Raw genomic sequence first — 57,671 nt, 5'->3', positions numbered from 1 at the left:
GGAATTAATCAATAAGCCTTGCGCCGATTGATTAAAATCACCTTCACTGTTCCAGCTAAATGTTAAGCCATAGCCGGTACGTTTAGATTGATCTAACCATTTATCTTTAACTTCATCATAATAACGGTAAGCATTGCTCACAACATTATGCTCAACCGCCGCTGCTGCTGAAATGGTACCATTGTTGTAAGCGATAACCGGTCGTAAATAGACGACGTTTTTTTCTTTACGTAGTTTATAGCCATGGTAGGTACTATCGTTAAACAGCGTTGTACCGTCTTTTACCATTGAATTGATTTGAAAATTGAAATCGCCGAATTGTTTGGCTAACTCTAAAGCACCGCCGGTACTACTGCGCCCTCGTCCCTCTTTCATCATATAGATATAGCCAAATCCATCGCTATAGAGATCATTGGCGGTATTGCCCGAATATTCAATAAACGTATCTTGCCCTAATGGGAACATATCATAAGCTTCAAAGCGTCCGACTTTGATCTGCCAATCTTGTTTATGCCCAAAGAAGAAGCTTGCATCATCTAAATTCACTTTGCCACTTAAGTCAGCCAGTGGCTGAACGGAAAATCCGGCATAAGCATTATTTGCCAGCTCTCGTTTACCGTCTAAACCAATTAAGATTCGACCATTAATATCCCAACGATCGCCGTCTTTCGCATCAAAATCCTTTTTTGCCGTTGTTTTAAGCGAAGTTAATTGATGTTTTTTACTTGCCGCATCAATATTAAACTCAACATCACCATATAATTTTAGTGTGCCTTGCTCTGTCTGCCATTCGATTGCTGCCAAAGTTGATGCGGAATATAAACAACAGACGCCTACCATTATTTTTAACTTCATAGACCTTTCCTTATAGATTACTAAATAACATGTCCAACTATGATTTATCTGCATTAATTTGTCGTCTTGCTTCAAGCTCGTTACAAATTGAGGCATAAATATCATCGAGTTTGTAAAACTTACCGATCCAAAACATTGAGGCGATGATTAAAATTGCCGGGAGGTAGAGATAGCAAAGTTTGATCGCAAACAGTGCGCTTGGGGTTTGTACGGCATTGGCGGTATAGCCACCGGATGAAAGCAAAAAGCCAGTGATAGCGCCAGCACCCGCCATGGCGACTTTGCCTAAAAACCCGTTAATCGAGGTTAAAATGCCCGCAGTGTTAATACCGGTTTTCCATACACCATAATCAACCGGATCAGCTTGCATTGAAAAATAGATTGCTGTTCGTTGTCCGGCGCCAATGGATAACACTACCGCACCGGCAATCAAACCGATTTGATTCACATCAAACACAATCATTATGCCCATACCGATAAGGTTGATTGTGCTGGAAAACAGATAGATGTGGCGTTTTTTCATATAGCTTGCTAACAGAGGGACGGTCAAGGTTCCGATTAATGGCACAAAGGTCGAAATACCGGCAATGACAGCAGTTAACTCCGGATTTTGCACATAATAGTTAAAATAGTAAACTAATGCGCCCATTTGCAAAAAGAATGCCCCCCACATCAAAAAGATGTTAAAGGCAAAAATCTTCCATGGTGTATTGTCCTTTAAACCCTGCCAAGCTCGAGCTAGCGTCATGCGCTCTTGTTTTATGGTGATCTTCTCTTCCACGTTTTTAAAACTAACAATTAAAAAGAAAGTGGCAATCACACCAAAGATAATGGCAGTATATAAAAAGCCCTGATTTTGATTACCCTGCCCTAAGCTTTTCACCAACGGCAGTGTCGCCACAGCGACAATGGTTGAGCCTAATGATCCGAGCAGAATTCTTACTGATGAAAGAGTTGTACGTTCTAATGAATCGGCCGTTAAAAATGGCAACATCGCACAAAAAGGAATATTCACAACCGTATAGATAAATGACAGGCACAAATAGGTAATAAAGGCATAAATAAGCTTACCGGTTGTACCAAAATCCGGTACGTAAAAAGCCAATATACATAATAGCCCAAACGGCACGGCACCAATAAGTAGCCATGGACGGCAACGCCCCCAACGGGTTGAGGTGTTATCAATAACCAGCCCCATTAAGACATCGGCTACCCCGTCAACCAGACGAGTAACTAAGAACATAATACCGACATAGTAAGCAGGTAGCTCCATGACATCGGTATAGAAAAACATTAAATAGAGCGATATTAATTGCCAGACTAAATTACAAGAGAGGTCGGCAATTCCGTAGCCTATACGTTGTCGCCATAATTTAAATACTGAACTGACCATGTTTGAATCCTTTTATCGATTTAAAGAGAATACTGACGAATAAACCATGCCGGTGTACAACTCCATGCGTGGCAATAACTGTTGATGATTTTGCTACCATAAGGCGAATAGCTTGGATTTTGCGGATCAAAGAGCTCCCAAAATGTATCTGCGCCATAATCAACCATTTTTCCCCAATAGGCTTTGATCTCATCGATGGCTTGCTGTTGCATGCCGGTTTTGAAAAGGGCGGCGATAAAGTGATGACGCAGATATGGGGTATTCATATTAATTGCAGGAGGAGAATTGAGCAGATTGCGCATCAGTGTTTGTTGCTGTGGTAAATCATCAACCTCAGCTAAAATCATCCAAATTTGCGTTGCATAGCTCACTTGACGATCGGCACCGCTGACGTAAAAACCCGATTTATCATCCCATAATGTTCTTGCCGCCTGCTTTAGGTGATCGAGCGTTTGTTGTAGGCTTGCGGTTATCGCCGGTTGTAACTGTTGAGCTAACCGCAGGGCTTTATCAACGCAGTAAATTAACACCCCTTGTGAAGCCCCTTGTTTATTTAACGCTTCATGCCAGTCAATAAACGACCACCAATCATCACTATCAGTCACTAAGCCATGTTTATCACAGCGTTCGAGAGCAATTTCGATCTGTCTTAGCGCAATTGGCCATAGCTCTTTAACGGTCTGTTCATCGTGTGTTTGCAGAAAATAGTTATAAAGCACATCGACATAAAAAAGCGAATAATCATATAGAAAGGTATCATCAGCGATAATATCGGGTTTAACAAAAATATTGGCCGATACCATACCGTCTTCACGGCGATGACTGGCAAACAGATATAAGCATCGGCGCACTAAATCATACTGTTTAAATGTGACATCATTAACCAACGCTTGCAGCCGTAAATCACCTAACCATAACCGACGATCACGTTTTGGCCCGTCCTCGAACACCTCTTGCATACAGTTATGTAGTGTCAGCACTGAAACCTTATCGATTTTTGCTAACTGCGGGTCGTTACTTTGATAGATAACACAATTATCCGGCGCTGAGCTGACGGTATTTAAGGTGATATCTTGAAATTTAATCTGATATTTTGGCGACAAGGAAACCACCTCAATTTTTAAATATCGGAAGCAATAACGGCGCGTTAGGTCGACCTTGGCCGGTAAAATATCGATATATTCATCATGCTGTTGCAACCAACTTTTGCTTAACCAGCCTTGATATTGGCTAAAAGGTTCAGCCACTTCACACAGCGTTTCACCAAAAGTGAACTTGATATGCGCTGGCGCATCAGGTGGACTGCCAACGCTTTGGCACAAAAACGATAAATAACCCACTGCGTGTTGACCAAAATCAATAATAAAACTCTCACCCGATTGAAAGGCTTTTGTGAAATACTCATGTGCACTGCTCACCACTTTAGCCGACCAACCATAAATAGCGGTAGGGTCTTGAATTAGTGTAATAATGTCTTGCGGGTAAATAGCTTTGTGATGAAGAGTGGGCAATAACTTTTCGGCTTTTGCAATGAAAGATTTATCTTTAACCATAACGACATGATCATTTTTCTGTATCTCTTGTGCCATACATTCCTCCTGTAAATAGAGTTAAAAGTATAGCCATGCCCGAATTAACCCAGCCACCTTGTTAATGCCAGATTGGCAGGATAAATGGCAGCAGCAAAAAGATTAGGTAGAGGAAGTTCACATTTTTTGAATTATTATTTTTTATCTAAAAGTCGATTACTTTATTGTGTTAATAAACGGATTGAAAATTGCATTTTGCAACCATCAATAACCAGAATAATCGTTTTTAATTTCAAACTGTTGCGATAAATCATCAGCAATATTTTTTATTTACTAATCCGCTAACAGGCTAAGAGCAGGATGATAACCCGCGATGAGGCGATTTAAGCTAAGCGATTGACGGTTAACTAAATTGAATATTTTCAATCATCACTTTTTTAAGATTAATTTAAAATTTAGGACTGACACGATGAATACTTTAAAAATTGCCACCTATTTTAATTCTGAATCTGATAAATTAGCGCTTTATAAAAGTGATCCGGAAGGAAATAGTCTTGAACATAATCATGAATTTGACGAGCTTGTGATAGTCGAACAAGGGCATGGTTTACATGTGATTAATGGCAAACCGCTATTTATTCAACAAGGCGATGTGTTTTTGGTGCGTGGTCATGATTACCATTTTTATGACGATTTAGGTACTTTGAAATTAACCAATGTGCTGATTAACCCTAATCGTAATTTTGTGTTTTTAAATAAAATCGAAAATCTCTTAAATCCCATTTCCGCAAGTGATTTAAATTCTTATATCTGGCTTACTCCCACTTTACGCAAAGAATGTAATATGGTGATTGACCAGCTCTTTAATTTAGAAACACCTTTAGCGGTGCGTGAATATCTTTTTTTTAAACTCATCACGATTATCAATCAATCGCAAGGACAAGCACAAAAAAATAATACTCGCTATAAATTGCATCTGCTCCTTAATCATTTACAAGAAAACTGCTTTGATCAATATGATTGGCATGATATTGCTCAACGTTTTCATTTAACGTTACGAACCATGTTTAGGCACATTAAACAAGCTACCGGATTAACGCCGGAAAATTACATCAAACGATTAAGGTTAATGTCAGCAAGATTAAAGATTCGAGAAAGTGATATGACTATTACCGAAATATCATTACTTTGCGGTTTTATTAATAGTACTCACTTTACCACTCTGTATAAAAAGACCTTTGGAATTACGCCGTCAGAAGAGCGGAAATTTAATTAACTTTTATTTATTATGGTTGAATATTGAATGAAGATTAGAATGTATTTGAGTGCTTGTGACAGTTCACCCTGTCACAAGCAATAAATTAGTTATTTAATGGGTATTTTAGCCATGGACTATCTTCAGAAGTGGTCGCTTGTGTGTAAATATCAAATAAGCCCGGAATCGATGCATCATCAGGCTGATATACGGCACGACCCAGCATATAACTTTGACCAAATTGTTTCCAATTGGCAAAATGTTCTTTAACAACAGGTAAGACTGAGTTAATCGCTTGCCATGCTTGCTCTTTGTTGATATAGCCCGCAATATAGCTTGCTCTGGCAATATAAACAATGCGGCCTAAATCCCATGCAATAGCGCCTCGAAGTAAAATTTGGTGCACTTCTTCCTGATTTTCGGCGACTTTGTTTTCAATTAAAATTGCAGATACTTGATCTAACCTTGAGCAATACACCCCAATAATTTCACGATAATCTTCCGGGATTTGGTCATTAATATAACTTTGCCACTGTTCTTTGGGAACATTAAGATAAATTTCTATCGCGTTATTAACAATTTTGTGAAATGACCCAAAAGAGGATAAGCATTCAACTGCGCTTTGAGGAGAAAACACATCCCAAGCTGTACCTAAACGATATTTCTGTTCTGTTTTACCGGAGTTTCGGGCATCACTTTCTAAGCTATCCCAACAAAACATATGCTGTTCAGCAATAATTAGCCCAGCAGATAGCGCATTTTGCTGGTCGATTGTCAGTTGTTCAGGTTTGTTGGTATTTTGAGGAAAGGGTTTGTGTCTTAGGGTTTTAATGAGGATTGTAATGACTCTATTGTATTTTACAAGCAGGACTACCAAAAATATCAGAATAACAATTAAAATTTCCATGTAAACGTCTTCTTTTTTTAATATAAGTCAAATAAAGTGGATAAAAAGTATCATAAATAATAGCCTTCAACAAGATGAAATATGAGTATTTTTTATTCTATAAAAAAATAAGCGGTTTTGTGTTAATTTAGCTATTACTGATTTGTGTTAATGAAGTGATTTTAAAAATGTGAAGCTTCGCACATTTTTAATAAAAATTCACGTACAGCTATAATTTATAGCCAAAATATTCGGTTAGCTGTCCAAATATTAAAGGTGTGAGTTTGATTTACTTTTTAAAATGGTGGTTGTAAGTTTTAAAAAAAATGAGGTTCGCCATGATACAGAAGTTACTTGATAAAGATTTTTTTTCGTCTAGTGAGCAAAAGATCACTGTAGAACCTCGAGAGCCTCAACCTGTCTACCCTGAGCATACTCACAACTTTAACGAGATTGTCATTGTCACCAACGGCTACGGTAAGCATATTTTGAATGGGCGATTGTTTGATCTCTATCCGGGCATGATGTTTTATATTCATGCAACCGATTGTCATCTGTATGAAAATGTGAACAATTTACATCTCACCAATATTTTATTTCGAGATCCCAGTAGCTTTAATTTTATAAATGGCATTCATCAGTTGATACCACAACATGATCCACTCCACTCGCACTATTTTTTTGATAAGAAGTGTGATCAAAATATTCAATATATTCTTCAGCAATTCAATCATATCAACGATGAGTCGAGTGCTTATCAAGAAAGCCTGTTCTTACAACTGCTCATTCTGTTTAAGCAAAATCAGTATGTTAATCAAGGCAGCGGGTCAAGCGATAATCGGGTTAAGCAACTGCTGCGTTATTTGCAAGTGCATTTTAAAGAGCCAATTGATTGGCTAAAAGTGACGCAGCAGTTTTCGTTATCGTTACGGTCATTTCATCGCCATGTTAAAAATGAGATAGGTATCACTCCGCAAAAGTATTTAATTAAATTACGTTTAGCCGATGCTTATACTCAACTCATTGATACCGATAAGTCCATAACCACTATTGCACAGGAGTGTGGTTTTAATGATAGCGCTTATTTTTCAACATGCTTTAAACATGAGTTTAATTTTTCACCACAAACGCTACGCAAAGATCCCGATAAGCGTTATCATTAGTGCTGTCATTTTTAGGTCAGGAACAGATTTATGGAGAAGTATTTACGTTTATACAAACAAGACTATTTTATTTCACCGATGAATACTGTTACTGTCGAAAAGCGAGATCATCAACAACCTTTTCCGCTCCATTTTCACGATTTTAATGAAATTGTTATTGTTTGTTCGGGTAATGGTTTACATCATTGGAATGATTATATCTATCCGATTACCAGCGGTGATATTTTGTATATTAATCCAAGTGATATTCACGGTTATGAATCGGTGAATAATTTGAAGTTGATTAATGTTTTATATTTAAGGCAACAACTGTTTTTATCTTCAGCTATTGAGAATTATTTACCTAAACAAACGGCAAAACATACTGAGCGGATATGGCGTATTCATCCTTCTTTTATTAAGCAGGTCTCTCCACTTATTGATCAATTAACTATCGAGTTGCAAAAAAATAACCTAGCATCAATCCACTTATCTGAAGCGCTATTTTTACAGCTGGTTATTTTATTAGATCGTATTAAACAACAGCCTAATGAGCAGTCACCTACGGCGACGCATCAATTAGATATTTTATTTACGGTATTACATAACAGTATTGCCAGTGCGTTTAATTTAGAGATGTTTTGCAAACAATACAATATTGCCGCACGTTCTTTGAGTCGTTTATTTAAAAGTCAAACCGGTATGACCATTAATGAGTATTTGCAAAAATGCCGGTTATGTAAAGCCATGTCTTTACTTCGTAATACCCAGCTTTCAATCAGTATTATCGCTGCTGAGTGCGGTTATAACGATAGTAACTATTTTTCGGCGGTGTTTAAAAAAGAGTTGAAGCAAACACCGTCTATCTATCGGTCTCGATTTCAAGATAAGTTAAAACAGGTTTGATTTATGTCAGCTCTCTTTCATCAATATGAAAGAGAGTTAACTTTATTCGAGGTAAAAAACGCTTGTGAGCGCTTCACTGATCGGGCTATTGTCTGCATTACTCGGCATAATGTCTTGCATAAATGCCCACCATTTTTGACAAGCTTGAGTATGTGCTACCGCTTGCCAGCGCTCTTCTGATTCGATTTCAACATAAGCAAAAAGTAGGTGGCGTTTACTATCAAGAAAAATTGAGTAGTTGTGCGCACCGTGGTCTTTTAACACTTTAACCAGTTCCGGAAATATTTCATCGTGACGTTTTTTATATTCAGCATGCTTGTCGGGATGAACTTGCATAATTGAGGCTTTTCTTATCATGACAACTCCTTTTTGTTGGATTTTTTTGCAGATGAAACAGACCAATTAATCCGTATCGGTCTGTTTCAAGCGTGCTCATTTGCTAATGGTTATTCATAAATGGCAAGATACAATTGTTCAATATCCTTTACACTTGCTTGCCGTGGATTGCCACCGGTGCACACATCATCAAAAGCCGCTTGCGCCAGCGCCGGTATATCTTCCAATTTAACGCCGATCGCTTTTAAAGTGGCGGGGATAGCGACATCTTCATTAAGCTGTTTTACCGCATTAACTGCCGCCACTCTGGCTTGTTCGGTTGTCATGCTGTCCGTGCCGGTAACGCCCATTGCTTTAGCAATATCACGGAATTTATCCGCGGTAAAATCAGCATTGTAAGCCATGATATGGGGTAATAGTACTGCATTTGCTACACCATGTGGTGTGCCATAAAAAGCGCCTAGCGGATGTGCCATACCGTGTACTAAGCCTAATCCAACATTTGAAAAGCCCATACCTGCAATATATTGCCCTAAAGCCATATCTTCGCTCCCTTTAGCGATGCCTTTTACCGAATCACGTAAAGCGCGTGAAATAACTTCAATCGCTTTTAGATGAAACATATCTGACAGCTCCCAAGCACCTTTTGTAATATAACCTTCAATCGCATGGGTTAATGCATCCACGCCGGTTGCCGCTTTTAAGCTTGCTGGCATACTTGCCATCATGTCTGAATCAATAATTGCCACAACGGGTATATCATGCGGATCGACGCAGACAAATTTACGCTTTTTCTCTTCATCGGTGATCACATAGTTAATGGTTACCTCGGCCGCTGTGCCGGCGGTTGTCGGTATGGCAATGGTCGGGACGGCAGGCTTTTTGGTTGGCGCGACCCCTTCCAAACTTCGCACATCGGCAAATTCCGGGTTATTGATAATAATACCAATGGCTTTAGCAGTATCTTGCGGTGAACCGCCACCAATAGCAATTATGTAATCTGCTCCCGACGTTTTAAAAACCTCTACCCCTTTTTGAACAATGCCGATCGTTGGATTTGGTATCACTTCATCAAAAATTTGATAATCAAAGCCGTTGTCATCTAATAATTTGGTGACTTTAGTGGCGACATTGAATTTAATTAAATCTTTATCGGTGACGACAAGCGCTTTTTTAAAACCCCGTTTTTTCACTTCATCAACAATATGGCTGATTGAGCCAGCACCAAAATAAGACGTTTCGTTCAGAATCATGCGATAAGACATAATGTTTTTCCTTTAACTATTTATTTAATTTGCCATGCCTAAACCAACCACGTTGGCGGCAACAATAATTACCAAACAACCCAGACACAATATACGCACAGGTTTACTGCCGGTGCCAAACCACTCTTTTAATACCAATCCAACAATGCCACCACATAGCACATAAAAACTCATGTGCAACATCCAACTCATAAAGCCATAATCAGCCGGGATATTGGCATGTCCCCAAGCATAAAAGAAAAATTGGAAGTACCACATTGCACCGCCTAATATGGCGAACAAGGCATTACTGATTAGTAACGATTTGGCAATAGCGATATCTTTTTTAAAGGAGAGTTCAGGTTGGTAGCAAAGGCGTATAATACAAAAGCCCAGATTAATAATTGCACCACCGCCCATGATGATGACATAACTAGGTAAGGCGACATAAAGATGATCAACCCCCAGTTCAGCAGCTTTATTATGCATAGGGACAGCAGCGCTCATGGCAAATGACATGCCGGCAGAAAAAATCCCACACATCACAGCAAGTAACAGCCCTTTTTTCAAGTTAAAATCGGCAACTTGTACCCCAAGGGTTTTCTCTTTTAGTAATCCGGCATAAGTGACAATCGCAACGCCAATAACAGCAATAACAACGCCAAGCAGGGTCATTTTACCGCCGGTTGAGGCAATGAGTTCACCAAATTGACCTTGTATAATCGGCGTCATCAGTGTGCCAACAATCAAGGTAATGCCAATTGCAATACCTATGCCCATAGACATACCTAAATAACGCATGGTTAGCCCATAACCGATATTACCAACGCCCCACATAGCGCCGAATAAAAACACCGGAAGTAAAGTATCAAAACCGAATGAGCCGTAGTATCCCAAAAAATCCGGGAGCAAATAATAGCTAATCGACCAAGGAAGGATGATCCAAGAAAAGATACCGGCGATTGACCACATCGTTTCCCAAGACCAATTTTTGACTTTTTTTAGTGGTGCGTAAAAACAGGCGGCAGAAGCGGCACCAATAAAGTGCCAAAAAATGCCTAAAATAATTGAACTACTCATATCTGTATCCTTATATTTATTAAAAGATAATGACATCTATCTTTTGATAAAACAGCTTTTTTACTGCAACGCCTCCTGCATTGGTTTGACATCAAACCTTTGTGCCAATAACTTAAATTGTTCAGTAGTGATAGTTTGGCGTTTGCCGCCCATTGATAAGACTTTGACCAGTATTTGAGCAGACTTTTCAGCGGTATCTATCAGACCAAAGGCTTCATCTAATGTAGCGCCGGTGCCAAAGACGCCATGAAATGCCCATAACACAAGCGTGTGTTTCGCCATTTGTTCGGCAGTTGCATAGCCGATTTCGTCTTTGCCGGGCACCATCCATGGAACCACACCCACACCGTCGGGAAAGACAACTAAACATTCCGTACTCATTTCCCATAACAATCGAGTAATCACCGCTGTATCAAGCTCAAGCACATAAGTTAAAGCAATAAGATTGGTTGCATGACAATGCATAATTACCCGATCTTTACCCTGACTGTGTTCAATACGCACGATATGTGATTGCAAGTGAGCCGCTAGCTCTGAAGTAGGTAATCCACCATTTACCAGTCCCCACATGATGTAATAACCTTTGCCCTGTTCGTCAATTTTGACCACAGCCAACGTGTCAGCAGGATCTAAAATGACGTTACGAAAGAATTTGCCCGATCCGGTGACAATAAAATATTGGTTAGCTAATTTGCTCACATCTTGCGTTAATGATTCGTGGCGAGGATTAGCATAAAAGTCGTTTTGGAATGAAATTATGTCACTTTCTAATAATCTTAAACTGACATTACCGCCGTTACGTTCATCCCAACCTTTTAGCCACATATCATAAGTCGCTTTTACCATTGCTTGGACAAACCAAGAAGATTGAATCTGTTGCATTGTTTTCACCTTATTTACGTTGACTTAATACCGCTGTTTCATATTGACGTACCTCTTCGAGCCATTGGCTGCCGACAGGTACATCGTTTAATTGACAATACTTATCCCAAACCGCCTGCCATGGTAACGATTTTTGCTCTTCTAAAAGCGCAAGTCTTGAGGTAAAGTCTCGCTCACGTTCGTACTGTTTGAGTTTTTCGGTCGGCTCAAGCAGGGCTTTTAATAAACATTTTTTCATATTGCGGGTACCTATCACCCAAGCGGCAATACGGTTAATTGAGGCATCAAAGAAATCTAAGCCAATATGTACGCGATCGAATAAGTTGTTACGGATGATCTCACTGGCAATGTTTTGGGTTTCGTCATCAAATAAAACCACGTGATCGCTATCCCAACGAACCGGGCGGCTGACGTGTAATAATAAGTGTTCAACAAACGGCATTACTGCGGAGATCTTATCTGAAATCACTTCGGTTGGATGAAAATGCCCGGCATCTAAACATAGCGCCGTTTTACGTGAAGTTGCATAGGCTAAATAAAATTCGTTTGATCCGGCAGTATAAGACTCAAGCCCAATACCAAATAGTTTGCTTTCAACCGCATCAATATGATATTTGGGATCAAGTTTTTCACTGATGATCTCATCAATGGCTTGAACTAAACGTTGTCTAGGCGCAAACTTGTCGACGGTTATATCTTTCATGCCGTCCGGTAGCCAAATATTCATCACCGAAGGGGTGCCAAGCTCTTTGCCAAAATATGCTGAGATTTTACGGCAAGCTTTACCATGATCGATCCAAAACTGGCGAATTTCATCATCGACATGGGTTAACGTACCTTCATTACTTAGAGGATGAGAAAAGTAAGTTGGGTTAAAATCAAGTCCAATATGCTGTTGTTTCGCCCAATTTACCCAATTAGCGAAATGTTCCGGTTTAATTTCGTTACGATCGACTTTGTGATCAGCCTCTAAATAACATGCATGTAAATTTAATCTTTTGGGACCCGGGATCAGGCTAAAGGCTTTATCTAAATCAGCTCTTAACTCATCGGCATTACGTGCTTTACCCGGATAGTTGCCGGTTGCTTGAATGCCGCCTGTTAATTCACCTTCTAGTTTTTCAAAGCCGACGACATCATCGCCCTGCCAGCAATGCACCGATATCGGTAGCTTTGCCATTGCGGCGATTGCGGCATCGGTATCGACACCTAGCTGCTCAAATCGGGTTTTGGCAATTTGATATGCCTTTTCAACTTCACTCATTTGATGCTCCTTAATTCAATATAAAATCATGTTAATTAATTAGTTAGCCATGTTGCGGGGATAATAAATGTCAGTTTTAAAATTATGCGTGATGATCTGGCGTAGCTGTTTAACATCCGCAATATCACCTAAAGAAATGAGCTGGTAACCAACATTACCCAGTGCAGATGACTCAATCGGTCCGGCAGTAACACTAATTTGGCAAAGATCAGCACATAGCTGATTTAAAAATGCGTTTTGACAACCTCCTCCAACGATATGTAACGTTTGGATAGGCTGTTTTATTAAGCTTGATAGTTCGGTTATGACTTCCCGATATAACAGCGCTAAACTATCGAAAATACAGCGAACCAGTTCTGCTAAGCTTTGCGGCTTAAGACCGTTATGTTCATGACAGAGTTGTTTTAAGGTTTCAGTCATGGATTCTGGGTTTAATAGTCTGGAATCGTTAGGATTGATAACATGTTTAAAAGCGGGTTGTTGCTCAGCTTGCTTAATCAATGAGCGAATATCATTTATTTGGTGTTCAGCGCAAACGCGTTGAAATAACCATAGTCCCATAATATTTTTTAATACCCGATAGGAGCCATTAACACCCCCTTCATTGGTGATGTTGGCTTTTAAAGCGTGCGGCTCAGTAAAAGGTTGTGATGATTCAATGCCCATTAATGACCAAGTGCCCGAACACAAATAAGCACTATTGTGATTGTTGATTGGTGCGGCAATCACTGCGCTGGCGGTATCATGACTGGCGACAGCAATCACCGGAATCGAATCGCCTTTGGGGCTTTTCCAAGTGCCGACTTGATTACCCGGCATAGTAATTTCACCAAACCATTTACGGGGTAAACCAAGATAGTTCAGTAATTCATCATCCCAATCATGACGGGTGACGTTAACTAACTGGGTTGTTGTTGCATTGGTGTATTCCCGGTTAAGTTTGCCGGTAAGACGATAGATCAGATAATCGGGGATCATCACTAAATCGGTCACTTGTGCTAACCATGACGGGTTTTCATTCATCATGGCTTTTAGTTGATAAAGGGTGTTGAAGGTTAAGAACTGGATGCCGGTTTTTTGATAAATCGCCTCAGCGCCCAATTCAGCTTGAACTTGTTCCATAACGCTATCAGTACGATGATCGCGATAGGCATAAGTTGGCCCAACAATCTCGCCTTTGCTGTCAAGCAAGACATAATCCACTCCCCATGTATCAATCCCGATACTGTCAAGTTTGATATTTTGCTCAACAATTTTGCTTAAGCCGTTTAATATTTCTTGCTCTAAATAATTCAGATCCCAACAGTAATGTTTATCTATCGCTTTAAATCCATTACTAAATCGATGTATTTCACTCAGCGTTAAATCTTCCGTTTGCTGATCAAAACTTGCCAACATTACACGGCCGCTTGATGCGCCTAAATCTATTGCAGCAACGTATCGAATTGCCATTAAATCTATCCTCATTATTGGTAATGAGCACAGTTTAGAAAACTAATGTGAGTGACACTTTTAATCGATTGCCATTGTTTTGCACTTATTGGCAAAATATTTAAAATCTATGTGATCTAACGCACAAATTGTCGATTTAAGGGCATTTTATACATTCGTTATAAATATTGTTATAATGAAATATTACTAAACTAATTTGAGAGTTTTCTATGTTAAATCAGTTAAAAGCAATGATTCAGTATCTTCTTCCTAAACAGATGTTAACCGTTATTTTTGGTTGGCTGGCAAAAAAACAGTTGGGCATCGTGACAACGTGGATGATTCAAGGCTTTAGTAAGCTGTATAAAATCGATTTGAGTGAAGCTCAAATCAGCAATGTCAAAGAGTATAAAACCTTCAATGATTTCTTTGCTCGTGAACTAAAACAAGATGCTCGCCCTATTGATGCTTCAACCAATTCAGTGGTTATGCCGGCTGACGGAGTTATCAGCCAATTTGGTACAATTCAAGACAATTTATTGTTACAAGCAAAAGGGCACTTTTACACGTTAGATTCACTGCTTGCCTGTCATCCTGACATGATTAAGTTTTTTAAAAATGGCGCTTTTGCCACCACTTATTTATCGCCAAAAAACTATCACCGCTTTCATATGCCGTGTGACGGAACTTTACGGGAGATGATCTATGTGCCCGGTTCGCTATTTTCAGTCAGTAAAGCAACCACTGAATGTATTGCGAATATCTTTGCTCGTAACGAACGTGTGATTTGCCTGTTCGAAACCGATTTTGGACCTATGGCTCAAATTTTGGTTGGCGCAACCATTGTTGGAAGTATTGAAGTTGCTTGGGAAGGCCTAATCACCCCTCCACGTGACGGAATTATGAAACGCTGGACTTATTCGGGCGAGGTGAAATTGTCCAAAGGCGAAGATATGGGCTGTTTCAAACTTGGTTCAACAGTGATTACATTATTTGCTTCAAACGCCATTGAATTTGACAGTCATCTTAAAATTGGCGATCAAGTTCGTGTGGGTCAAAAATTAGCAGAAAGGATCTAACTTTATGTCAATGCGTGGTTTTTTATGTTGTTTGTTCCTGCTCTTTTCATCCATTGCTGTTGCTCAAGAGAGTATGTTGGTAATTAATAATGAAGATGAACTTTCTGCTATTATTAATGAATTGAATGAAAAAAACGATGATCTTCGTCAAAATTTGGAGTACCAAAAGACTCACTTAACCAGCATTATTAATGAACAAAACAACATCACCACGCAAATTTCGCATGTTCAAAATACGCTAGCAACCTTAGCTGAACAAGGCGAGTGGTTAAGTTTTTCAACAGCGCTTGGCGAAACCTTACGTCAACAATTATTGCGCCTTCCGGAAAAACCAAAATCACAGCCTTTAGATGCCGAAATTGCTGAAGCTAAAGTTCAGCAACTTAATTACACTAATACCTTATCAGCATTAGCTAACTACCCGACATTAAACGGCTCATTAGCTAATGTAAAAATTGCCAGCCAATATCGACGGCTACTTCGTGAACAAAGTGAGCTTCTTAAGACGTTAATTTCCGGTACCGATACCACGATTCTTGAACTCACTAAATTAAAGATTTCTAACAAACAACTGACCAATGCCATTGATGAAGTGAACGAGGCAGCACACCGCTACTTTTTCTGGGTAGCTGATGTCAACCCTATTTCGCTAAACTTTCCGGTTAATCTTGCTAAAGATGTGGTTTATGTCATTTTTTCAATTGATACGTTAACCCAACTTTATAACGCCAGTAGTGAAGTATTGACGGCACCAAAACCACTCTTTTTATTGGTTTTGTCACTACTGTTTGTGTTTACCCACTTCAAGATGCGCAATAAATATTATGCATTTTTAAACAAATCAGCTTCACGGGTGGGTAAAGTGACGCAAGATAGTTATTCGTTAACCTTAAAAGTGATTATTTACTCCTTAATTATGGCATTACCTATCCCAATTTTGTGGGCGGTATTTGGTTATGCCTTGCAAATTAATTGGGATTATCCTGTCGCTGTCGCTTTGGGGTATGGGGTTAATGCCGCTGCGCCTATTCTATGGGTGTTTATCATTACTGCCCATTTCGCCGCTAAAAATGGGCTGTTTATTACTCATTTCGGCTGGTCAAAACGAAATGTCCGTGAAGCAATGAAATATTACCAACTTTCGGTTTGGGTCGTGATTCCGTTAGTTATGATTGTGATGAGTTTTGATCAGTTTAATAACCGTCAATTTGCCGCAACGATTGGTCGCACTGCATTTATTATTTTATGCTTTGCATTAGTGTTTATGACTAACTCAATTCATCGTGCCGGCGTACCACTTTACATTGATAAAAAAGGTTGTGGTGATAATTTATTAAGCCATATTTTATGGTTTATCTTATTAAGTGCCCCATGGTTAGCCATTATTGCCGCTTGCTTAGGTTATCTATCTACCGCACAGGTTTTATTGGGGCGTCTTGAAGCCTCGGTGATTATCTGGTTTGGTCTGTTAGTTATCTATTTTATGATTCGTCGCTGGATGTGGATTCAAAAACGAAGAATTGAATTTGAACGCACCAAACAGCGCCGGCTAGAAAGAATGCAACGAGCCAAAGGTCAGGAAGAAGAGTTATCTCAGGTCAATAATGACGGTGTCGATGAGCCTGTTATTGATTTGGATGTGATTAGTGCTCAGTCGTTACAATTAGTGAGATCAATTATTATGTTAATTGCTCTCATTAGTATGATACTGCTTTGGTCAGAACTCCATTCAGCGTTCGCCTTTATGAATAACATTAAATTGTGGGGAACGACGATTATTGTTAATGGAACAGAAGCTGAACAATATATTACTCTTGGTGCGGTATTTATTGCGATTTTAGTGATGACAATTACCATTCAACTGGTTAAAAACTTACCGGCACTTTTAGAGCTGGGCATATTACAGCATTTAGATTTAGCGCCCGGTACCAGTTACGCCATATCGACCGTTTCTAAATATATTATTTTAATGATTGGTAGCATGATTGCTTTTTCATTTATCGGTATTGATTGGTCTAAAATACAGTGGCTTATTGCCGCCTTAGGTGTTGGTTTAGGTTTCGGTCTTCAAGAAATATTTGCTAACTTTATTTCAGGCCTAATTATTCTATTTGAAAAGCCGGTACGTATTGGTGATACCGTGACTATTCGTGATTTAACCGGTAACATTACCAAAATTAGCACACGTGCCATTACTATTGTTGATTGGGATCGCAAAGAGATTGTGATGCCAAATAAGGCGTTTATTACTGAACAGCTCGTCAACTGGTCGCTATCGGATTCCATAACCCGAATTGTACTGACGATTCCCGCAACCATTGATGCAGATAGCGAACTGGTTATAAAACTATTACAGCAAGCATCTGATGAGTGTGAATATGTGCTTAAAGATCCGGAGCCACAAGTATTTTTAGTTGATATTCAAGAAGGTATTCAGTTATTTGAGTTACGTGTTTTTGCCGCTGAAATGGGGCACCGCATGCAACTACGTAGCGCTATACATAAATTGATACTCGAGGCGTATCGTCGTCACCATTTAACATTACCATTCCCACCATTGCAAACCAATTTAGAAGCGCTTGGTCGCAAAAGTGGGCGTCGCAGTTATACCGTTGGCACCATTTAACCAAATAGGGTTTCTAACCAACGCATACCGAAAGCGCCGGGGGCAAGTAACACAAAAGCCCAAATCGGCGCTGAGGTGACATTAGCCAAATTAAATTTTGTCGCTGGCATATGCATCGTACCTGCGATAAGTGGTACTAATGCCCGTAATGGTCCAAAAAAACGACCGATAAAAACGCCAAATGTGCCATAACGAGCAAAAAACTGTTCGGCTCGATAAACTAATTTTGGGTGTTTATTCAGTGGCCATGCGTTGATCACTTGCTGATGATAATGTTTACCTAACCAGTAAGAGAGCCAATCTCCAAAAATGGCGCCCAACGATGCCACAATCAACACCGGAACAAATGACATAACACCAGCGCCAACCAGTGCACCGGCACCTAATAAAATTGCAGTTGCCGGCACCAGTAAAGAGATAATCGCCAATGACTCACCAAAAGCTAATAGAAAGATAATCGGCAAAGCCCAGACTTGGTGTTGTTGAATAAACTGCATAATTTCATGGGTAATTTCATGTATTGACATAAGTTTAGTTGCATTAAAATATTGTTAACGATGCTTCATTTTAACATATTAAACCGTGTACGCATCTCAATAAGTCAATGATTGGTAGAATCTTACTATCTTCAATTTTCGTTGATTATTCAGTACTTTCTATTAACTTTATCCTCAGTTATTATATTTAACTTACTAATCTCATTGACAACATCAAGATCAAGAGCCAACTATGACAATCGGTATCGAAACACTTACAGTTAATAAATTTATTGCTGCCAAACAGTTGGCACCTGAGTTAGATCAGTTAGCCATAGAAATGCCGGTAGCCCTGATTTATAACGGTATTTCCCACGTGGTGATGATGGCATCGCCTAAAGACTTAGCGTATTTTGCTATTGGTTTTTCATTAACCGAAAAAATTATTACCGCAGTGACGGATATTTATGGCATTGATATCAACCCTACCCCGCAAGGCATTGAAGTACATATTGAACTCTCATCAAGACGCTTTGCTGAACTAAAAAACAAGCGCCGCCACTTAGCTGGCCGAACCGGTTGTGGAATTTGTGGTAGCGAACAGATCGAACAAGTTTGTCAATTTATCCCAACGTTGCCAAACAATCACCGGATTAACTTATCTGATTTTACAAACTCGCTGGCAAGTTTGGAGCAAGTGCAGCTTGTCGGGCAGCAAACAGGTTGCACTCATGCAGCGGTATGGCTCAATTTACAAGGAAACTTTATTGCCGGGTTTGAAGATATCGGTAGGCATGTGGCGTTAGATAAACTATTGGGCTATCGAGCCAAACGGTTACAGCAACAGCCTGATCATCCGGCAGGTGTGATTTTGGTCTCCAGTCGAGCCAGTTATGAAATGGTACAAAAGAGTGCTATTTGTGGTATTGAGATCTTACTGGCTGTGTCAGCAGCAACATCGATGGCTGTAGAGCAAGCTAAACAAAGTAATCTCACATTAATAGGATTTTTTCGAGGTACTAAAGGCGTTGTCTATAGTGGTGGTGAGCGGATTGAGGGGTTTTAAACATAATAAAATCCGTAATTGAATAGATATTTAACAGACAAATTACTATGTGCAGTTAGACTAAATTAATTTTTAGCCTAATGATTTGATTTATAAGATTTAATACTTGAAATAGCACAAGGCGAATTCGCTTTAAGCAATAATCAACTTCCCTTCTTTTAAGAAGATCATCATAATATACGCCGAAATAATAAATACATTGTTTTTATTATATCTTTTTATGTGATCTTTTTCTCGTTTTGAGAAAAAGCAGATTATTTATATCATTTCTTGTGACATACTAAGTGATATTAATAATCATCATTCAAATTGCTAATGTTAAATTTATCTTTATTTAGCATTCTGATTATTTATAAGTTTTAGGTGGTTATTTTTATCACTTAGCGTTATTTATTAGCACATATTAAAAATGAAAAGGTACACTCATGCATCAAACAGCAGATATACAACAAGCGGTTAACTATATTCAACAACACACCGATAAAAAACCAACTATCGGCATTATTTTAGGCTCTGGTTTAGGTCCATTTGCTGATACTCTTGAAGATGCCGTTCGCATAGCATATGACAATATCCCTCATTTTGCTCAATCGGCTGCGGTCGGTCATGCTAATGAATTAGTCATTGGTAAAAGCGGCGGTAAAACAGTGGTTGCGATGAAAGGACGTTTCCATTATTACGAAGGGTTTTCATTAGATCAAGTGACTTTTCCTGTTCGTGTAATGAAAATGCTGGGCGTTGAAAAGTTAATTATTACTAATGCCTGTGGTGCCGTTAATACCAGCTTTAAGCCCGGCGAACTGATGTTAATTACCGATCATATTAATTTAACTGCCAATAATCCATTAATTGGTCCAAATAACCCTGAGTTAGGGGTACGCTTTTTAGATGTTAGCGAACTTTACAACAAACAGTTACGCGCTACCGTCCTTGACGTTGCTAAAGAACTTAATATTACTTTACAACAAGGTGTCTATGCTTGGTGGACGGGTCCAACTTACGAAACGCCGGCTGAAATTAGAATGATTCGTGTGTTAGGCGCTGATGCTGTGGGTATGTCAACCGTACCGGAAGCAATTGTTGCTCACCATTCAGGTATCAAAACTATTGGTATTTCGTGCTTAACCAATATGGCTTGTGGCATTTTAGATCAGCCATTAGGGCATGAAGAGGTGATTGAAACAGCCGAACGTGTTAAAGCAACTTTCTTACAATTAATTACCAAAACTATCGAACGTTTTTAATTATTCGTTTTTATTATTTTGAGTTGTACAAGCCGTACACACTTATATTATGGATAGCAAACATGAACATAAAAGATAGATTAAAAATAATGTTGTTTTTCCAATATTTTATTTGGGGAAGCTGGTTAGTTACTTTTGGCTCCTATCTGTTTAAAACTTTACACTTTTCGGGTACGGAAGTCGGGATGATTTTTAGCACAAAAGGATTAGCTGCGTTGATTATGCCATGTATTATTGGGATTATTGCCGATAAATTTGTTCAAGCAAAATATCTCTATATGCTTTGTCATTCAATTTGTGCAATAGCGCTTTTTTATGCTGCTTCGGTCGATAATTCCACTGTATTATTTTGGGTCATGCTGTGTAATGCCCTTGCTTTTATGCCAACTATCGCCCTTTCAAACTCGATTAGCTATCATTGTTTAGATAACAGTAAGCTTGATACGGTTACTGTTTTTCCTAAAATAAGAGTGTACGGCACCATTGGTTTTATTATCGCCATGTGGATGATAAGTTTACTCAAATTTGAACTTAGCAATGCACAACTTTATGTCGCATGTGCGGCATCGGTAATACTGGTATTGTATAGTGCAACCTTGCCAGACATTGCAATTAAAAAAGATCCTAAGCAGTCATGGGCTGCTCGATTAGGTTTTGATGCTTTCGTTTTATTCAAGAAACCGACGATGGCGGTGTTTTTTCTGTTTGCCATGTTACTCGGCGCGATATTACAAATCACTAACACTTATGGTGGTGCTTTCTTGCACGATTTTGATAGAATACCGGAATTTAAAGATAGCTTGATTGTACAATATCCGGCTATTTTACTTTCGGTATCTCAAATGGCGGAAGTCGCTTTTATTTTGACGATCCCATTTTTCCTTAAAAAATTTGGCATCAAAAAAGTAATAATGATCAGCATCATTGCTTGGACTTTAAGATTTGGTCTTTTTGCATTTGGTGATCCAACACCATTTGGCTTTGTGCTTTTGATGTTATCGATGATTGTTTATGGTTGCGCTTTTGACTTTTTTAATATTTCCGGTTCGATATTTATCGAAAAGGAAGTGAGTTCGAATATTCGGGCGAGTGCGCAAGGATTATATATGACAATGGTCAATGGTATTGGCGCTTATTTAGGTTCTATTTTAAGCGGTATTGTCATTGATATGTATACGCATGATGGTGTTAAAGATTGGCAATCAATATGGCTAATTTTCGCTTCTTATGCGCTGATTTTAGGTATTATATTTTATTTTACATTCAACTATGACCATAAGAAAACTGAAACTGCGTTGTAATAACTTCCCAGTCAAATTATTGCGCTAAGCGCAATTGCTTATATTCTATTGTGATCATTTAGGATTAATTTATTAATTATTTTAGAGCTACAGAGGCATCCTCTGTAGGCTCTTATTTGTTTGTGTGTCGAAAATGTTATCGGCAATGTGTTAAAAGTACCGTTTTATAAGTACAGTTTTTGAAATATAGAGTTTTTTAAAGTAACGAGATTTAACTATGAAAGAAAAATTTTTAGGAGGACTATTAGTATTTTTAGGCGCTTGTAGTTTTGGTGTGCTCTCTTCGATTGTAAAAACCGCGTATAAAGCGGGTTATTCATTGGGTGAAGTAACTGGTGTACAATGTTTTTTAGGAATGCTAATTTTGTGGGGTATTCACCTTATAGTCAAAACACTTCACAAATCTAAATCCAATTCAGAAAAAGAACTAAATCAGCCATTAACCAAAAAATGGAAAGTTTGTGCGGTGGGGATTTTCCCTGGTTTAGTCGGTATTTGTTATTATCAATGCGTTCAATTGGTACCCGCTTCGATTGCTATCATTTTGTTAATGCAGTATCTATGGATCAGCGTGATTATTGATTTTGTCATTTTCAAAAATAAACCATCATTTATTCAAATTGTCACTGTCATTGTCATTATTGTTGGAAGCGCTTTAGCAGCAGGTATTTTTAATGAAGATATTCGTTTAAACCTGTTTGGTTGTATGTTTGGGCTATTAGCCGCCATTATGTACTCCTTATTTATTACTACCAGCAGTAATATTGGCAATGAATTACCTAAGCTTGAAAAAAGTGCATTGATGATTACCGGTGCTTGCATTGTGACGTTTTTGATTTTTCCGCCGATGTTCTTTTTCAAAATTAATATTCATGATCAACTCTATCAATTAGGTTTTTTACTAGCTTTACTCGGCACAGTACTACCCCCTTTTCTGTTTTCGGTGGGCATTCCCAAAATTGGGATTTCCTTTAGTGCGATTTTATCAGCGGCTGAATTGCCGGTTGCGGTAACCTGTTCTTATTTCTACTTGAAAGAGTCAGTTTATTTTAATCAGTGGGTAGGCGTGTTAATTATTTTATTGGCTATCGCCTTACCTAACTTAATCCATATCAAAAAAAGACCCTAATTAAACAGCTTTAAGTGTGGTTAATCAAACCACACTTATTACTGGAATCTTACCTTAATCATTTGCAGCAAACACATTAGCGCTCAATCAATAATGATAGGGGTGATTGTTTGAACTGATTTTTTAACCAATTGATAAAAATATCAACTTTTGGATTATATTTGCCCTGTGATTTACAGACATAATAACGCTGAGAACAAGGAGCCTCCATATTTGGAAAAGGCGAAATTAATTGACCTGTTTGAAGATATTTTTGGACAAGGAGTTTTCGCCCCATTGCGATTCCAACATGATTTAAGGCTGCGGTTATTGCATAATCTGATCGGTCAAATAGCATATTTTGCATTTTGTTTAAATCACAAGCTAGCGAGAAATAGTTAGTCCACGCCTCCCACTCGGCAAAATTGGAATCGTAGCCATTATTTTGGTTGTCATGTAAAAATATGCATTTGTGAAGATTATCAATATTTTCATGTAAGTCATGTTTGATTGCATAAGACGGCGTACAAACCGGCAAAATACTTTCGTTCATAAGATGTTCACAAAGCAATTCATCATAATGGAGATCATCATAATAAATTGTAAGATCAACTCGATGCTGGCTAAAGTTAAGAATCTTATTGCCCGATAAAATATTCAATGAAATATAGGGATAATCCTCAATAAACATCGATAATTTAGGGATCAGCCACTCTTGAGCAAAAGACGGACTGGAATAGATAGTCAGCGCGCCAGAGAGTTCTTGATTTTTAATCTCTAATATTTCTTGATTTAGATTATTGAGTGAACTTTTTACTACATTAAATAAATTATTTCCATCGCGAGTGAGCGATATTCGGCGATGAAATCGTTTAAATAATTTGAAGTTAAGTTCTTCTTCTAATTTATTAATTTGATGACTTACCGCACTTGGGCTGATACATAGTTCTTCAGCTGCCAATGCAAACGATAGGTGCCTTGCGGCTGATTCGAAAGTATGTAACTTTGATAATTGATAGCGGTTGATAACACGATTCTTATTCAGATATTTATCTTCATCGTACATTTACAGCACTCCTATTAGAGCATTATAAAAACTATTACCTAAAAACCTCTTATCCTTACTTAGATACCTACACTAATTTCTTCATGTTGAAGCGTGAGTTAATTTTATGATCTAGATCACATATTTGAAACAATCTAGTTCATGTTAAGTTCATAATTGATCATTTGTCAAATACTGGACAAAAACTTGTAAAAACACTAGCATTTATAAACTAGAAAGATAACATTTTTAATAAAAAAACTTAACTGAGATTTGATTATTTTTTTGTATTATCTTTTAGTGAAATTCAGTCTTTAAATATAGCTTCACCTTAGTTTATAAGTATTGTTATCGAGTTTATTCAATAAAATAAAAAGGAATGAAGTAATGTCACCAGTAGGTATTGAAAAATTAATACGCCGTCCCCACATAATAAATAATCTTTTATTTTTAGAAGAACTTGTTTTATTCTGTCAAAAACAAGCAAACAAAATTAAAGTTGTTTATTTTTACATTTTTTTGAAATATTACTTTAATTTTTATTTTATAATTCAAAGAAGCTCATTCAATGTTTTATTAACAAATTCAGGAAGAAGAGATAATAAAATGGATTGCACCCTAAATGCTCAATTTCCTAAAAATTTTTACTGTTTAAAACAATTTTATTTGTTTTGAAACGCGATATTTTTATTTGTTAATTAGTCTCTTAATTGACTGTTTACAAGCTGCTTTGAAATAGTAATAAATGTAATAACCTATTAAATTATGAGTAAATGATTAGTTTGATAGCATGCTTTTCTAAATTTAATACGGATGTTTTTGTTAGCTTAATTTTGTACAGTTAATGTCTAAGATATATGCAATAAGAAATTCAATTATTGTGTGTATAGATATCAATGTTTAATTTGTTTTAGTTAGATTCTCGTTAAGTCGTAGTTTTAATGTAGTTAGGACAAATTCAAACGGAGTTGTAAACACATGTTTTAAACATCATCTGCTTGTAGCAAAACAGGCAATTAATAGCATTAATTAATGGAGGGTATTGAGGAACAATTTATTTCTGTTTAATTTTTTTAAGTTGGGTTGTAACGGTAATTAAAGTGGTTTGTTAATCGATGTTATAAACCACCATTAGTTCTAATTTCTAAAAGTAAATAGTAGTTAATTTTGAAATCTTGATTGATTTCATACTGAAACGTTATGTAAAACTGAAACATCTTTACCTAAAAGTAACAATTTTTATTCAATATATTGTTGTTATTTTTATACAATATTAAAAAGGAAGTTACAGAATGAAGACACAGAAAAAACCTTTATTTACGTTAGTACATAGTAATGATGCAATTCCTGAACACAAAACCTTAGCCTATTTAGATCCAACGCTAAATTATTATACTGATCATATTGATGAGATTATTGGGTTACGTATTAAGGAGCTGAAATTACGTCATTCTGAATACAAGGAGTATCATGATAGTAACAGCTCAAATAATAGTGGCGGGTTTTCGTTTATCTTTCGTGAAATATTTGAGTCTGAACACCATGCTAAACAAATTGGTATGTTAAAAGATGAAATTGCAATTGAAAACGAATCGAATAAGGTTAAGCAATTACTTAATACTCGATTAAAAGAGTTAGCAAAAGCTTATCCGGAATTACAACTTAATCTAAATGATGTGGATGTTATACCCACTAAGATTAAAGAGTATCTTTTTGCTCCACCATTAATTTTAACCGAAGACAATGCAATTATGCTTTGGGACGATTAAAAATTTATATCAGTAACAATACAACAATTGTTATAAATCATAATCTACAGCAATAATATGCTGTAGATTATTTAAATAGTGAATCTTTTGTTACTCACATTCAATTAACTATTAAATGCACTTTCACCATGACTATTGATATCCAATCCTTCACGCTCTTGCTCTTCAGGAACACGTAAGCCGACGCAAAGATCAGCGATTTTATACGCGACAAAGGCAACCACGGATGTCCATATAACGCAGGTGATAATACTCATCAATTGAACACCCACTTGGCTTAACATATTGGTATCTTCGCTATAACCTAATCCACCTAATGATTCTGATGTGAAAATTCCGGTTAGTAAACAACCGACGATCCCACACACCCCATGTACACCAAAGACATCACAGGTATCATCAACTTTTAAGATACGTTTTAGTGATGAAACGCCCCATACACCGGCAAATCCACAAATAAGACCAATCAGCATTGCTCCGCCAACACCGACAAAGCCGGCCGCTGGAGTTATCCCGACTAATCCGGCAATGACACCGGATACTGCGCCTAAACATGAAGGTTTGCCACGTAATACCCATTCGGCTACCGACCATGCTAAAACCGCTGCGGCGGTGGCAGCTACCGTATTGATAAAGGCAAGACCGGCTATTTCATCTGCATGAGTTGACGATCCGGCGTTGAATCCAAACCAGCCAATATATAAGATTGCAGCCCCCAGATAAACATAAGGTAAATTGAACGGTTTAAGTGGTTCACGGTTATAACCGATTCGATTTTTAATCAGATATGCGCCAATTAAACCGGCAACGGCAGCATTAATGTGTACCACCGTGCCACCGGCAAAATCTAATGCGCCTTCATCACCTAATATTCCGCCGCCCCAAACCATATGTGCCATTGGAATATAAGAGAAGGTGAACCATAAAACAGTAAAAATTAATACGGCTGAAAAACGGATCCGTTCCGCAAATGCGCCTAAAATTAAACAACAGGTTATACAAGCAAACGAGCCTTGAAAAGCAATCCAAATAAGTTCAAAAATTGAACCGTAGATATCGGTAATCCCGACACCAATTAATAAAAAGTGCTCGAAATTGCCAAAAAACCAGTTACCTTCACCAAATGCTAAACTATATCCGTAAACAATCCAAAGTACTGCAATTAACGAAAAACTGACTAATACTTGTGATAACATCGATAGCACATTTTTAGAACGCAGTAATCCTCCATAAAATAGCGCTATTCCCGGAACAGACATAAACAGTACCAGTGCAGTACAGATCATCATAAATGCATTGTCCGCTTTATCAACTATCAAAATTTCATCAGCAAAGGCAGGACAGGAAAGCAATAACCCAATTGGAAAAATCAACTTTTTTAACATAACAATATCCTTAACAATGACTAAAGTGCTGCTTCATCGGTTTCACCGGTACGAATTCGTACCACATGTTCAAGAGCGGTAACAAAAATCTTACCGTCGCCTATTTTGCCGGTATGTGCCGCTTTAGAAATGGTGCTTATCACCTCTTCTAACTGCTCATCATTAATGGCTAGTTCTATTTTGACTTTTGGCAGGAAGTTAACATTGTATTCTGCGCCTCGATACAATTCAGCATGCCCTTTTTGGCGACCAAAACCTTTAACTTCGGTCACCGTTAAGCCTGTTATACCTATATTGGACAGTGATTCTCGGACTTCTTCTAACTTGAATGGTTTAATAATGACGGTAACTAATTTCATTCATTGCTCCTCATAAATATGATAGATAAGCAATGTAATGCAAAGTGCATGCCATAAATTAATGTGCTTTTATCTTTGCCAGAAATAGTAGGATATATTGATATCAAGTTAGCTTGCTATTTCGCCAATGAGGCAGATATGCAAGTTTACTATGTTAGGAAGCTAAAGCTGCGGCTTTAGCTTGATCGTGAGTTTTATTTGCGCACTAATATAGTGCAGTGCTGTTTTTTGGTGCCCACTAAAATCAATTTATTTAGAACGTCACCATTAATTTACGATATTCATCATAGGCAAAGTGGTCTGTCATCCCACTGATATAGTCTTGAATCAACCGACAACGATAATAAAATTCCCAGCAAGCATAATCTGGCTGTTTGATATTGTGTTTTGTCACAGCTTGTTGATAAGCGACACGATGTTTTGATGATAATTTATGATACAAGCGTGTTTCGATAGGATATTTTTTGTGATTGCCATCTTGCACTAGTTTTGTAAAATCGTCGGTCGGCATATCAAGCAAAGGGCTGTAGATATCTAATAATCCGCTTATAATTCGATAGCCTTGCAGTTCAATATTTTCCACTGATTCATGATTAAAAATATGTTCAACCCCAACAGTTTTAAAAATATTAAGCAGTTTATATTCGGCATCATGATCTTCCAATAAAGCATGATTAAATGAGCCGTGATAGATTGCTTCGATATTTTCAATGAAACGTTCAGCGGCATGCGGAACAAGTCTACCTATTGTATTGACACGTAAATACATAAAGAATTGATCTATGCCTATGGCTTCAAATTGGTTTTGTTTTAGGTTTTCATAAGGGCGGTTTACCACATAATCGAAGAGATCGCCTTTTTTAACAGGCCCCCACGCCTCTTTTAAAGAGTGATATAACTGTTGTACCGTTAAAATTTTCTTTTCAACGGCATCTTCCAAATCAGCAATACAGTATGAGATATCATCGGCTGCTTCCATAATATAGGTAAGCGGATAACGATGAAATGGCTGGATATCTAACTGCTTTGACATCTCTAGAATAAAAGGTTCTTCAGATAAGTAATAACCGGGCTTTTTCATTAAATAGGCAAACTTATCGGGTACTGGTGATGACCAATATGCCGGCTTAGAATATTTAAGTATGGAAGCAATTTGCGAATAAGTTAAATTGAGTTTTAATATTGTGTGCACTAAACGGATCGCTTGAGCATTACCTTCAAAATGGCAGAGATCTTGACGAATCTTTTGTTTTAGTTGGCGGATGTCTTCATTGTCACTGGCATACTCTTCAAGCACTTTATAACGGCTCTGTTTATCGATGCCTAAACGTTGTGTAAACCATTGGTTAATTGCCGCTTCACCAAAATGACCAAATGGTGGGTTACCAATGTCATGCATTAAACACGCCATTTCAACCAGCGTTTCAATCGACATAATCGATTTATCAAGCCCGTATTTTTTCAATTGCCCGGATTTATTTAAACGATCAACTATCTCTTTAACTATGTAACGCCCAACCTGTTGGACTTCCATTGAGTGAGTTAACCTTGTACGCACAACCGAATTACGTTCTAATGGAAAAACTTGAGTTTTTTGTTGTAGGCGTCGTATAGCCGCCGAGTTGATAATTCGACCACGATCACTTTCAAATCGACGTAATACAGCATACTCATCGTTTAGCGTTTCACACTGTTTGCTACTATATCGTTGGTAATTAATTTTTTGATTGAAGTCGATCATGGTACATTCCTTTGAATTAAATTGATAACTTTGTTACACATCAAACCGTTATAACCATTGCTTGGCCCATTCGATCGGAATTTGATAATCAGCCGGCAATAATGGAATAAGTTTATCTAAAGAACGTATTAATTTTTCTGGCTGATTATGCGTTAAGTTAAGATGCCCTACTTTACGCCCTGCCCTTACCTCTTTTTCATACCAATGCAGGTGAACTAACTCATCAGTCAACCAATTGTAATTGAGGTCAGTACCAATTAAATTAACCATAACCGCCGGACTTGAAACATCAGGTTTAGGCATAGGTAAGTTTAATATTGCTCTCAGATGCAATTCAAATTGGCTGATAGATGCGCCATTTTGAGTCCAATGACCACTATTATGTACACGAGGTGCCAGCTCATTAATGAGTAGCTCATCACCTTTAACAAAACACTCCATCGCCATAACCCCAATATAGTTGAGTTTATGCATGATAGTTGCAAGCATTGTTTCTGCTTTAGTTTGTAGCTCCGGCGCTTGCTCCGCCAGTGCAACACTCATTTTTAATATGCCGTCTTGATGTAGGTTGTTGGTCAGTGGATAGAAGACAGTTTCACCTTGGGCATTACGGGCACCAATTAATGACATCTCTTTTTCAAATAAAATCGCTTGTTCAACGATAGCATGTTGATATATATCATCCGGTATATCTATTTCACTATTGATCCCAATGCGCCACTGTCCTCGACCGTCATAACCGCCGATTCGACGTTTTACAATTAGTCGTTCACCCAACTGATTAAACAGTGTTTGCCAGTCCTGTTTATCATTAAGTGGGCACCATTTTGCTGTGGGTAATCCTAGTTCATCCAGTAGTTGTTTTTGGGTTAGGCGATCAGCAATAATTGGGAAGATATTTCGATTAATAAAGTAGGGATGATTAGCTAATAGCTGCGTAAAAGGGGTATCTGGCCAGCGTTCAATTTCAGCCGTAATGACTGAATGTTGATAAGGAATCGTTTTTGGGTCATCATCTAGCCCCACAGGAAAGACTTTAATACCTAATGGTTCGCCAGCTTGTCTGAGCATGCGCCCTAATTGACCGTTGCCAAGCACACATACAGTTTGAGTTGTCATTTTATGCTTCTACTCTTGGATCAGGATTATTTAATACTTCATCGGTTTGGCTTAAGCGCCATGTCGATAATCGTTGATAAATGTCTTTATCATGTAATGCCAAAATTTGAGCTGCCAATAATGCTGCATTTGCTGCACCCGCTTTACCGATAGCTAATGTGCCAACCGGAATGCCTTTTGGCATTTGAACAATGGAATATAAACTATCTAAGCCATTTAATGCAGCGCTTTGTACAGGCACGCCCAATACCGGCACAAGCGTTTTTGCCGCTAACATACCGGGCAGATGAGCAGCTCCGCCAGCCCCGGCAATAATTACTTCAAATCCTCGTTGCTTAGCATCTTGAGCAAATTGAAATAATTTATCGGGTGTACGATGTGCTGAGACAATTTCGACATGATAAGTAATGGCTAATGCATCAAGGATATCAGCCGCATGTTGCATTGTGTTCCAATCACTTTTAGAGCCCATGACAATGGCTATTTTAGGTTGAATATGCATAGATATAGATGTGAAGATATCAAGTGTTAAGTGTACGAAAGTATACACTAAAATTTAATTAATGAGGATAAAAAAAAGCCAGTATTTGGGGATAACTATATTTGATTGGACAAACGTAACTTGTTCACCATTTACGTTTTAAGGACTTTACCGTTAGCTGATTTTGTTACTATAAATAGTCCAATAGGGTTGATATCCGCCGACAGCCGTCAGCGGCAGTTGTTTTTAAATTACGGTTTTATTGCGGCAACAATTTTGATTTCAATTAAGTATTCATCTTTCATTAATCCAGCCTGTACGGTACAGCGAACTGGTGCACTTCCTTTTGCCACCCATTCATCCCATGCTTTATTCATAGCGGCAAAATCACTTTTGTTCACTAAAAAAATGGTTACATCTAAAAGTTGTGATTTGTCGCTATTAGCTCTTGCTAAGATTTGATCAATCTCTGCTAATGCGCTTTTGGTTTGCGCATAAGCATCATTAATCAAGTCACTCGGTACACTGGTGTAATAAATAACATTATTGTGGATCACCGCTTCAGACCAGCGATCAGCCGGGTCAATTCGTTTTATGGTCATCATATTTTCCTTTTTTGATGAATAATTAAGAGACTTTAATAAAATCGGCTCGCAATTGTTTTATCTCATCACGTAGTACGCCAGCTTTTTCAAACTCAAGATTTTGTGCTGCTTCGTACATCATCGCTTCAAGCTCTTTGACTCTTGCTTGAACTTCTTTCACCGATACATAGTTATACGATTTACCTGGTTCGAAGGCCTGTACTTTAGCAGTAGATTTTTTAGTGCTCAATCTGGCATCTAAAATATCTTTGATCTCTTTACGGACTGATTTTGGTGTTATGCCATGCTCAGTGTTGAAATCTTCCTGTTTTTTACGACGACGAGCGGTTTCATCAATGGTTTTTTGCATAGCTGGCGTAATTTTGTCCGCATATAATATTGCTCGACCATTAACATTACGAGCGGCACGGCCTACCGTTTGTATCAATGAACTTTCCGAACGTAAAAAGCCTTCTCTGTCAGCATCAAGTATTGCGATAAGGGAAACTTCAGGAATATCGAGCCCTTCTCGTAATAAGTTAATACCCACTAAAACATCAACTTTACCCAGACGTAAATCACGAATAATCTCCATTCGTTCAACAGTATTGATATCTGAATGTAGATATTTAACTTTAACATTATGCTCAGAAAGATAATCAGTTAAGTTTTCTGCCATACGTTTAGTTAAGGTTGTCACTAGCACGCGTTCATCATTACGCATCCGGATTTTGATTTCAGAAAGTAGATCATCGACCTGAGTCGCAACCGGTCTAACCTCAATAATAGGATCAAGTAGTCCGGTTGGTCTAACCACCTGTTCAATAATCTCTCCACCAGATTTTTCAATTTCATATTTCGCTGGCGTTGCCGATACATAGATCGTTTGCGGCATTATATTTTCAAATTCTGAAAATTTTAATGGTCGATTATCTAATGCAGAAGGTAGACGAAAACCGTACTCAACCAAATTGAGCTTACGCGATCGGTCACCATTATACATAGCCCCTAACTGCGGTATCGCAACATGCGATTCATCAATAAATAATAAACCGTCAGCGGGTAGATAATCAAATAATGTTGCTGGCGGATCGCCCGGATTCCGTTGTGCCAAAAAGCGGGAATAGTTTTCTATCCCGGAACAGTATCCCAATTCGGTCATCATTTCGATATCAAACAATGTACGTTGAGTTAATCGTTGTTCTTCTAAAAGACGATTATTATCTAATAGCACCTTTTGACGCTCTTTAAGCTCTTGCTTAATTTGCGCAATGGCATTATCCATGATATTTCTTGGCGTAACATAGTGCGTTTTTGGATAAATAGTAATGCGCGGCACTTCATTGATACTATTGCCGGTTAATGGATCGAACATGACTATCTTTTCAACTTCATCATCAAACAGTTCTACTCTTACCGCCAGTTCATCAGAATCCGCTGGGAAAATATCGATAACATCGCCTCTTACCCGAAACGTACCACGACTAAATCCGAGTTCATTTCGAGTATATTGCAACTCTGCTAATCGATTTAAGATTGAACGTTGATCGGTGATTGTTCCTCGAGTTAAATGCAAAATCATTGACATATATGTTTCAGGCGCACCTAACCCGTAAATAGCTGAAACCGAAGCAACAATTACCACATCACGTCTTTCTAATAGTGATTTGGTGGCAGAAAGGCGCATTTGTTCAATGTGCTCATTAATAGAAGCATCTTTTTCAATAAACGTATCTGTCGACGGTACATACGATTCAGGCTGATAATAATCATAGTAAGACACAAAATATTCAACGGCATTTTCTGGAAAGAAAGCTTTCATTTCGCCATAAAGTTGCGCTGCTAATGTTTTATTTGGCGCAAGAATTATTGTTGGGCGATTATGTTTAGCTATCACATTGGCCATGGTGAATGTTTTACCTGAACCTGTAACACCTAACAATGTTTGATGTGCAATTCCGTCATCAAGGTTTTGATTAATCCTACTTATTGCTGCTGGTTGATCACCAGCAGGTTTGAAATCGGAACATAATTTAAATTTTCTCATTACATCGCAACCTAATATTTTACCTATTAATAAAAATTATCCCCAAAAAGACTTGACCTTTTCAAATCTTATATTTTTTGTGCATTTGATATAAAAACGCATAAGAATAATAACGAAATGATAACTTGATTTATGCTAACTTATTGATAAATAACAATTTCACACTTCATGATTAAGTTGTAACCAAACCGAGTTAAAACCTGTTAGCCATTGAGGTCAGCACACTTTTCAATAATCTATTCACAGAGTTATCCACAGGCATCGGGGATAACTTCATAAGTATAACCTTTATAAACTTTTTTCATTTTTTCCGGTAAAATTTAACCATGACAAAAAAGTTTTTTTGATGATTTTTCCTATTTTTCAATTTCGGTTCAATAGGTTTTACCAAATACTTAATTTAATTTTTCAATTTTATATTGATAGCTAAAATCAACCTTGGGCACAAAAGTTAGTCGATGAGTGATGCATTTTGGCGCATCCTCGGCATGATGTGATACAAATAACAATTGTGTGTGTCCGTTATTGATTAAGCGATCAATCCAACGTTTAACTAATTCTCGATTTAAATGGTCAAGCCCCTGTAAAGGCTCATCCAAAATCAATAATGTTGGATGCTTCACCAGTGCTCGAGCAATTAATACCAGCCGTTGTTGCCCCCAAGACAGTGATTGAAACGGTTTATCCGCTTGCTGTGTTAATCCTAAAATTGATAACCACTCATCTGCCAGTTTCGACTGCTTATCACTAATAGCTTGATATACGCCAATTGAATCAAAATAGCCGGAAACTAATACATTTTTGACACTTGAACTAACACGATAGTCCAGGTGTAAACTGCTACTCACATAACCAATATGACGTTTAATATCCCAAATCGTTTCACCGGTTCCCCGTTTACGACCAAATAAAGTCAGATCATTATTATATCCCTGCGGATGATCACCGGTAACTAAACTTAACAACGTTGACTTACCCGCACCATTAGGGCCAACAATTTGCCAATTTTCATGAGCTTTAACTTGCCAGTTTAAACCTGCTATGATGACTTTGTCGTCATATTGAACATGTCCATTAATCAGATTAATACGATCTAAGGTATCGGATAGCGGTACAGGTGATTGCTCGGGATCGGGCAAATCTGCGTTAGGCAAACTTTCAAGATCAGCCAGTAGTTTTACTGTTTCATCGTCTAATATTGTGTCTTTTAGTCCAAATTTCAATAGCTGGCAATCGGCTAATAAGCCAATATAGTTAACAAAAAGAGGGATTTCATTAAAGCGGTTTAAAATCAATATGATAGTAATGCCTTGCTTAGATAACTCGCTTAACTTTTCTGCTAAATTTTCTCGGGATAATTGATCCAGTCCATCAAATGGCTCATCTAAAATTAATAATTCAGGCTTTGACATTAATGTTCGGCATATTAAGGTTTTACGTGTTTCACCGGTGGATAGGTATTTAAAACGTCTATCTAAAAGATGAGCAATGCCAAATTGTTCTGCTAATTGCTGACAAAGTTTATCATCAACTGTTTTTTCTTGAATAATTTGCGCGGTAGTGAGTCCTGTATCATCCTCCCCTTCACTTAACATATCGGTATTATTACGTTTCCACTCCTCATCAATCAGTTTTTGTAGCTGTTCAAAAGAGATATGCGCTGAGGATTTAAATTGATTGTTAACCTGCCCGGACAATAATGGTTGTTCAGAAGCTAGCGCTTTTGCCAGTACTGATTTGCCACTGCCATTACGCCCAACAAAAGCAACACTGGTTCCTTTATCGATTGTTAAAGATTCGATGATAAACACTTTATAATCATTGATTCTATAGTGTGCATTTTCAATATGTAACATAACTACCTCAATAAACTAAACTAATGTTGCGACAATAATGTGTTGGGGATCAATAGATAACGTGATTTGTTTGCCTACCGTTAAAGCGAGAGGTTCAATTTCACAGGTTAATTTACTGGCATAGAGCATTAAACCCGACGGTAATGAAATAGCAATTTCGCTCCACTGCCCCTCTTTGGTTATTGTTTCTACTTTACCGAGTAAACAATTTTGGTAGCTATCATTAAATTCAATTAAAGGCGCTTTAATTAATAAAAGAACAGATTTATCAATGCTTAATTTCAATCGTTCAATACTTTGCTGGGTGATATAAGCTTTTAACTCTGTCTGTTTATCATTCAACTTAACATCGATAAAGCCAGCAATAGTGTTCGTTTCAATCTGCTGCACGCTACCATATAATTGATTACGCGCACTGGTTTGTAAGGATAACTTTGCCGTTGTCTTTAAAATATCATCAAGCGGTATCTCATCATCACTTAATATTTGAAAAGCGTTATGCTGAAGTTGTGTCAGCAGATCATAAAGTTGAATAAACCTAACGCCATAAGCGCTTAATTTTGTCCCGCCACCATTTTTACCACCAGTTGCGGTAATCAGAAAAGGTTTAGGGGCTAATTGATTGATTTCATTGATAGCATCCCAGGCAGTTTTGTAGCTGATGCCAATTGATTTTGCCGCCTGACTTAAAGAGCCTGTGTGCTCTATCGCTTTTAGTAATGCAATACGTCTTGCATCAGTAAATAATTGCTGATTGAGTTTTAATGTTAAAAATATTTCTGGCGAGAACATCTTGCTAACCCTTGATAAGCTTTACAGCGACTTTTTGCCTACAGATTAATCTATTTTAGACGCTTTTTGCCTAGGGTTCAAAGTCTGTACTTGTTGTTGGTCATTATATGATAATTTGGTGAATATTGTTTTATTTATTCAATTTGATTAACTATTGATCTTTAATTGTACTTTATAAATTTTTTTGATAGCATCGTTATGTATTATTTTATATAACGATGCTATGGTTAAGTGATTAATCAATTTTATCGTTAAATTGTTGTCATCATGGAATTTGTGAGGGATTAAATGAAAAAATTAACTGGATTTATTTTTGGATTGACAGCTTTGATACTGTCGTTTTCGGCTCTAGCTACACAAAAAGTAACGGTTTTTGCCGCTGCTTCGTTAACTAATGCTATGCAAGATATTGCTACAGCCTATAAAGCAGAGCATCAAGATGCAGAAATTGTCTTTTCATTTGCTTCCTCTTCAGTTTTAGCTAAGCAGATTGAACAAGGTGCCCCTGCCGATATTTTTATGTCAGCAGATCAAAAATGGATGACATATCTTATCGATCATCAGTTAACCAAAAATAAAGAAGATCTATTAAAAAATAGTTTAGTTCTTATTGCACCAAAGCAAGCGAAAATTGATCAAGTCGATATTAATAAAGATACTAATTGGCAAGCCATTTTACCCAAAGGCGAAAGATTAGCTATTGGTGATCCTCAACATGTGCCAGCCGGACTTTACGCTAAAGAGTCGTTAACTCATTTAGGTGTGTATGATAAGCTAGCGCCACAATTTGCCCCTGCCAGTAATGTCCGTGATGCATTAATGTTAGTTGAACGCAATGAAGCAGCTTTAGGTATTGTTTATAGTACGGATGCTAAAGTAAGTGATAAAGTGAAAATTGTTGGTACTTTCCCGGCTGATACTTTTGAATCGATTGAATATCCTATAACAATGTTAAAATCGGAAGCTAATGATTTTTATCAGTACTTAAAATCACCACAGGCTAAGGCGATTTTCGAAAAATATGGATTTATCACTAAATAATCTATTTTATTATGATATTAACGCAATTTGAATGGCAAACCTTACTGCTAAGCTTGAAAGTTGCCGGTGCGGCAATTTTATTTAGTCTGCCACTAGGCATTTTAACAGCTTGGATTTTAGCCCGCTGTCAATTTTGGGGAAAATCTCTCTTTGATAGCGTTGTCCATCTACCTTTAGTTTTGCCACCTGTTGTGTTAGGTTATCTGTTACTTTTGACAATGGGGCGTCATGGGGTAATTGGCGAGTGGTTAAATCATTTTTTCCATATTAGTTTCAGTTTTAATTGGCAAGGTGCAGCGTTGGCCTCTGCAGTAGTTGCTTTCCCGTTAATGGTACGGTCTATACGTTTAGCCATTGAATCTATCGATATTCGTTTAGAAAATGTAGCACGTACATTAGGCGCCAGCTCGTTACGTGTATTTGTTACAATCACCTTACCCCTAGCTTTTCCCGGTGTTTTAATGGGTATTGTTCTTGGGTTTGCTCGCTGTTTAGGTGAGTTTGGTGCGACCATAACTTTTGTCTCAAATATTCAGGGCGAAACACGAACTTTACCATTAGCTATGTATACCTTGCTGCAAATGCCTAATGGTGAATCAGCCGCACTGAGGTTGTGCATTATCTCGATAGTGTTATCACTGGTTGCCCTATTCCTATCTGAAATGTTAAACCGCTGGCATAAAAAGAAGCTGGCAGGGTGATCGGTTATGTTAAAATTAGCAGTGAGCAAACAACTCTCTTCATTTATTTTTGAATTTAACCATACCATAAACTGTCAAGGCGTTACCGCTGTTTTAGGCGTTTCAGGTGCGGGAAAATCCACCTTAATCAATCTTATTAACGGGTTAATCAAACCCGATCATGGCTTTATTCAGCTAAATGATGAAATATTAGTTGATATTGAACAACGGCAGTTTATCTTACCGAATAAACGAGATATCGGTACGGTTTTTCAAGATGCTTTACTTTTTCCCCATTTTACAGTTTCAAAAAATCTGACCTATGGCGCTAAAGGGATTAAGTCACCCAAATTTGATGAAATTGTTGATGTGCTCAATATCAGCTCCCTATTAGATCGTTATCCGGCAATGTTATCAGGTGGTGAAAAACAGCGTGTTGCCATTGGGCGAGCATTACTTACTAATCCCAAATTGCTGCTAATGGACGAGCCACTATCAGCATTGGATATGCCACGTAAAAGAGAATTATTGAGTTATATTGCCAAATTGGTTAGTGATTTTAATATACCTATTATCTATGTCACTCATAATATCAACGAAGTGAAGTGTATAGCAGATGAAGTCGTCATTTTAGATCAGGGGCGATTACTTAATTTTGGAAAAACTGATGATATATTGCAAAGTGATTATTTAAAAGCGTGGTTGTAAAGCGATACAGTTTCGCTGTTACTCTCTTGCTTAATGTACGAAACACCGTCATGCCAAGCGCCTAGAACGATTCTGCTAGCTTGACGACCATTAATTAAAAAGTGATGCGTAGCAGGTTTATGGGTATGGCCATGTATCATAATATTGGCTTTATGCTGTTTCATCATTGCTTCAACCGCTTGCTGGTTAACATCCATAATGTTTTCAGACTTGACTTGATTATGCGCACTGCTTTCTTGCCGTAATTTTCCGGCGATTTTCGTGCGAATCGTGCGTGGTAACAGTAAAAAGAGCTTTTGCAACCACTTATTATGCATCACCTTACGGAATTTTTGATATTGCCGATCGTCAATACAGAGTAGATCACCATGCAAAAAAAGGATATTTTGGTTTTGATTATCAATACAATTTACATCAGGCAATATCGTCATATCACACAATTTGGCGTACTTTTTTCCTAACAGAAAATCACGATTACCATGGACAAAAAATTTTTTGATATGGCGTTCTGTCAGAGATTGTAATGCGTCAGCCACTTTTTGATGTAACGGTGTATTGACATCATCACCAATCCAATAATCAAATAGATCGCCGAGTATGTAGAGTTCACAATGATCGGGGAGCTGCTCTAAGAAAGACAAAAAGCCTGCGGTGATATCGAAACAACCGCAGGCAGATGTATTGTCAGCAAGATGAATATCTGCAATAAAAAAGCGTGTTGGATTATTCAACCGTAACACTCTTGATTAAAACCTCTTCCACAGGAACATCAGAATGCATACCGGAACGCCCTGTTTTGACAGCTTTAATTTTATCAACGACATCCATACCATCTACAACTTCCGCAAAAACGCAGTAGCCATAGCCATTGACATCAGATGAATGGTAATTGAGGTAGTCATTATCGACCACATTGATAAAAAATTGCGCCGTAGCAGAATGTGGATCAGAAGTACGCGCCATAGCTAATGTACCACGATTATTTTTTAAACCATTATCAGCTTCGTTTTTGATTGGCGCTTTGGTTTTCTTTTGTTGCATATCCGGCCCGAAACCACCACCTTGAATCATGAAATTATTAATCACTCGGTGGAAGATTGTATTATCGTAAAAACCCTCTTTGCAGTATTCAATAAAATTTTTTACCGTTTCCGGTGCTTTATCTTCATGGGTTTTAATTTTGATATCACCGTATGAAGTGTGAAATATAACCATAAAATGTTCCTTATTTTCATTTTTATTTTATTTTACATCTAAAAAATCTGAAATCTTGTGACATGGTATTGCCCTATCGACTAACTAAACTTTTCACAAGCTTCGAATGTATTACTCATCAACATCGCTACCGTCATTGGGCCGACTCCACCAGGAACTGGGGTAATCCAACCTGCACGCTTAGCAGCTTCGTCAAACTCGACATCCCCCACTAATTTACCATTGGCTAATCGGTTAATGCCAACATCGATAACAATTGCACCCGGCTTAATCCACTCGCCTTTCACGTAATTGGCAATTCCCACTCCGGCAACAACAATATCAGCATTGCTGACATGTTTTGCTAAATCAACAGTGCGAGAATGAGTGATAGTTGTTGTACATCCTAACAATAATAACTCCAGTGCCATTGGGCGCCCGACGATACTTGAGGCACCCACTACCGTTGCATTAAGACCCGATAGGTTTACTCCGGTTGATTCTAACATTTTAACAACACCATAAGGGGTGCATGGGCGTAAAATAGGGTCTCGCTGTAATAAATGACCAATATTATAAGGGTGAAAACCATCGACATCTTTACGTGGATCTATGCGTTCAAGCACCTTAGTTTTATCAATATTGTCCGGTAATGGGAGTTGAACTAAAATACCATGTACCTCAGGACGTTGATTAAGTTCATCAATTAGCGCTAATAAATCAGCTGTTGTAGAGCTTGGAAAATCATAAGCAAATGAAGCAAAACCAACATCATCACAAGCTTTTTGCTTATTGCTGACATAAATTTTAGATGCAGGGTCGGAGCCTACCTGTATAACCGCTAGCCCCGGAGGAGTTAATCCTTTTTCAACACGTGCTTTAACTTTACTCGCTATGTCATTGCGGATTTGTTGCGATAACGCTTTTCCATCAATTATTTGTGCACTCATAAGTCTTCATTTCTATGTTTACTGAAAATATTATTCTCGCAAAAGTTTTTATTAATGTCTATTCAGTTATGGTTGATTGGTTAAGTTCAGTCAATATTTGTTTATAATTTTGGTCAAAATTGGTTATAACTGAACAAATATTGGCTTCAAAAGCTTTAAGTTTAGGCTTTTGCGCCTTCCATTCGTTTTTGGAAATCTCTTTAATTGCACCCATATTTTTGAAAAAATTAAAATGCAAAATACTGCCACCGACCACATTATAAAAAATACGTTCGCCAATATCTTGTCCTTCTTTTTTTAGATTATTAAAATTTTCATAATGAAATTGAGTATTACCTTGCTCAGTGATAATGGCTGTATGAAGCAACTTGACCAAGCGTTTATACAATTTATTTAATTCACTTTTCAGCTCACTATCATCACTTAATTGATTTACTATAGCTTGATCAAAACTTGTTTTTATCTCAAGTAAAAGGTCTAAAGATTGTTGTTCAAGCTTAGGTAGCTGAATCCGAAAATCCTTTTGAAATTGGATTAATTTTTTTTGTAAGGCACGATTTGGCGTTATCGATTTTTGATTTAATATTACATTACCGTTTGGCAAAATAATCAAATCATCCTTTTTATTGTAAATATGCACACTCTCTTTGCTGATAGAGATGTCATAACTGGGTTTAACAGCACACTCTTTTTTAGCAGCATAGACACTCATGGGTAATAACAAAACGATTAATAATATTTTTTTTAACATATTTATATCCAATTAGTTAATTACAACCGATTATAGCTTTCGCTTATCAATAAGCATAATAAATAATATTTATTTTTGCTATTTCAAGAAAAGTTTAGTTATAACAGGCTGACTAAAAAACAGTCTTTATTCTCTAATAATATAATCATATTATAAAAATAATGTTGCTGGCTGTTTCAAAAGTGCGATGAAATATATGAAAAAATAAGCAATCTAATTTTGGTGATCCACCTTAAAGCCTTTTTAACTTTCCAATTTGATTATCAATAGATATAATCTATTTAAACAAATATGTTTAACAACTTTTTTTTCTTTAAAACTAAAGTATAGTGAACATATCATTAATATCAATGAAAGAGGTGACAAATGTATACTGTAATTTTTGGTCGTCAAGGCTGTCCGTATTGCGTACGAGCGAAAGAGTTAGCCGAAAAATTATCGCAAGAACGTGATGATTTTTCTTATCGTTATGTCGACATTAATGCAGAAGGCATTACTAAAGAAGATCTTTCTAAAAGTGTGGGCAAGCCAGTTGAAACTGTGCCACAAATCTTTATTGATGAAAAACCAATTGGTGGATGCACTGACTTTGAAGCTTATGCTAAAGAGCATTTAGGTCTTTTCAAAGAGTAATCTTTCATCATCAAATTCTATTTAAAAGCCACTTAATTGTGGCTTTTTTTATCGCCCCGGTAACTTTTTCCATGTTACTTCGTTTCGTAAATAGGTGGGTTCAGCATCCTGTACATTTAGCCACTCATTGTTTTGCCATTTTTGTTCAGCAATGACAATCAAATCTTGAGCATCGGGCAGTAAAACATCACTTTGTTTAATGTTCGTTAACATATCCGGATAAGTTTGCCAGCCAGTACCTGCACAATAAGTTGAGCTGGTTATCGTTTGTATTTTGTCACCGACTTTTTCAGGTGCAACAACGCAAGGAGTGATAACCGCTTGCCATTGATCATCGATATAATGGTATTGTCCTAAGTAGACCTCGTTCATTCTGGCATCGATTGCTGCAATTACATCGGTTGCTTGTTTGTTACGATATGCCCCTTGAGCTAAAGTCATTAACGTTGATACGCCTATCATTGGTTTATCAAGCCCCAATGCTAAACCTTGGGCAACCCCAATGCCAATTCGAACACCGGTAAAACTTCCGGGGCCTTGGCCAAAAGCAATAGCATCAACTTGAGAAAGTGAGCAGTCAGATTGGTGCAATATTTTATCTACCATAGGGAGTATTTGCTTAGTATGGTCTCTGGCTGAGATCATAAAATCTGAAGTGATTTCATTACGATAAAGTAAAGCGACCGAACAAGCTTCAGTTGAAGTATCAATTGCTAATATAGTACTCATTTTTTTCCCAAAAATTTCTGTCTTTTGTTAGTTCTTTGATAATAAGAAATTAATTACTTTATTTATATCTCGTGTTCTGGGTGAAGGCGGTAAACTATTAATAAATGTTGCACCGTATGGTCGCATGACCAGACGATTATCACAAATAATAATTGCACCACGATCATTATGGTGACGTATCAAGCGCCCGACACCTTGTTTTAAGGTGATCACCGCTTCTGGTAGTTGTACATCATTAAACGCATCGCCACCTTGCATTTGACAATCCTCCATACGCGCTTTAATAAGTGGATCGTCCGGAGATGTAAATGGTAACTTATCTATGATAACACATGATAGGGTATCGCCTCTAACATCTATCCCCTCCCAAAAGCTACTGGTTGCGATTAACAGTGCATTACCGCTGGCAACAAACTGATCTAATAATTTTACTTTGCTGGTTTCACCTTGAACCAGTACGGGTAATTGGGTCAGCTCTCTAAACTGCTTAGCCAATGCATTCATCATTGCATAAGAGGTACATAAAAAGAAACATCGCCCATTATTTGCTTCAATCACCGGCAATAGAATATTGACCAGTTTTTCCGCATTACCTTGTTCATTAGGTGAAGGAATATAGCGAGGCACACACATTATGGTTTGATGAGCATAATCAAAAGGGCTTTCTAATATTAATGAGTCAGCATTGGTTAAGCCTAAACGTTTAGTAAAATAATCTAATTGATTATTGACTGACAAAGTAGCAGAGGTAAATATCCAACTGCCTTTTCGTTCCGCTAATAATTCGGTGAACTTATCGGCAACCGATAATGGCGTTAACGCAAAGAGAAAGTAGTTAAGACTACTTTCATACCAATAACTATAGCCGGTGGTATTGATCTCTTGAAGTCGTTTTAACAGCAAAGTATATTGGCTTACTCTATCAAAACAGTTATCGAGCGTTGAAGAACGACCAATAGCTAATAACATCACTTCGTGACAAAAGTTTAGCGCATCAAAAAGATAAGATAATTCTTGTTTTACAGCAGGTTGATTAAATAAAGTACGTAAATTACCTTTGGGTGCTTGCTGATTAATGACCAACCGTAAATCTTGAGTGCATTTTTGAAGTTTATCGGCACACTGTTGTAGTTGAGCCATGTCTTTGACTTCGGTGCGATAACAAAGAGTAATTTCTTTGGCTAAATCAAAAAGTTGTCTACTTGTTAATTGTTCGCCGAAATAATGACAAGCTAAATCTGGAAGTTGATGCGCTTCATCAAAAATCATCACATCAGCTTTAGGTATGAGTTCGCCAAATCCGGTGTCTTTTACTACCACATCCGCTAAAAATAGATGATGATTGACAACAACAACATCCGCATTTAATGCTCGCTTTCGGGCTTTGACGACATAGCAATCGTTATAATGTTCACAATCACTTCCAAGACAACTATCATTAGTGCTGGTTAAAATAGGCCAAATCGGATTATCCTCAGTAACCGTTGTGCATTTACTGATATCGCCATCTTTGGTTTTAATCGACCAGTTTTTGACCCTAGCCAAATCAACACGTAAATCTTTATTGAGATCACCGGCGGCGGCATATTGATGATACAAACGTTCTAAACAAAGATAGTTCGATCTCCCTTTCAGTAACGATATTTTACCCGTGTAATTTAATGCCTTTTTGATAATCGGTAGATCTTTACTAAATAGTTGTTCTTGTAAATTTTTAGATCCTGTTGAAAGTATCACTTTCTTTTCACTGCGCAAGGCAGGTACAAGATAAGCGAAAGTTTTACCCGTTCCGGTACCTGCTTCAACCACAAGAGCATGCTGTTTTTCTATCGATTCGGAAACTTTACTCGCCATGTTGCGTTGTGGCTCTCTTGCCACAAAGCCGTCTATCGCTTTAGCCAGTAAACCATTTTCTGCAAAATCATCAATCACTTAACATGCACCTGATAAAAAGATAAATTCAACACATTAATCAAAATAAGAAAATCTATTTAGGAATATTAAAACGCAATGAAAGTTGAGTACGTTCATTTATGCTGATATGAATTTATTTTATAGAATTGAACAATTAACCACTTAAATAAGTGGCATACTATACCAATAACCGAAAGAAAAAGATATACAGGATTAGTTTACACATCGACTAAATCATATTTTTATGCCTAATAATCAATTGATTAAATATTACTGAAAGATGAATAATCGTTAAATCATAAACGTTTGGATAAGCCAATATTGATTAATATTTCAATTAATTTTTCTCAGAGAGAGAATCGCATTTTATTTCAGCAATTTGGTTTTTAAATAGATCAAATAGTGACCTATCCCGGACAAATATTTTTTTTGTTTAAACATCAATCGAGAGTAAGCCCGTATTGATGAGGTTTTCTTTGCACAGTAGAGTGGTAAACAATCATTTCGCCATGGGGATTGTTCTAAATAGTTGTCAAACAATCTGGAGCGATATGGCTGATGCCATGGCTTATTTTTAGTGATGTAATGGATAAGAACCGTATCTTGTGGCACATTGGCATCTTCATTACCATTAACCGATAATGCAAGCAAATTATTATACTTTTGCGGCAAGATAAATCTTTTTTCACCAATAGCAATATTTAACACATCTTGATCAGGAAATTGGTATTTTTCACCACTATTTAAAAGTTTTAATGTCTTAGATGTGATATCTTGCTGACACCAAAGTGGCACATTAATTAACATAACACCTGAATTGAAATACGTGCCAAATATAACATCATATTTAGCGCATTGTGATTGTTGCATATAGGGCATATCAGCAACAGCTGCTACAATAATAGAATCTAAATTAATTTGTTCAATTAAATCCAATTTTTTAATACAAAGCGTATCACTATCAATATACAATAATTTGGTAGCAATATCTTTTAAGATCATTGGCGCTATCAATCTGACGCAAGCGGCAATAGGAAATTGTTCGGTATTTTTTTTATCAATTTTAAACTGATCATTAATCACATATTCAGTTATAGCAACATCATTAGCTTTGATAAGAGAGAGTTTCTTTCTATTTTCATCATTTAGATTATGGGTAAAAAGATGAAAATGAATTGGCTGTTTTTGATTATTTTCAATAACCGAAATAATATCGACTCCAGCAGATAAAGCGTAGTTATCATCAAAACATAAAAGAATATGCAATACGTGTTTAGCATCTGAAAAAGCACAAGACAATAATTCATTTTTTTTATTAATAAATGCATCAACATTAATCACAATCTAATCCTTAATGTTTTTTACAAGCTTTATGTTTTAGATAAAGGAGATAATATTTAATAGCGGCAAAATATTTGTGTTGACTGGCAAGTAATTTTGCATATCGTCTGGTTGTAGAAGGTGCATTTTCATTCGCTACTAACAATTTATCGTTTGCCCACGGTGAGGATGACAAATATCGTTGATAAAGTGGTGTTAAATATAATTGGTACCAAGGTTTATTGCCAGTGACATAATGAATTATCACCGCATCATTGCCAATCACACTATCTTCTTTTCCGCCTACCGTTAATGAGGTAAGAATATTAAAACGTTTAGGTAAAAATACTGTTTTAGCTTGCATCAAAATATTTAATACATCTTGATCAGCAAACTTATATACTTTACCGCTATTTATCATAGCAAACGCTTTATCGGTAAGATTATTATCTACCCACATATCAGTATTAATATAGATCATTCCGGCATTAAAATATTCACCGTAAGGGATATCACAAGCTGGGCATTGCTTTTCCTGTGTTTTATCAACATCAGGTACTACTGCTGCATATTTATCACTTAAATCAGTGTGAATTAATTCATTGAGATTATTTGTACAAAGTACATCGCAATCTAAATATAAAACTCGCGAAGTCACTTTATTTAATATCTGAGGAACGACAAATCGTAAGCAGGTTGAGGCTGATACATGCAATACTAATGTATCAGGATTAATCGAAAAATCATCCCCAATTTCATAACAAATTATGCTAACATTATCGCTGTTTAGTTGATTAAATCTTGATATTTTTTCATTAGTTACATTATTAGCAAACAAATGGAATACCAGATTCTTATCCAAATTATTTGAAATAACCGAAGACATCGCTATTCCTGCTGGCATTGCATAATTGTCATCAAAACAAAATGCAATATGTGTGGTTTCTAAAGATGCTTTAGCATTTTCAAATAATGTATTGATTTTTTTGATAAAAAGATTTTCTTTCATTTTTTACTAATATTTAAGGATGATTTTAGAAAATTTGAAATAACATTGTAACATACGTTAAATTAAACAATGAAGTAATAATCAATTTTATATTGACATATTAATTGGGTAATGACTAAATATCATGATAGGTTATTTAAGAGTGTCTGAAATGAATAATATTATTAATATCGCATATTGTACTGATTCAAATTATCTTGAACATGTAGGCGTGTCGATAAGCTCTATAGTACATAATAATCTCAATAATAATATTCATTTTCATGTTTTTTTGTATGATGTCTCGCAAGAGGAACAACAGAAGTTACAACAACTTAGCTCTTCAATTACGCTATATTCAATTCCTGTAGAAGAGTTGACAAAATATTCTGATACTCAAAATAACAAAGTCAAACATATCAATCGGTCGATGTATATACGACTATCAGTTCCCAGACTATTAAATGGTATTGTTGATAAATTCATTTATCTTGATGCCGATACTTTATGTTTTGCTGATATTTCTTCAATTTTAGATATCAATATAGATTCAGTGATATGTGCTGTAACGCCCGATTCATTGGATAAACAAAATATGTTGAAAAATCAGGAAAGACTTCAACTTAATTCAACCAATTATTTTAACTCGGGCCTTTTATATATTAATGTTCATAAGTGGATTGAGTTTGATACTGAAAACAAAGTTAATCAGATACTACTTTCTTCTGAAAACAAAAATCTAGTCTATCCTGATCAAGATGCTTTAAATATCGTATTAGAAAATCAAGTTCTATGGATAGATCCAAAATGGAATTATTTATTTACCTGGATGAATGATAAGCAAAAAGAGACATTTTTTTACGATAAAGCGTCATTACCATGCATAATTCATTTCACTGGCGCAAGGAAGATGTGGTATCAAGAACACACCGGACTTGCACAAAATTTGTATAATTTTTATAAACACTTCACCCCTTGGGCAAATACTCCTCTTAAAAGTTATAAGCATAAAATGCGGGTTAATGATTATCGTATTTATGCTAAGTCCTTTTTTAAAAAAGGGCAATTTTTTACAAGCCTAAAGTATTTTCTTACTTATATTAAGTTAAAAATAGTGAAAAAAAATTAAACTAGTTTTCTTAACAAATATAAATAATAGAATTTAATCGATAAGCTAAATTGTTTTTCTTTGAAACAGTGTTTTGCATAATTGCGTAACCATGATTTCTTTAATGCAAGCGGTCGAGGAGTATTGTTCCAAGGCGATAGAGCATGATAGCTTTGAAATAACTGAGAGTTAAATGTCTGATACCATGGCTTGTATCCAGTAACATAGTGTAATAACACGGTGTAAGGTGCTATCGCTTTTTCTTCATTACAAGGGAAAGTAATATGAATTTTAGTATTATATTTGATAGGTAATAATAATGTTTTATTCTCTAGCAAAATATTTAAAACATCCTGATCGGCAAAGTGATAAATATTTCCGTCGTTGACCTTCTCAATACATTTATTAGTAAGATCATCTTGCATCCATTTTTCAGAATTTATCAATAAAACTCCTGAATTAAAGTATCTTTCAGAATCAATATTATAAAATTGCTTTATTTTGTTTTGCATCGGCTTATCATCGGATATCACCGCAGCAACATAATTTGAAATATCAGTATTATATAATTCTGAAATAGGCTTCAAACAAAGAATATCACTATCGATATAGAGAAATTTCTTAGTTTGTGAATACAATAAAGCTGGTAAAATAAAACGAACACAGGATACAGCTGATAAATAACCAAGTACTAATGTATTGGGATTAATTTCAAAATTATCATTTAAATAATAGATTTTAATAGTGACTTGTTGATTAACTAATTCTTTAAACTTAGCTATATTTTCTAATGAAACATTATCGACTAAAAGATGAAAACAAAAACATGAAGAGCTATTGTTTTTTATCACAGAAGTTATTGTTACCCCAGCAGGCATTGCATAATTATCATCAAAGGCTAATGCTATGTGCAACATATTTGAATTTGGTTCATTACTTTCTGAAAAAGTCTCCATTTTATTTACAAATTTCTTCCAATCAAACATACATCATTCTCAATTAATTTTTCTATCTGAATAAAGTTCTTACCACTTATAAATAATCGTTTAAAATAAATTGATAATTTATAGAAAGGATTTTTACATTGTGCTAATATTTTAGAATATAAAGTGAACATTTGAAACCATGCTATCATACAAAGTTACAAAAGAAATAATAAAAATCATAACTTTTCCTATTTTTCTATCTCCGGTTAGAAAAAAAGTTAAAAATTACCTAAAAAACGAAGTTTTTAATCTGCCGTATCGTAAGCAGAAAGAATTTTATGATCATATTGTTAAATATTGTAGTCATACGGCTCAAGTCAATTGCGAAGCAGCCTTTACCCCTCCGGAGCAATTACCGATTTGGCAAATTTGGTTTCAAGGTGAAGCTAGCGCACCAAATATTGTTAAATTGTGTTTCGAAAGCGTGGAAAAGTATGCTGGCGACCGTAAAATTATTCGGCTAACAGAAGAAAATTATCTTGATTATATTGAGTTACCAGAATATATCATTGAAAAATATAAAAAAGGCATTATCACGCCAGTACATTTATCAGATATTATTCGAGTTTGCTTATTGGCAAAATATGGCGGTACTTGGATTGATGCGACAGTTTTATTAACTCATAAGATACCATCCCAAATTCTTCAATCCAATTTTTTTGCTTTTCGCATTACTAAAGACAGTGCTTGGTTTGATTGCCACACATATCTGGCATTTGCTAGTTGGTTTATGCATTCTCAACCTAATAATAACTTAATGTGTAGTGTGAGAAACGCCCTTTTTGATTATTGGAAAAATGAAGATAAAATTATTGATTACTTTCTAATATATTTTATTTTTAGATGCCTCATTGATGAGCACAAATGTTTAGCAGATGAATGGAATGCCTCAATTAATTTAATTGAAGAACCGACTCACCTAATGCAATTATCTTTTAATGAAGACTTTTGCTTAGAAAAATTAGAAGAAATAAAAAATAAATCTTCTATACATAAATTAACCTATCGTTATAAAGATAAAGTTAATGGCTCATTTTTAGATAGGTTTTTTAAAGAAAAAGATCTGTTTTATTAAATCTTTCTTGCTCCTAATCTTATTTTTTAGCTATTGATTTTAGGATATAATAACGATAAATAACTATTAATAATTTATTGATATGTATAATATACAAAGCTTCATTGCATCAACTGAGACTATTGCTAAAGCCTCAAACCCAAATTTTTCAACTTTACACATTGCGTTAGGATTCGATGATAATTATGCTATGCCAGCTGGCATAACGATCACTTCAGTAATTAATAATACTTTAGATGTTAATTTGCACTTTCATTTATTTATTGATCAAGTAAGTGAATCAAATATTGAAAAATTTAAACAGCTAGCCGGAGATCGAATTACAATTACAATTTATAGGATTAATAATAATTTTGTCATAAATCCTAAAACTTTAGTTCTTCATATTTCGAATGCTTCAACATGTATTCGTTTTATCATACCGGAATTGTTAAATTCAGTAACAGATAAAGTCATTTACCTTGATAGCGACACGATTTGCTTAAAATCATTAGTACCCCTTGCTAATTATAATATTGATGATTATATAGCCGGCGTAATAAGTGATAGCAAAGATATGCAAGAAGCAATCAGCAAAATGTATAGTTTAGATTCAAGCAAATATTTTAATGCGGGTGTATTATTAATTAATACTAAAAATTGGTGTGAAGCGGGCATTACCGAAAAAGCGCTAAATTTGATTAATGACGGTAATGTTTATAAATTTGCTGATCAAGATGTCCTAAATATTTTGTTGGAAAAGAAAACTTTATTATTACCTATTAAGTTTAATACTAAAATAAAGATTTCTATTGACGCGCATCAAGAAAAAAATATAAAACCTTATACGGTGGTATTACATTATATCTCGCAAAACAAGCCTTGGTATAAAGTTTACCAGTCGGAAATTTTCCAGCACTATTTACAGCAATCGCCATGGAAAGATGTAGAATTGCCTTTAAGTGGTAATAGTTCTTCTGTAAGAAATTATGCGAAGTATTTGATGAATCTAGGTAAGTATACATCAGCTTTTTATTACTATATCATATATTTGATATACAAATTTTATAATAATAAATAAAAGGGATAATTTAGCAATGATTGTGAAGAACACTAATTTAACAGTTATTATACCCTGTTACAATGTTGAGTCATATATTGCTAATTGTTTAGATTCTTTAGTTAATCAGACTTGTTTACCAGAAGAAATAATTTGCGTAGATGATGGTTCAACAGACAAAACTGAAGAAATACTAGTTAGATATGCTGCTAAGCATAAGCAAATAAAAATAATTTCTCAACCTAATTTAGGTGTAAGTGCTGCTCGAAACACAGGTATTGAAGCAGCTTCTAAAGATTATGTAATGTTTGTTGATTCAGATGATATAGTTAATACGAACTTATTTAATGAATTTAAAACATCACTAAAAAATAATCCTGAATTAGAATTATTTTACTTTAACTATACATCTTTCAAAGATGAGAAATCTTTGCCTTTGCTTACTGATCTGTCACTAATTGAAACCCCTAAAAAATATTTTGATAGTGGTATAGAGTTATTAGATTTTTTGCTAGAAAAAGAAAATTACTCAGGGGTGACCTGGCAATATATTTTTAAACGTTATTTATTTAAAGAAAAATTCACCGGGAGAATACACGAAGATCACAAAGTTTCTTTAGCGATTCTTAAAAACGCTCATATTTCATGTTATTTTATGAGCAAATTAGCCTATTTGCATAGAAGTCGCCTTTGTTCGCTGTCATCTAATCAACATGTAGATTATAAAAATACTTGTATTTTAAGGGATGTATTGGTTGATTGTTTTGATACGATTAAAAACCTTCCTATATCATCTAATGCTAAAAATAACTACTTTTTTCGGATGAATGTTACTTATTTAGAATTATTACTCAAATCGAGTTACAATTATTCTCTTCAAGAAAGAGAGAGTATAAAAAAAGATTTAGGTTTATTAAAAATTACTATTAGAATGCATAGAAATAATAAAAGAAAAATAATTCAAAACATTTGCTATGCAATCAAATTTTCCAAAAAAAATAGGTGCTCAATAAATACGAAATTAATATTATTAAAATATGCCGTAACTAAAAAACACCCATATACTAATATTGATAATGAAAATTTTTATTATTCAACATTAAGCCAATATTAATTTATTAATTCAGACCTATTTTTCAAATTGTATAGATTTTTGTAGACCCCATTTTTATTAATGAGTTCATTATGGTTACCTTGCTCTACAATTTGACCATTATCAATGACTAAGATAATATCAGCATTTTCAATTGTAGATAGTCTATGCGCAATAACTATTGCGGTTCTCCCAATTTGTAAGGCATCTAAAGCTTTTTGTATAACCTGCTCTGATTCTGTATCCAATGCTGATGTAGCTTCATCTAAAATCAATATAGGACTATTTCTTAAAAGTGCTCTAGCTATTGAAATTCTCTGTCTTTGACCGCCTGACAATAATATACCGCCTTCCCCGACTTTAGTATTAAATCCATCTTTAAATTCCATAATAAAATCATATGCGTAGGCTTTCTTTGCTGCTTCTTCAATTTCTTCTTGAGTATATTCACCAATTTTGCCATAAGCAATATTATTGGTTATCGTATCATTAAATAAGTGTACATTTTGGGATACTAGTCCTATTTGATTTCGTAAACAATATAATGTTAAATCTTGTATATTATAGCCATCAATTAAAATTTCCCCTTCAGTAATATCATAGAATCGGGTTAATAAGCTAGCTATAGTTGTTTTACCTGATCCGGAACGACCAACCAACGCAACAGTGTCGCCCGCTTTTATATTAAAATTAATGTTACGTAGAGCTAAGTCTTGTCTAGTTTCATAACCAAATGAGACATTATTAAAAATGATTTCACCTTTAACTCTTTCAATATCAATTGTACCTTTATCATCTTCTATAGGCTGTTCTAAAATAGCAAATAATGTCTGACAAGCTGCCATTCCTTTTTGGAAGCCGGCATTAACACTAGTTAGATTTTTAATTGGTTGCATTAGTGCAACTAGAGAAGAAAACACTACAGTAAACTCACCAGGAGTAATATTTAAATCAGGATTACTTGCTGTTACAAGAACAAAAGCAATAGCAAAAGAAATAACTAATTGAACAATAGGAGTGGATAAAGCAGATATGGAAGTTAATTTCATTCCATCCCTACGGAATTTGTTATTCACTTTATTAAAGTTTTTTGATTCTTCTTCTTGAGCGCCAAAGACTATAATTTCTCGGTGCCCTTTTAACATTTGCTCAACAGACATAGTTACATTGCCCATTGAGTTTTGCATATTTTTTGCTAGCTTCCTAAATTTCACCGATATAAAAGTAATTAATCCAATTACGACAGGCGTAATAATGATCAAAGACAAGGATAACTGCCAACTGTTATAAAACATAGTATAAAATAGGCCGCAAATAAAAGCTGATTCACGAATAATTGTAATTAATGCATCTGACGATGAAGCAGCCACCTGATCTGTATCATAAATAATTCGGGATAATAATCGTCCTGTTGAATTTTTATCATAATAACTGACTGGAGCATCAACGAAATGGTTAAATAACTTTTGGCGGATTTTCATTACGATTTTTCCAGAAACAAAAGCGAGAAAAACAGAATAACCATAATTTGCAACGCCTCGTAAAAATACCAAACCCAAGATATAAATAGGTGCCATAAATAAAAAATCTTTATCATTCATGGTGAAACCTTTATCAAGTAAAGGACGTAATAAAGCAATTAATGAAGTATCAGCGAATGCACTAACAATTAATAAAATAACTGATAAAAATAAAACAAATTTATATCTTAAGATATAAGGAAAAAGTTTTAAAAAAGTTTTCCAAGTTGATGAGTCTTTATCAATATCGCTATACTTGTCATGATTATTTTGATTTGTATTCTGTTTCATTAGTCATTTTTTCAAATTATGAGTTAAATTGCATTTTATGCATTTGTGCATAAATTCCATCTAAATCGATCAATGATATATGATTGCCATCTTCAACAACTTTTCCATCATCAATCACTAGAATTCTATCTGCCTTTTCAATTGTTGATAAACGATGGGCGATTATAATTGACGTACGATTTTTTTGAAGGATTTCAATCGCATCTTGAACTAACTTCTCGGATTCATTATCTAAAGCTGAAGTTGCTTCATCAAGAATTAATATAGGATTATTTCGTAAAAGTACTCGAGCAATAGCTATTCTTTGTCTTTGCCCACCTGATAAAAGAATCCCATTATCACCAACTTCTGTATCTATACCTGATTCTAATTTATCGATAAACTCCATTGCATTGGCTAATTTAGCTGCTTGAATAATATCTTCACGACTATATTTATCTTTTTCGCCATAGCTAATATTTTCTGCAATAGTCCCATTAAACAAATGTACCCGTTGGGAGACATAACCAATTTGATGACGCAGTGACTTTAACGTATATTCTTTAATATCAATTGAATCTAAAAGAATTTCACCTTGTGATACATCATAAAATCGTGGAATTAGGTTTGCGATAGTAGATTTACCTGCACCTGAACGCCCAACTAAAGCAATTGTTTGCCCAGCTTGTATATTTAGAGAAATATCATTTAGTGCAGGAGTATTTCGAGTCGGATATGTAAAAGTTACATGTTTAAATTCAATATTGCCTTTTATATTATTAGCTACAATAGTTCCCTTATCATCTTCTAATGGAGAATTCAAAAGCCCAAATAATGACTCGCAGGCCATCGAACCTTTTTGTAACTCCACATGTAAACTGGTTAATTCTCGTAATGGGCGCATAACAGCCACCATAGCAGAGAAAACAACAGTAAAAGATCCTGGTGTAATATCTAAGCTTTGATTAGCAACTAAATATAATACAAAACCTAACCCTAATGTGGCAATCAATTGTATAAGAGGTGTCGATAATCTGGATATAACTTCAATTTTTAACATTCCTCTACGAAAACCGTCATTAAGTTTATAAAAATTATTTTTTTCGTATTTTTTTGCATTGAATATTAAAATTTCTTTGTGTCCTTTCAACATTTCATCACTTGCAATCGAGATTTGCCCCATACCTTGTTGCATAGATGCAATAGTTTTTCTGAATCGTTTAGCAATGAATTGAGCAATAAAGATAATTAAAGGCACAAGAATAATAAGTACTGATGCTAACTTCCAACTACCATAAAGCATAACGATACATAATCCAACTGCATAAGCTATCTCACGGATAAGTATTATTAATGCATCTGAAGAAGCCTTTGATAACATTTGTGTATTATATGTGATAACAGAAACAAGCCCGCCAACAGATTGTTGATCATGAAAACTAACCGGGCTTTTTACTAAATGATCAAATATCATCTGTCTAAAATTTGTTATTACTTTACCTGATAACCACGAAAGGCAATAAGTAGAAGCGTAATTAGAAATTCCTCTTAATCCGATCAAGCCAATAATACCAAAAGCAATAGTTATCAATAGTGGATAATTTTTCCCCATTAGCCCGTTGTCTAATAATGGTTTAGTTAATGATATTAAAGTAGCATCGGTTGCAGCATTTAGTAACAACCCGAAAATAGCTACAAACAATGCTTTTCTATAAGGTTTAATGAATGGCCAAAGCTTTTTAAGAGTCGTGTAAGAGTTATATTTTTGAGACATTGCGAACACTATGACGTAATAACAATTGTACTTATTATACTATAAATGTAACTATTGAAGTTAGTTTTATTAAAAATTTCGTATTTATAATTAGATAAAGAATATTAAATAAAGTTTATATCTTCGCATTATTTATATTTAACAACAAAAAAAGCTATAGAGTGTAAATATAAATTTCTATATAGCAATATATTATAATTAACAAGTTAAGGTTAGAAGTTAGAACTATTAATAAATGAGTTAGTGATTATCTAATGCCAAATTTTATTAAAGAGTTTATTAATCGGTTTATCAAGATATTTAATATAAATAGCAGATATAAGGAAAGATACAAATAAAGCAATAAAAATTGTCATACCATAACCAATTATTTCGCGGGTGAACGGATATTTATCCCATAATAAACGCTCAAATATCGCATGAGACCAAAAACCGATATCAGAATGAATTAAATATAAAGGATAAGTCATTGCACCTAAAAACTTGATCAAATTATAATATTTGCCTACGCCATTTAAGTTAGAAGCATACCAAACTAACGAGACTACACAAACAGCAGAAAGTAATAAAGCGACATGTGATACTTGATAGTGGAATAAATTAATAGCATCAGTATTATTAAAATATACCATTCGATTATAAATTAATATCGTGCTGAAAAGAATCAATATGATATCTGATGGCTCACATTTATTTTTTCTCATGTTAAAGATAACAATACCAGCAACAAAATGACCTGCATATTGTGTAAGCAGAACATAATTAATTATAGTTGAATTTAAAACAAACTGATTAATAAAAGAAATGATAATCCAAATGAAGCATATTTGATTTTTGTATCTTTTCCATAAATCCAATTGCATCATAATAAAAACTAAAATATAAAAAGTAACTTCAATTTGTATCGTCCAATAAATACTACTGAAAAAAGCATGGCCAAAAGCTTGTGGAAAAAATGTAAGACTATAAAGCAGTGATACTATTCTTTCCAAAGGATCAATCATAGGAACAGAAATAGAAAAGACATAAATTATCAAACCAAAAATGACAAAAGTAGGGACAATTCTATTTATTCTGGATTTTATAAAACCAAATGAACTTTTTCCTTCTGATGATAATGAAATGACAAATCCACTAATTAGAAAAAAAATATCTACCCCAAAATCCCCGAAATATAAGGCATTAATAGCATAACTTTCAGGAATAAAACCGGATAATGGGCTAGCAAAGAAATAATGATAAAAAATAACCATCATGCAAGCTAGAAATCTAAGTCCATCTAGCGCTTCAATTCTTGTTTTTACTTTCATTTTAGATTTCTTTATATTTATCACGTTATTATTTGGAATTAAATTTTTCCTAATTATATAATTAGATAAATTATGCGATTATAAAACTAACATTAGTTATTTTTGATTTTGTTAGGCTTAGTTTTGACTTTTATTTTTATTCCTAAAAAACAAATTATGTAGCATTTATCTGTTTTCCAAACCCCAATCATTCTTTGCCAAAGATTTAGAAAAAGAGAGTTGACATTTTCAATGCGGGAATAATTTTTTTTATACAATGAAATAATAAAAGGATTTGTAGGATAAAAATCAAGTAATTGAAATTTAT

At 35.8% G+C, this 57,671-nt stretch carries 52 protein-coding genes and 2 pseudogenes (2 of these 54 cut by a window edge); 19 read left to right on the top strand and 35 right to left on the bottom strand.

The genetic code is table 11. The annotated features are described in order from the left end of the window. The 3 genes in view from GYM74_RS04375 to GYM74_RS04365 are tightly spaced (at most 37 nt apart) and all read right to left on the bottom strand, a layout consistent with a single transcriptional unit that may run on beyond the window. On the bottom strand, positions 1-855 hold the 5' portion of the coding sequence (locus GYM74_RS04375) for a carbohydrate porin (RefSeq protein WP_220219271.1). Its footprint begins 330 nt before the window's first position; only the first 855 of its 1,185 coding nucleotides appear in the window; the start codon lies at positions 853-855; its stop codon lies off the left edge, out of view. Positions 856-892: 37 nt separating this feature from the next. After that, the gene (locus GYM74_RS04370; protein WP_220219270.1) at positions 893-2,248 is read right to left on the bottom strand and encodes an MFS transporter; all 1,356 of its coding nucleotides are present in this window, start codon (positions 2,246-2,248) and stop codon (positions 893-895) included. Positions 2,249-2,268: 20 nt separating this feature from the next. Next, entirely contained in the window at positions 2,269-3,837 is a 1,569-nt protein-coding gene (locus tag GYM74_RS04365; RefSeq protein ID WP_220219269.1) for a hypothetical protein, read from the bottom strand. A 409-nt stretch (positions 3,838-4,246) separates the two neighbouring features. On the opposite strand from GYM74_RS04365, the gene GYM74_RS04360 reads away from it, so the two are divergent. Continuing rightward, complete coding sequence (locus tag GYM74_RS04360) at positions 4,247-5,053, top strand: helix-turn-helix domain-containing protein (RefSeq protein WP_220219268.1); 807 nt, start codon at positions 4,247-4,249, stop codon at positions 5,051-5,053. Between the two features lie 85 nt (positions 5,054-5,138). Here GYM74_RS04360 and GYM74_RS04355 read toward each other — a convergent pair whose 3' ends face one another. Further along, the gene (locus GYM74_RS04355) at positions 5,139-5,939 is read right to left on the bottom strand and encodes a DUF1266 domain-containing protein (RefSeq protein WP_220219267.1); all 801 of its coding nucleotides are present in this window, start codon (positions 5,937-5,939) and stop codon (positions 5,139-5,141) included. Between the two features lie 317 nt (positions 5,940-6,256). On the opposite strand from GYM74_RS04355, the gene rhaS reads away from it, so the two are divergent. Then, the gene (gene rhaS, locus GYM74_RS04350; RefSeq protein ID WP_220219266.1) at positions 6,257-7,081 is read left to right on the top strand and encodes an HTH-type transcriptional activator RhaS; all 825 of its coding nucleotides are present in this window, start codon (positions 6,257-6,259) and stop codon (positions 7,079-7,081) included. Positions 7,082-7,111: 30 nt separating this feature from the next. Continuing rightward, the gene (locus GYM74_RS04345) at positions 7,112-7,966 is read left to right on the top strand and encodes a helix-turn-helix domain-containing protein (RefSeq protein WP_220219265.1); all 855 of its coding nucleotides are present in this window, start codon (positions 7,112-7,114) and stop codon (positions 7,964-7,966) included. A 42-nt stretch (positions 7,967-8,008) separates the two neighbouring features. On the opposite strand, the gene rhaM is transcribed toward GYM74_RS04345, so the two are convergent. From rhaM to rhaB, 6 genes are all read right to left on the bottom strand, one after another. Further along, positions 8,009-8,323 (bottom strand): L-rhamnose mutarotase, encoded by a 315-nt coding sequence (gene rhaM, locus GYM74_RS04340; protein WP_220219264.1) that lies wholly within the window; start codon positions 8,321-8,323, stop codon positions 8,009-8,011. Between the two features lie 89 nt (positions 8,324-8,412). After that, on the bottom strand, positions 8,413-9,567 hold the full coding sequence (gene fucO / locus GYM74_RS04335) for a lactaldehyde reductase (protein WP_220219263.1): 1,155 nt from the start codon (positions 9,565-9,567) through the stop codon (positions 8,413-8,415). A 24-nt stretch (positions 9,568-9,591) separates the two neighbouring features. Further along, positions 9,592-10,626 (bottom strand): L-rhamnose/proton symporter RhaT, encoded by a 1,035-nt coding sequence (rhaT, locus tag GYM74_RS04330; protein WP_220219262.1) that lies wholly within the window; start codon positions 10,624-10,626, stop codon positions 9,592-9,594. A 60-nt stretch (positions 10,627-10,686) separates the two neighbouring features. Next, positions 10,687-11,508 (bottom strand): rhamnulose-1-phosphate aldolase, encoded by an 822-nt coding sequence (gene rhaD / locus GYM74_RS04325; protein ID WP_220219261.1) that lies wholly within the window; start codon positions 11,506-11,508, stop codon positions 10,687-10,689. A 10-nt stretch (positions 11,509-11,518) separates the two neighbouring features. Continuing rightward, on the bottom strand, positions 11,519-12,772 hold the full coding sequence (locus tag GYM74_RS04320) for an L-rhamnose isomerase (protein ID WP_220219260.1): 1,254 nt from the start codon (positions 12,770-12,772) through the stop codon (positions 11,519-11,521). A 39-nt stretch (positions 12,773-12,811) separates the two neighbouring features. Further along, complete coding sequence (gene rhaB / locus GYM74_RS04315) at positions 12,812-14,224, bottom strand: rhamnulokinase (protein ID WP_220219259.1); 1,413 nt, start codon at positions 14,222-14,224, stop codon at positions 12,812-12,814. Positions 14,225-14,433: 209 nt separating this feature from the next. Between rhaB and asd the strand changes: the two genes are divergently transcribed. Both asd and mscM read left to right on the top strand, forming a co-directional pair. Further along, entirely contained in the window at positions 14,434-15,282 is an 849-nt protein-coding gene (gene asd / locus GYM74_RS04310; RefSeq protein ID WP_220219258.1) for an archaetidylserine decarboxylase, read from the top strand. Between the two features lie 4 nt (positions 15,283-15,286). Then, positions 15,287-17,908, top strand: a complete 2,622-nt coding sequence (gene mscM, locus GYM74_RS04305) for a miniconductance mechanosensitive channel MscM (RefSeq protein WP_220219257.1) — start codon at positions 15,287-15,289, stop codon at positions 17,906-17,908. On the opposite strand, the gene GYM74_RS04300 is transcribed toward mscM, so the two are convergent. Beyond that, positions 17,905-18,435: a DedA family protein gene (locus GYM74_RS04300; protein ID WP_220219256.1), complete on the bottom strand. Its 531-nt coding sequence runs from the start codon at positions 18,433-18,435 to the stop codon at positions 17,905-17,907. The two genes, mscM and GYM74_RS04300, sit on opposite strands and share 4 nt — an antisense overlap. Positions 18,436-18,637: 202 nt before the next feature. On the opposite strand from GYM74_RS04300, the gene fdhD reads away from it, so the two are divergent. The 4 genes from fdhD (at position 18,638) to GYM74_RS04280 (ending at position 23,124) form a co-directional block, all read left to right on the top strand. Next, positions 18,638-19,450: a formate dehydrogenase accessory sulfurtransferase FdhD gene (gene fdhD / locus GYM74_RS04295; RefSeq protein ID WP_220219255.1), complete on the top strand. Its 813-nt coding sequence runs from the start codon at positions 18,638-18,640 to the stop codon at positions 19,448-19,450. Between the two features lie 425 nt (positions 19,451-19,875). Next, positions 19,876-20,694: a purine-nucleoside phosphorylase gene (locus tag GYM74_RS04290; protein WP_220219254.1), complete on the top strand. Its 819-nt coding sequence runs from the start codon at positions 19,876-19,878 to the stop codon at positions 20,692-20,694. Between the two features lie 62 nt (positions 20,695-20,756). After that, positions 20,757-21,995, top strand: a complete 1,239-nt coding sequence (locus tag GYM74_RS04285; protein WP_220219253.1) for a nucleoside permease — start codon at positions 20,757-20,759, stop codon at positions 21,993-21,995. Between the two features lie 217 nt (positions 21,996-22,212). Beyond that, the gene (locus GYM74_RS04280) at positions 22,213-23,124 is read left to right on the top strand and encodes a DMT family transporter (RefSeq protein ID WP_220219252.1); all 912 of its coding nucleotides are present in this window, start codon (positions 22,213-22,215) and stop codon (positions 23,122-23,124) included. 76 nt (positions 23,125-23,200) lie between these two features. Here the strand turns inward: GYM74_RS04280 and dsdC are convergent, their stop codons facing one another. Beyond that, positions 23,201-24,169: a DNA-binding transcriptional regulator DsdC gene (gene dsdC, locus GYM74_RS04275; RefSeq protein ID WP_220219251.1), complete on the bottom strand. Its 969-nt coding sequence runs from the start codon at positions 24,167-24,169 to the stop codon at positions 23,201-23,203. 366 nt (positions 24,170-24,535) lie between these two features. Here dsdC and GYM74_RS04270 point away from each other — a divergent pair, with 366 nt between their 5' ends. Both GYM74_RS04270 and GYM74_RS04265 read left to right on the top strand, forming a co-directional pair. Then, complete coding sequence (locus tag GYM74_RS04270; protein ID WP_220219250.1) at positions 24,536-24,823, top strand: hypothetical protein; 288 nt, start codon at positions 24,536-24,538, stop codon at positions 24,821-24,823. Positions 24,824-25,440: 617 nt separating this feature from the next. Continuing rightward, a complete protein-coding gene (locus GYM74_RS04265) occupies positions 25,441-25,917 on the top strand; it encodes a hypothetical protein (protein WP_220219249.1) in 477 nt (158 codons plus the stop codon). A 104-nt stretch (positions 25,918-26,021) separates the two neighbouring features. Here GYM74_RS04265 and amtB read toward each other — a convergent pair whose 3' ends face one another. The 9 genes from amtB to GYM74_RS04220 all read right to left on the bottom strand — a co-directional run bounded on the left by amtB (position 26,022) and on the right by GYM74_RS04220 (position 36,281). Next, positions 26,022-27,302 (bottom strand): ammonium transporter AmtB, encoded by a 1,281-nt coding sequence (gene amtB / locus GYM74_RS04260; RefSeq protein WP_220219248.1) that lies wholly within the window; start codon positions 27,300-27,302, stop codon positions 26,022-26,024. Between the two features lie 20 nt (positions 27,303-27,322). Then, positions 27,323-27,661, bottom strand: coding sequence for a P-II family nitrogen regulator (gene glnK / locus GYM74_RS04255; RefSeq protein WP_220219247.1), 339 nt, complete (start codon positions 27,659-27,661; stop codon positions 27,323-27,325). Between the two features lie 253 nt (positions 27,662-27,914). After that, positions 27,915-29,402: a dGTPase gene (gene dgt / locus GYM74_RS04250; RefSeq protein WP_220219246.1), complete on the bottom strand. Its 1,488-nt coding sequence runs from the start codon at positions 29,400-29,402 to the stop codon at positions 27,915-27,917. Between the two features lie 48 nt (positions 29,403-29,450). Next, the gene (purK, locus tag GYM74_RS04245) at positions 29,451-30,521 is read right to left on the bottom strand and encodes a 5-(carboxyamino)imidazole ribonucleotide synthase (RefSeq protein ID WP_220219245.1); all 1,071 of its coding nucleotides are present in this window, start codon (positions 30,519-30,521) and stop codon (positions 29,451-29,453) included. A 1-nt stretch (position 30,522) separates the two neighbouring features. Next, positions 30,523-31,023 carry a 5-(carboxyamino)imidazole ribonucleotide mutase gene (purE, locus tag GYM74_RS04240; protein WP_220219244.1) on the bottom strand — a complete coding sequence of 167 codons (501 nt, stop codon included), beginning with the start codon at positions 31,021-31,023 and terminating at the stop codon, positions 30,523-30,525. A gap of 230 nt (positions 31,024-31,253) precedes the next feature. Further along, the gene (locus GYM74_RS04235; protein WP_220219623.1) at positions 31,254-31,604 is read right to left on the bottom strand and encodes a RidA family protein; all 351 of its coding nucleotides are present in this window, start codon (positions 31,602-31,604) and stop codon (positions 31,254-31,256) included. Positions 31,605-31,629: 25 nt separating this feature from the next. After that, positions 31,630-33,633 (bottom strand): excinuclease ABC subunit UvrB, encoded by a 2,004-nt coding sequence (uvrB, locus tag GYM74_RS04230; RefSeq protein WP_220219243.1) that lies wholly within the window; start codon positions 33,631-33,633, stop codon positions 31,630-31,632. Between the two features lie 395 nt (positions 33,634-34,028). Next, positions 34,029-35,489 (bottom strand): molybdate ABC transporter ATP-binding protein ModF, encoded by a 1,461-nt coding sequence (modF, locus tag GYM74_RS04225; RefSeq protein ID WP_220219242.1) that lies wholly within the window; start codon positions 35,487-35,489, stop codon positions 34,029-34,031. 15 nt (positions 35,490-35,504) lie between these two features. Further along, on the bottom strand, positions 35,505-36,281 hold the full coding sequence (locus GYM74_RS04220; protein WP_220219241.1) for a TOBE domain-containing protein: 777 nt from the start codon (positions 36,279-36,281) through the stop codon (positions 35,505-35,507). A 288-nt stretch (positions 36,282-36,569) separates the two neighbouring features. Here GYM74_RS04220 and modA point away from each other — a divergent pair, with 288 nt between their 5' ends. From modA to modC, 3 genes are read left to right on the top strand one after another with little or no spacing between them, the layout of a single operon-like run. Next, on the top strand, positions 36,570-37,322 hold the full coding sequence (gene modA, locus GYM74_RS04215) for a molybdate ABC transporter substrate-binding protein (RefSeq protein WP_220219240.1): 753 nt from the start codon (positions 36,570-36,572) through the stop codon (positions 37,320-37,322). Between the two features lie 11 nt (positions 37,323-37,333). Continuing rightward, complete coding sequence (gene modB, locus GYM74_RS04210) at positions 37,334-38,023, top strand: molybdate ABC transporter permease subunit (RefSeq protein WP_220219239.1); 690 nt, start codon at positions 37,334-37,336, stop codon at positions 38,021-38,023. A gap of 6 nt (positions 38,024-38,029) precedes the next feature. Continuing rightward, positions 38,030-38,710 carry a molybdenum ABC transporter ATP-binding protein gene (gene modC, locus GYM74_RS04205; protein WP_220219238.1) on the top strand — a complete coding sequence of 227 codons (681 nt, stop codon included), beginning with the start codon at positions 38,030-38,032 and terminating at the stop codon, positions 38,708-38,710. Here the strand turns inward: modC and GYM74_RS04200 are convergent. The 4 genes from GYM74_RS04200 to GYM74_RS04185 all read right to left on the bottom strand — a co-directional run bounded on the left by GYM74_RS04200 (position 38,689) and on the right by GYM74_RS04185 (position 41,605). Further along, entirely contained in the window at positions 38,689-39,441 is a 753-nt protein-coding gene (locus GYM74_RS04200) for a UDP-2,3-diacylglucosamine diphosphatase (RefSeq protein ID WP_220219237.1), read from the bottom strand. The genes modC and GYM74_RS04200 overlap by 22 nt on opposite strands. Then, positions 39,434-39,925, bottom strand: a complete 492-nt coding sequence (ppiB, locus tag GYM74_RS04195; protein ID WP_220219236.1) for a peptidylprolyl isomerase B — start codon at positions 39,923-39,925, stop codon at positions 39,434-39,436. The genes GYM74_RS04200 and ppiB overlap by 8 nt, the downstream gene beginning before the upstream one ends. 80 nt (positions 39,926-40,005) lie before the next feature. Next, a complete protein-coding gene (gene folD / locus GYM74_RS04190; protein WP_220219235.1) occupies positions 40,006-40,854 on the bottom strand; it encodes a bifunctional methylenetetrahydrofolate dehydrogenase/methenyltetrahydrofolate cyclohydrolase FolD in 849 nt (282 codons plus the stop codon). A gap of 58 nt (positions 40,855-40,912) precedes the next feature. Next, positions 40,913-41,605: a hypothetical protein gene (locus GYM74_RS04185; protein ID WP_220219234.1), complete on the bottom strand. Its 693-nt coding sequence runs from the start codon at positions 41,603-41,605 to the stop codon at positions 40,913-40,915. 366 nt (positions 41,606-41,971) lie between these two features. On the opposite strand from GYM74_RS04185, the gene GYM74_RS04180 reads away from it, so the two are divergent. Next, a complete protein-coding gene (locus GYM74_RS04180) occupies positions 41,972-42,238 on the top strand; it encodes a GrxA family glutaredoxin (RefSeq protein ID WP_034912061.1) in 267 nt (88 codons plus the stop codon). Positions 42,239-42,286: 48 nt separating this feature from the next. Here the strand turns inward: GYM74_RS04180 and tsaB are convergent, their stop codons facing one another. From tsaB to GYM74_RS04160, 4 genes are all read right to left on the bottom strand, one after another. After that, positions 42,287-42,967, bottom strand: coding sequence for a tRNA (adenosine(37)-N6)-threonylcarbamoyltransferase complex dimerization subunit type 1 TsaB (gene tsaB, locus GYM74_RS04175; RefSeq protein WP_220219233.1), 681 nt, complete (start codon positions 42,965-42,967; stop codon positions 42,287-42,289). 27 nt (positions 42,968-42,994) lie between these two features. Next, complete coding sequence (locus GYM74_RS04170; RefSeq protein ID WP_220219232.1) at positions 42,995-44,899, bottom strand: ATP-dependent DNA helicase; 1,905 nt, start codon at positions 44,897-44,899, stop codon at positions 42,995-42,997. 348 nt (positions 44,900-45,247) lie between these two features. Then, positions 45,248-46,222 carry a glycosyltransferase family 8 protein gene (locus GYM74_RS04165; protein WP_220219231.1) on the bottom strand — a complete coding sequence of 325 codons (975 nt, stop codon included), beginning with the start codon at positions 46,220-46,222 and terminating at the stop codon, positions 45,248-45,250. Between the two features lie 10 nt (positions 46,223-46,232). After that, entirely contained in the window at positions 46,233-47,210 is a 978-nt protein-coding gene (locus tag GYM74_RS04160; protein ID WP_220219230.1) for a glycosyltransferase family 8 protein, read from the bottom strand. Between the two features lie 151 nt (positions 47,211-47,361). On the opposite strand from GYM74_RS04160, the gene GYM74_RS04155 reads away from it, so the two are divergent. Then, positions 47,362-48,318: a glycosyltransferase family 8 protein gene (locus tag GYM74_RS04155; RefSeq protein ID WP_220219229.1), complete on the top strand. Its 957-nt coding sequence runs from the start codon at positions 47,362-47,364 to the stop codon at positions 48,316-48,318. On the opposite strand, the pseudogene GYM74_RS12375 reads toward GYM74_RS04155, so the two are convergent. Continuing rightward, positions 48,315-48,473: pseudogene (locus GYM74_RS12375) on the bottom strand (glycosyltransferase family 8 C-terminal domain-containing protein); the annotation flags it as partial. The gene GYM74_RS04155 and the pseudogene GYM74_RS12375 overlap by 4 nt on opposite strands. Before the next feature lie 36 nt (positions 48,474-48,509). Then, positions 48,510-49,214: pseudogene (locus GYM74_RS04150) on the bottom strand (glycosyltransferase family 8 protein); the annotation flags it as partial. A gap of 208 nt (positions 49,215-49,422) precedes the next feature. On the opposite strand from GYM74_RS04150, the gene GYM74_RS04145 reads away from it, so the two are divergent. The 3 genes from GYM74_RS04145 (at position 49,423) to GYM74_RS04135 (ending at position 52,511) form a co-directional block, all read left to right on the top strand. After that, on the top strand, positions 49,423-50,358 hold the full coding sequence (locus GYM74_RS04145; RefSeq protein ID WP_220219227.1) for a capsular polysaccharide synthesis protein: 936 nt from the start codon (positions 49,423-49,425) through the stop codon (positions 50,356-50,358). A gap of 82 nt (positions 50,359-50,440) precedes the next feature. Then, positions 50,441-51,418, top strand: a complete 978-nt coding sequence (locus tag GYM74_RS04140) for a glycosyltransferase family 8 protein (protein WP_220219226.1) — start codon at positions 50,441-50,443, stop codon at positions 51,416-51,418. A 16-nt stretch (positions 51,419-51,434) separates the two neighbouring features. Then, the gene (locus tag GYM74_RS04135; protein ID WP_220219225.1) at positions 51,435-52,511 is read left to right on the top strand and encodes a glycosyltransferase family 2 protein; all 1,077 of its coding nucleotides are present in this window, start codon (positions 51,435-51,437) and stop codon (positions 52,509-52,511) included. On the opposite strand, the gene msbA (GYM74_RS04130) is transcribed toward GYM74_RS04135, so the two are convergent. From msbA (GYM74_RS04130) to GYM74_RS04115, 4 genes are all read right to left on the bottom strand, one after another. Beyond that, the gene (msbA, locus tag GYM74_RS04130) at positions 52,508-54,301 is read right to left on the bottom strand and encodes a lipid A export permease/ATP-binding protein MsbA (protein ID WP_220219224.1); all 1,794 of its coding nucleotides are present in this window, start codon (positions 54,299-54,301) and stop codon (positions 52,508-52,510) included. The two genes, GYM74_RS04135 and msbA (GYM74_RS04130), sit on opposite strands and share 4 nt — an antisense overlap. 16 nt (positions 54,302-54,317) lie before the next feature. Next, positions 54,318-56,054, bottom strand: a complete 1,737-nt coding sequence (gene msbA, locus GYM74_RS04125; protein ID WP_220219223.1) for a lipid A export permease/ATP-binding protein MsbA — start codon at positions 56,052-56,054, stop codon at positions 54,318-54,320. Between the two features lie 251 nt (positions 56,055-56,305). Continuing rightward, a complete protein-coding gene (locus GYM74_RS04120; RefSeq protein ID WP_220219222.1) occupies positions 56,306-57,364 on the bottom strand; it encodes an acyltransferase in 1,059 nt (352 codons plus the stop codon). Between the two features lie 92 nt (positions 57,365-57,456). Next, positions 57,457-57,671, bottom strand: the end of a protein-coding gene (locus tag GYM74_RS04115) for a glycosyltransferase (RefSeq protein ID WP_220219221.1). The gene runs 877 nt beyond the window's last position; the window shows 215 of its 1,092 coding nt (coding positions 878-1,092); its start codon lies off the right edge, out of view — the gene reads right to left on this strand; its stop codon occupies positions 57,457-57,459.

It is taken from the genome of Gilliamella sp. ESL0405 (assembly GCF_019469205.1).
Lineage (GTDB): Bacteria > Pseudomonadota > Gammaproteobacteria > Enterobacterales > Orbaceae > Gilliamella.
Note: the sequence above shows the minus strand (reverse complement) of the source record. Positions and strands in the feature narration are given on the sequence as shown.

Excerpts from the sequence above, each read along its gene's own strand:
- rhaD (WP_220219261.1), bottom strand. The coding sequence starts at position 11,508 with ATGCAACAGATTCAATCTTCTTGGTTTGTCCAAGCAATGGTAAAAGCG.
- amtB (WP_220219248.1), bottom strand. The coding sequence starts at position 27,302 with ATGTTAAAAAAGTTGATTTTTCCAATTGGGTTATTGCTTTCCTGTCCT.
- GYM74_RS04185 (WP_220219234.1), bottom strand. The coding sequence starts at position 41,605 with ATGTTAAAAAAAATATTATTAATCGTTTTGTTATTACCCATGAGTGTC.
- rhaS (WP_220219266.1), top strand. The coding sequence starts at position 6,257 with ATGATACAGAAGTTACTTGATAAAGATTTTTTTTCGTCTAGTGAGCAA.
- GYM74_RS04355 (WP_220219267.1), bottom strand. The coding sequence starts at position 5,939 with ATGGAAATTTTAATTGTTATTCTGATATTTTTGGTAGTCCTGCTTGTA.
- GYM74_RS04365 (WP_220219269.1), bottom strand. The coding sequence starts at position 3,837 with ATGGCACAAGAGATACAGAAAAATGATCATGTCGTTATGGTTAAAGAT.
- GYM74_RS04145 (WP_220219227.1), top strand. The coding sequence starts at position 49,423 with ATGCTATCATACAAAGTTACAAAAGAAATAATAAAAATCATAACTTTT.
- msbA (WP_220219224.1), bottom strand. The coding sequence starts at position 54,301 with ATGAAACAGAATACAAATCAAAATAATCATGACAAGTATAGCGATATT.
- GYM74_RS04235 (WP_220219623.1), bottom strand. The coding sequence starts at position 31,604 with ATGACCATAAAACGAATTGACCCGGCTGATCGCTGGTCTGAAGCGGTG.
- modF (WP_220219242.1), bottom strand. The coding sequence starts at position 35,489 with ATGTTACATATTGAAAATGCACACTATAGAATCAATGATTATAAAGTG.
- GYM74_RS04155 (WP_220219229.1), top strand. The coding sequence starts at position 47,362 with ATGAATAATATTATTAATATCGCATATTGTACTGATTCAAATTATCTT.
- GYM74_RS04180 (WP_034912061.1), top strand. The coding sequence starts at position 41,972 with ATGTATACTGTAATTTTTGGTCGTCAAGGCTGTCCGTATTGCGTACGA.
- fucO (WP_220219263.1), bottom strand. The coding sequence starts at position 9,567 with ATGTCTTATCGCATGATTCTGAACGAAACGTCTTATTTTGGTGCTGGC.
- GYM74_RS04270 (WP_220219250.1), top strand. The coding sequence starts at position 24,536 with ATGTCACCAGTAGGTATTGAAAAATTAATACGCCGTCCCCACATAATA.
- purE (WP_220219244.1), bottom strand. The coding sequence starts at position 31,023 with ATGCATATTCAACCTAAAATAGCCATTGTCATGGGCTCTAAAAGTGAT.
- GYM74_RS04220 (WP_220219241.1), bottom strand. The coding sequence starts at position 36,281 with ATGTTCTCGCCAGAAATATTTTTAACATTAAAACTCAATCAGCAATTA.
- rhaB (WP_220219259.1), bottom strand. The coding sequence starts at position 14,224 with ATGGCAATTCGATACGTTGCTGCAATAGATTTAGGCGCATCAAGCGGC.
- mscM (WP_220219257.1), top strand. The coding sequence starts at position 15,287 with ATGTCAATGCGTGGTTTTTTATGTTGTTTGTTCCTGCTCTTTTCATCC.
- GYM74_RS04135 (WP_220219225.1), top strand. The coding sequence starts at position 51,435 with ATGATTGTGAAGAACACTAATTTAACAGTTATTATACCCTGTTACAAT.
- GYM74_RS04160 (WP_220219230.1), bottom strand. The coding sequence starts at position 47,210 with ATGAAAGAAAATCTTTTTATCAAAAAAATCAATACATTATTTGAAAAT.
- glnK (WP_220219247.1), bottom strand. The coding sequence starts at position 27,661 with ATGAAATTAGTTACCGTCATTATTAAACCATTCAAGTTAGAAGAAGTC.
- ppiB (WP_220219236.1), bottom strand. The coding sequence starts at position 39,925 with ATGGTTATATTTCACACTTCATACGGTGATATCAAAATTAAAACCCAT.
- GYM74_RS04140 (WP_220219226.1), top strand. The coding sequence starts at position 50,441 with ATGTATAATATACAAAGCTTCATTGCATCAACTGAGACTATTGCTAAA.
- uvrB (WP_220219243.1), bottom strand. The coding sequence starts at position 33,633 with ATGAGAAAATTTAAATTATGTTCCGATTTCAAACCTGCTGGTGATCAA.
- modC (WP_220219238.1), top strand. The coding sequence starts at position 38,030 with ATGTTAAAATTAGCAGTGAGCAAACAACTCTCTTCATTTATTTTTGAA.
- modB (WP_220219239.1), top strand. The coding sequence starts at position 37,334 with ATGATATTAACGCAATTTGAATGGCAAACCTTACTGCTAAGCTTGAAA.
- rhaT (WP_220219262.1), bottom strand. The coding sequence starts at position 10,626 with ATGAGTAGTTCAATTATTTTAGGCATTTTTTGGCACTTTATTGGTGCC.
- tsaB (WP_220219233.1), bottom strand. The coding sequence starts at position 42,967 with ATGAGTACTATATTAGCAATTGATACTTCAACTGAAGCTTGTTCGGTC.
- asd (WP_220219258.1), top strand. The coding sequence starts at position 14,434 with ATGTTAAATCAGTTAAAAGCAATGATTCAGTATCTTCTTCCTAAACAG.
- fdhD (WP_220219255.1), top strand. The coding sequence starts at position 18,638 with ATGACAATCGGTATCGAAACACTTACAGTTAATAAATTTATTGCTGCC.
- GYM74_RS04345 (WP_220219265.1), top strand. The coding sequence starts at position 7,112 with ATGGAGAAGTATTTACGTTTATACAAACAAGACTATTTTATTTCACCG.
- GYM74_RS04360 (WP_220219268.1), top strand. The coding sequence starts at position 4,247 with ATGAATACTTTAAAAATTGCCACCTATTTTAATTCTGAATCTGATAAA.
- GYM74_RS04285 (WP_220219253.1), top strand. The coding sequence starts at position 20,757 with ATGAACATAAAAGATAGATTAAAAATAATGTTGTTTTTCCAATATTTT.
- GYM74_RS04300 (WP_220219256.1), bottom strand. The coding sequence starts at position 18,435 with ATGTCAATACATGAAATTACCCATGAAATTATGCAGTTTATTCAACAA.
- GYM74_RS04280 (WP_220219252.1), top strand. The coding sequence starts at position 22,213 with ATGAAAGAAAAATTTTTAGGAGGACTATTAGTATTTTTAGGCGCTTGT.
- GYM74_RS04290 (WP_220219254.1), top strand. The coding sequence starts at position 19,876 with ATGCATCAAACAGCAGATATACAACAAGCGGTTAACTATATTCAACAA.
- GYM74_RS04320 (WP_220219260.1), bottom strand. The coding sequence starts at position 12,772 with ATGAGTGAAGTTGAAAAGGCATATCAAATTGCCAAAACCCGATTTGAG.
- folD (WP_220219235.1), bottom strand. The coding sequence starts at position 40,854 with ATGAGTGCACAAATAATTGATGGAAAAGCGTTATCGCAACAAATCCGC.
- GYM74_RS04370 (WP_220219270.1), bottom strand. The coding sequence starts at position 2,248 with ATGGTCAGTTCAGTATTTAAATTATGGCGACAACGTATAGGCTACGGA.
- dsdC (WP_220219251.1), bottom strand. The coding sequence starts at position 24,169 with ATGTACGATGAAGATAAATATCTGAATAAGAATCGTGTTATCAACCGC.
- rhaM (WP_220219264.1), bottom strand. The coding sequence starts at position 8,323 with ATGATAAGAAAAGCCTCAATTATGCAAGTTCATCCCGACAAGCATGCT.
- msbA (WP_220219223.1), bottom strand. The coding sequence starts at position 56,054 with ATGTCTCAAAAATATAACTCTTACACGACTCTTAAAAAGCTTTGGCCA.
- purK (WP_220219245.1), bottom strand. The coding sequence starts at position 30,521 with ATGACAACTCAAACTGTATGTGTGCTTGGCAACGGTCAATTAGGGCGC.
- modA (WP_220219240.1), top strand. The coding sequence starts at position 36,570 with ATGAAAAAATTAACTGGATTTATTTTTGGATTGACAGCTTTGATACTG.
- GYM74_RS04120 (WP_220219222.1), bottom strand. The coding sequence starts at position 57,364 with ATGAAAGTAAAAACAAGAATTGAAGCGCTAGATGGACTTAGATTTCTA.
- GYM74_RS04265 (WP_220219249.1), top strand. The coding sequence starts at position 25,441 with ATGAAGACACAGAAAAAACCTTTATTTACGTTAGTACATAGTAATGAT.
- dgt (WP_220219246.1), bottom strand. The coding sequence starts at position 29,402 with ATGATCGACTTCAATCAAAAAATTAATTACCAACGATATAGTAGCAAA.